The 57,671-nt window shown below is 68.8% G+C and carries 47 protein-coding genes (1 of these 47 running past the window's edge); 21 read left to right on the top strand and 26 right to left on the bottom strand.

The features are described 5' to 3' along the window. Both FAB82_RS21610 and FAB82_RS21605 read right to left on the bottom strand, forming a co-directional pair. Positions 1-1,540 carry the 5' portion of an immunoglobulin-like domain-containing protein gene (locus tag FAB82_RS21610; RefSeq protein WP_136536634.1) on the bottom strand. 656 nt of this gene lie to the left of the window's left edge, so only the first 1,540 of its 2,196 coding nucleotides appear in the window; the start codon lies at positions 1,538-1,540; its stop codon lies off the left edge, out of view. A 280-nt stretch (positions 1,541-1,820) separates the two neighbouring features. Beyond that, on the bottom strand, positions 1,821-2,150 hold the full coding sequence (locus FAB82_RS21605) for a nucleoside triphosphate pyrophosphohydrolase family protein (RefSeq protein WP_136536633.1): 330 nt from the start codon (positions 2,148-2,150) through the stop codon (positions 1,821-1,823). Positions 2,151-2,495: 345 nt separating this feature from the next. Between FAB82_RS21605 and FAB82_RS21600 the strand changes: the two genes are divergently transcribed. From FAB82_RS21600 to FAB82_RS21555, 10 genes are all read left to right on the top strand, one after another. Continuing rightward, on the top strand, positions 2,496-3,839 hold the full coding sequence (locus FAB82_RS21600) for a sugar ABC transporter substrate-binding protein (RefSeq protein ID WP_136536632.1): 1,344 nt from the start codon (positions 2,496-2,498) through the stop codon (positions 3,837-3,839). A 12-nt stretch (positions 3,840-3,851) separates the two neighbouring features. Then, on the top strand, positions 3,852-5,273 hold the full coding sequence (locus FAB82_RS21595; protein WP_211116755.1) for a carbohydrate ABC transporter permease: 1,422 nt from the start codon (positions 3,852-3,854) through the stop codon (positions 5,271-5,273). 3 nt (positions 5,274-5,276) lie between these two features. Beyond that, positions 5,277-6,194 carry a sugar ABC transporter permease gene (locus FAB82_RS21590; RefSeq protein WP_136536631.1) on the top strand — a complete coding sequence of 306 codons (918 nt, stop codon included), beginning with the start codon at positions 5,277-5,279 and terminating at the stop codon, positions 6,192-6,194. A gap of 122 nt (positions 6,195-6,316) precedes the next feature. Further along, positions 6,317-7,945: a glycoside hydrolase family 53 protein gene (locus tag FAB82_RS21585; RefSeq protein WP_136536630.1), complete on the top strand. Its 1,629-nt coding sequence runs from the start codon at positions 6,317-6,319 to the stop codon at positions 7,943-7,945. A 151-nt stretch (positions 7,946-8,096) separates the two neighbouring features. Further along, on the top strand, positions 8,097-9,098 hold the full coding sequence (locus FAB82_RS21580) for a LacI family DNA-binding transcriptional regulator (protein WP_211116754.1): 1,002 nt from the start codon (positions 8,097-8,099) through the stop codon (positions 9,096-9,098). Between the two features lie 291 nt (positions 9,099-9,389). Beyond that, positions 9,390-10,688, top strand: coding sequence for an RICIN domain-containing protein (locus FAB82_RS21575; protein WP_211116753.1), 1,299 nt, complete (start codon positions 9,390-9,392; stop codon positions 10,686-10,688). Between the two features lie 110 nt (positions 10,689-10,798). Continuing rightward, positions 10,799-13,060: a rhamnogalacturonan lyase family protein gene (locus tag FAB82_RS21570; RefSeq protein WP_136536628.1), complete on the top strand. Its 2,262-nt coding sequence runs from the start codon at positions 10,799-10,801 to the stop codon at positions 13,058-13,060. 160 nt (positions 13,061-13,220) lie between these two features. Beyond that, positions 13,221-15,020: a BNR-4 repeat-containing protein gene (locus FAB82_RS27600; protein WP_211116752.1), complete on the top strand. Its 1,800-nt coding sequence runs from the start codon at positions 13,221-13,223 to the stop codon at positions 15,018-15,020. Between the two features lie 149 nt (positions 15,021-15,169). Continuing rightward, a complete protein-coding gene (locus FAB82_RS21560) occupies positions 15,170-16,417 on the top strand; it encodes an RICIN domain-containing protein (RefSeq protein WP_168801707.1) in 1,248 nt (415 codons plus the stop codon). Between the two features lie 73 nt (positions 16,418-16,490). Further along, positions 16,491-18,899: a glycosyl hydrolase 53 family protein gene (locus tag FAB82_RS21555; protein ID WP_136536626.1), complete on the top strand. Its 2,409-nt coding sequence runs from the start codon at positions 16,491-16,493 to the stop codon at positions 18,897-18,899. A 46-nt stretch (positions 18,900-18,945) separates the two neighbouring features. On the opposite strand, the gene FAB82_RS21550 is transcribed toward FAB82_RS21555, so the two are convergent. Then, positions 18,946-19,959: a LacI family DNA-binding transcriptional regulator gene (locus tag FAB82_RS21550; protein ID WP_136536625.1), complete on the bottom strand. Its 1,014-nt coding sequence runs from the start codon at positions 19,957-19,959 to the stop codon at positions 18,946-18,948. A 170-nt stretch (positions 19,960-20,129) separates the two neighbouring features. Here FAB82_RS21550 and FAB82_RS21545 point away from each other — a divergent pair, with 170 nt between their 5' ends. Next, positions 20,130-20,690: a YceI family protein gene (locus tag FAB82_RS21545; RefSeq protein WP_136536624.1), complete on the top strand. Its 561-nt coding sequence runs from the start codon at positions 20,130-20,132 to the stop codon at positions 20,688-20,690. Between the two features lie 11 nt (positions 20,691-20,701). On the opposite strand, the gene FAB82_RS21540 is transcribed toward FAB82_RS21545, so the two are convergent. Then, on the bottom strand, positions 20,702-22,591 hold the full coding sequence (locus tag FAB82_RS21540; protein WP_136536623.1) for a sugar phosphate isomerase/epimerase and 4-hydroxyphenylpyruvate domain-containing protein: 1,890 nt from the start codon (positions 22,589-22,591) through the stop codon (positions 20,702-20,704). Next, positions 22,578-23,489: a shikimate dehydrogenase gene (locus FAB82_RS21535; RefSeq protein WP_136536622.1), complete on the bottom strand. Its 912-nt coding sequence runs from the start codon at positions 23,487-23,489 to the stop codon at positions 22,578-22,580. Before FAB82_RS21535 ends, FAB82_RS21540 begins: the two co-directional genes overlap by 14 nt. A gap of 179 nt (positions 23,490-23,668) precedes the next feature. On the opposite strand from FAB82_RS21535, the gene FAB82_RS21530 reads away from it, so the two are divergent. The 5 genes from FAB82_RS21530 (at position 23,669) to FAB82_RS21510 (ending at position 28,873) form a co-directional block, all read left to right on the top strand. Beyond that, on the top strand, positions 23,669-24,349 hold the full coding sequence (locus FAB82_RS21530; RefSeq protein WP_136536621.1) for a TetR/AcrR family transcriptional regulator: 681 nt from the start codon (positions 23,669-23,671) through the stop codon (positions 24,347-24,349). 353 nt (positions 24,350-24,702) lie between these two features. Further along, positions 24,703-25,251: a TRAP transporter small permease gene (locus FAB82_RS21525; protein ID WP_168801706.1), complete on the top strand. Its 549-nt coding sequence runs from the start codon at positions 24,703-24,705 to the stop codon at positions 25,249-25,251. Next, a complete protein-coding gene (locus FAB82_RS21520) occupies positions 25,248-26,522 on the top strand; it encodes a TRAP transporter large permease (protein ID WP_136536619.1) in 1,275 nt (424 codons plus the stop codon). Before FAB82_RS21525 ends, FAB82_RS21520 begins: the two co-directional genes overlap by 4 nt. Before the next feature lie 77 nt (positions 26,523-26,599). Further along, positions 26,600-27,613 carry a DctP family TRAP transporter solute-binding subunit gene (locus FAB82_RS21515; RefSeq protein ID WP_136536618.1) on the top strand — a complete coding sequence of 338 codons (1,014 nt, stop codon included), beginning with the start codon at positions 26,600-26,602 and terminating at the stop codon, positions 27,611-27,613. 90 nt (positions 27,614-27,703) lie between these two features. After that, positions 27,704-28,873: a thiolase family protein gene (locus FAB82_RS21510; RefSeq protein WP_136536617.1), complete on the top strand. Its 1,170-nt coding sequence runs from the start codon at positions 27,704-27,706 to the stop codon at positions 28,871-28,873. On the opposite strand, the gene FAB82_RS21505 is transcribed toward FAB82_RS21510, so the two are convergent. Genes FAB82_RS21505 through FAB82_RS21475 form a run of 7 tightly spaced genes read right to left on the bottom strand, consistent with a single transcriptional unit; the run spans position 28,874 to position 33,963 of the window. After that, a complete protein-coding gene (locus FAB82_RS21505; RefSeq protein ID WP_136536742.1) occupies positions 28,874-29,689 on the bottom strand; it encodes an IclR family transcriptional regulator domain-containing protein in 816 nt (271 codons plus the stop codon). A gap of 9 nt (positions 29,690-29,698) precedes the next feature. Beyond that, positions 29,699-30,079 carry a 4-carboxymuconolactone decarboxylase gene (pcaC, locus tag FAB82_RS21500; RefSeq protein ID WP_136536616.1) on the bottom strand — a complete coding sequence of 127 codons (381 nt, stop codon included), beginning with the start codon at positions 30,077-30,079 and terminating at the stop codon, positions 29,699-29,701. Between the two features lie 37 nt (positions 30,080-30,116). Beyond that, on the bottom strand, positions 30,117-31,181 hold the full coding sequence (locus FAB82_RS21495; protein ID WP_136536615.1) for a lyase family protein: 1,065 nt from the start codon (positions 31,179-31,181) through the stop codon (positions 30,117-30,119). Further along, complete coding sequence (pcaG, locus tag FAB82_RS21490; RefSeq protein ID WP_136536614.1) at positions 31,174-31,686, bottom strand: protocatechuate 3,4-dioxygenase subunit alpha; 513 nt, start codon at positions 31,684-31,686, stop codon at positions 31,174-31,176. Before pcaG ends, FAB82_RS21495 begins: the two co-directional genes overlap by 8 nt. After that, positions 31,683-32,396 (bottom strand): protocatechuate 3,4-dioxygenase subunit beta, encoded by a 714-nt coding sequence (gene pcaH, locus FAB82_RS21485; protein ID WP_136536613.1) that lies wholly within the window; start codon positions 32,394-32,396, stop codon positions 31,683-31,685. Before pcaH ends, pcaG begins: the two co-directional genes overlap by 4 nt. Then, the gene (locus FAB82_RS21480) at positions 32,393-33,157 is read right to left on the bottom strand and encodes a CoA-transferase subunit beta (protein WP_136536612.1); all 765 of its coding nucleotides are present in this window, start codon (positions 33,155-33,157) and stop codon (positions 32,393-32,395) included. The genes pcaH and FAB82_RS21480 overlap by 4 nt, the downstream gene beginning before the upstream one ends. Continuing rightward, positions 33,154-33,963, bottom strand: coding sequence for a CoA transferase subunit A (locus FAB82_RS21475; RefSeq protein WP_136536611.1), 810 nt, complete (start codon positions 33,961-33,963; stop codon positions 33,154-33,156). Before FAB82_RS21475 ends, FAB82_RS21480 begins: the two co-directional genes overlap by 4 nt. 342 nt (positions 33,964-34,305) lie before the next feature. On the opposite strand from FAB82_RS21475, the gene helR reads away from it, so the two are divergent. Further along, on the top strand, positions 34,306-36,483 hold the full coding sequence (gene helR / locus FAB82_RS21470; RefSeq protein WP_136536610.1) for an RNA polymerase recycling motor ATPase HelR: 2,178 nt from the start codon (positions 34,306-34,308) through the stop codon (positions 36,481-36,483). Here the strand turns inward: helR and FAB82_RS21465 are convergent. From FAB82_RS21465 to grpE, 9 genes are all read right to left on the bottom strand, one after another. Then, on the bottom strand, positions 36,462-36,896 hold the full coding sequence (locus FAB82_RS21465; RefSeq protein ID WP_136536609.1) for a CBS domain-containing protein: 435 nt from the start codon (positions 36,894-36,896) through the stop codon (positions 36,462-36,464). The genes helR and FAB82_RS21465 overlap by 22 nt on opposite strands. A 160-nt stretch (positions 36,897-37,056) precedes the next feature. Further along, positions 37,057-38,883, bottom strand: coding sequence for a WD40 repeat domain-containing protein (locus FAB82_RS21460; RefSeq protein ID WP_136536608.1), 1,827 nt, complete (start codon positions 38,881-38,883; stop codon positions 37,057-37,059). Next, entirely contained in the window at positions 38,880-39,296 is a 417-nt protein-coding gene (locus FAB82_RS21455) for a DUF1257 domain-containing protein (RefSeq protein WP_136536607.1), read from the bottom strand. The genes FAB82_RS21460 and FAB82_RS21455 overlap by 4 nt, the downstream gene beginning before the upstream one ends. 53 nt (positions 39,297-39,349) lie before the next feature. Next, complete coding sequence (locus tag FAB82_RS21450) at positions 39,350-40,876, bottom strand: AAA family ATPase (protein ID WP_136536606.1); 1,527 nt, start codon at positions 40,874-40,876, stop codon at positions 39,350-39,352. A 17-nt stretch (positions 40,877-40,893) separates the two neighbouring features. Further along, positions 40,894-43,089 carry a WD40 repeat domain-containing protein gene (locus FAB82_RS21445; protein WP_136536605.1) on the bottom strand — a complete coding sequence of 732 codons (2,196 nt, stop codon included), beginning with the start codon at positions 43,087-43,089 and terminating at the stop codon, positions 40,894-40,896. Beyond that, a complete protein-coding gene (locus FAB82_RS21440) occupies positions 43,086-43,715 on the bottom strand; it encodes a 4Fe-4S single cluster domain-containing protein (RefSeq protein ID WP_168801705.1) in 630 nt (209 codons plus the stop codon). The genes FAB82_RS21445 and FAB82_RS21440 overlap by 4 nt, the downstream gene beginning before the upstream one ends. A 17-nt stretch (positions 43,716-43,732) precedes the next feature. Beyond that, positions 43,733-43,945 carry a DUF2997 domain-containing protein gene (locus tag FAB82_RS21435; RefSeq protein WP_136536603.1) on the bottom strand — a complete coding sequence of 71 codons (213 nt, stop codon included), beginning with the start codon at positions 43,943-43,945 and terminating at the stop codon, positions 43,733-43,735. A gap of 9 nt (positions 43,946-43,954) precedes the next feature. Next, on the bottom strand, positions 43,955-45,583 hold the full coding sequence (locus tag FAB82_RS21430; RefSeq protein WP_136536602.1) for an Hsp70 family protein: 1,629 nt from the start codon (positions 45,581-45,583) through the stop codon (positions 43,955-43,957). Further along, positions 45,583-46,113 (bottom strand): nucleotide exchange factor GrpE, encoded by a 531-nt coding sequence (gene grpE, locus FAB82_RS27235; protein ID WP_168801704.1) that lies wholly within the window; start codon positions 46,111-46,113, stop codon positions 45,583-45,585. The genes FAB82_RS21430 and grpE overlap by 1 nt, the downstream gene beginning before the upstream one ends. Positions 46,114-46,264: 151 nt before the next feature. Between grpE and FAB82_RS21420 the strand changes: the two genes are divergently transcribed. Next, positions 46,265-47,479, top strand: a complete 1,215-nt coding sequence (locus FAB82_RS21420; RefSeq protein ID WP_168801703.1) for an ROK family transcriptional regulator — start codon at positions 46,265-46,267, stop codon at positions 47,477-47,479. 54 nt (positions 47,480-47,533) lie between these two features. Here the strand turns inward: FAB82_RS21420 and FAB82_RS21415 are convergent, their stop codons facing one another. Next, positions 47,534-48,961: a cellulase family glycosylhydrolase gene (locus tag FAB82_RS21415; RefSeq protein WP_136536600.1), complete on the bottom strand. Its 1,428-nt coding sequence runs from the start codon at positions 48,959-48,961 to the stop codon at positions 47,534-47,536. Between the two features lie 189 nt (positions 48,962-49,150). Continuing rightward, positions 49,151-49,828, bottom strand: a complete 678-nt coding sequence (locus tag FAB82_RS21410) for an NUDIX hydrolase (RefSeq protein ID WP_136536599.1) — start codon at positions 49,826-49,828, stop codon at positions 49,151-49,153. 66 nt (positions 49,829-49,894) lie between these two features. Between FAB82_RS21410 and FAB82_RS21405 the strand changes: the two genes are divergently transcribed. From FAB82_RS21405 to FAB82_RS21395, 3 genes are all read left to right on the top strand, one after another. Beyond that, complete coding sequence (locus FAB82_RS21405) at positions 49,895-50,896, top strand: SPFH domain-containing protein (protein ID WP_136536598.1); 1,002 nt, start codon at positions 49,895-49,897, stop codon at positions 50,894-50,896. Further along, positions 50,893-51,813, top strand: coding sequence for a diacylglycerol kinase catalytic domain-containing protein (locus tag FAB82_RS21400; RefSeq protein WP_136536597.1), 921 nt, complete (start codon positions 50,893-50,895; stop codon positions 51,811-51,813). The genes FAB82_RS21405 and FAB82_RS21400 overlap by 4 nt, the downstream gene beginning before the upstream one ends. Before the next feature lie 135 nt (positions 51,814-51,948). Beyond that, entirely contained in the window at positions 51,949-52,986 is a 1,038-nt protein-coding gene (locus FAB82_RS21395; protein ID WP_136536596.1) for a S66 family peptidase, read from the top strand. A 27-nt stretch (positions 52,987-53,013) separates the two neighbouring features. Here the strand turns inward: FAB82_RS21395 and FAB82_RS21390 are convergent, their stop codons facing one another. The 3 genes from FAB82_RS21390 to FAB82_RS21380 all read right to left on the bottom strand — a co-directional run bounded on the left by FAB82_RS21390 (position 53,014) and on the right by FAB82_RS21380 (position 57,509). Next, positions 53,014-55,389 carry a WD40/YVTN/BNR-like repeat-containing protein gene (locus tag FAB82_RS21390; RefSeq protein ID WP_136536595.1) on the bottom strand — a complete coding sequence of 792 codons (2,376 nt, stop codon included), beginning with the start codon at positions 55,387-55,389 and terminating at the stop codon, positions 53,014-53,016. A 136-nt stretch (positions 55,390-55,525) separates the two neighbouring features. Next, complete coding sequence (locus FAB82_RS21385) at positions 55,526-56,533, bottom strand: Gfo/Idh/MocA family oxidoreductase (protein WP_136536594.1); 1,008 nt, start codon at positions 56,531-56,533, stop codon at positions 55,526-55,528. 55 nt (positions 56,534-56,588) lie between these two features. Further along, positions 56,589-57,509 (bottom strand): TIM barrel protein, encoded by a 921-nt coding sequence (locus tag FAB82_RS21380; protein ID WP_136536593.1) that lies wholly within the window; start codon positions 57,507-57,509, stop codon positions 56,589-56,591. Positions 57,510-57,671: the final 162 nt, after the last annotated feature.

The following is a 57,671-nucleotide window of genomic DNA, read 5'->3' as shown; positions in this document are numbered from 1 at the left end:
CCATGATCGAGAGGCTGCCGTGGCGCTGCGCGCCGTCCCAGTCGCCATTGCCGTGGATCTTCAGGTCGGTGGCGATCATGTAGAACCGGTCGCCCTCGGGCGAGCGAATGATGAACGGGTCCCGCACCCCCTGGTCACCCTGGTCGGAGGTGAGGATCGGCTGGCCGCCATTGAGCTCGCCGAAGCGCAGCGGGTCGTTGCCGTCGCTGAGCGCGGCGTAGATCTGCTCGCCGTTCGCGGTGCCTTCGCCGGTGAAGTAGGTGAAGAAGTAGCCCTCGTAGTCGCCGGCCTGCTCCGGCAGCGGCGGGACGGTGGCTTCGAACTTGCGCTTTTCCTTCTCTCCGCCGCGCTCGATGGTGGCCTTCAGGTTGACGGTGTAGGTCTGGCCGCCGGGTTCGTCGCGGTTGACCAGGCCGTCGGTCGAGATCACGTCGGGGTTGTCCGACTTCCAGGTGATGGTGGTTCCATTGGCGCCCTCGGTGGGCAGATGGAGCGCCGAGCGGACATCGTCGACGTTGACCACGTCGAGCGCGGCCGAGTCGGCGGCGACGGCCTCTTGGTCGTCCAGCTCGGCCGGGACGGTCACGGTGAAGTGGCGTTGTTCGGACACGTTCCCCAGGACCACGTTTGCTGTGAGGGTCACCGTCGCATCTTCCTGGTCTGAGGCCGGGCGGACGACCGCGCCGGTGTCGCTGATTACCGCCGAATCACTTGAGACCCAAGTGATCTGCGAGCCGTTGGCGCCCTTGGCGGGCAAGTCCAGGTCGGCCGTGACCGCGCTGGTGTCTCCGAGGTCGATCGCGGCCGCGTCGGCAGCGGCCTTCTCGGCGCCGATGTGGGCGGCCATGTCGCCGATCTCGGCGGCGGGGAGTGCGTCGCCGTAGATGCGGAAGTCGCCGAATCTGCCGTGGAGGTACCGGTCACCGGGGTACATCGAGCGGCCGAGGTAGTTCGCGGCGGTCGCACCGCCGCCGATCTCGCCGGGGGTGATGGTCACGCTCTCGCGGGCGATCTCCTGGCCGTTGAGGTACAGGATCCCGGTGGAGTCGGTGAGGGTGTAGGCCAGGTGGTTCCAGGTGCCGCGGGTGAGGTTCTGGCCGGAGTTCACGTTCTGCTCGCACGTCCAGTGGCAGGTGCTCACGGAGGTGCGGTAGCCGTTGCCGGTGGTGAACAGGTACCCGTCGCCCCGGTCGCCGCTGGTGTTCCCGAGTCCGTAGATGAAGTAGGGGCTCGGCTGGTCGGCTTCGATCCACACCTCGGCGGTGACGGTGATGGAGTCGAGCCCCGCCATGAGGTCGTCGGGCATGTCGACGTGGTCGTCGATGCCGTCGAGTTCGAGGCCGTCACCCCAGGTCGCGCCGCCGACAACCGTGCCGTCGAGGCCGTTGCCGGAGGAATCGTGGACGACGGTGCCGCCCGTCTCGTCGAATTCGTACCAGAGGAGGGGTGAGTTTGGTGTCGCGGCTATGGCCGCCGCGGAGGGGATCGCCACGGCGGCAACCGCCGCCACAGCCGTCCACAGGAGACGTTGAGACTTCATTGTCTATACCGATCTGGGTGGTTATGGAAATATGTTCCGACAGCTTAGCTCGCATATCGACATTAATAAACGCTGGAATATCACAATTTGTGAACGGTAACTACAGGCGCGTGCAGGCAAAGGAGTGGACCCGATGACCGAACCGAGAGTCGTTGGGGCGAAACGAACTCGGCGCTCGCTGAGGACTCGCCGTGCACCCGATTTCGGTAGCGCAGCGGCGATTATCCCACTTCGCGTTTGAATGCGGTGCTGATCGCGCTTGGCGCCGATCCGCGAGGGTCTAACGATTGTCGCCGCTACCGCCGAGCACGCCTCGCTTCTGTCGGTCAGCGAGTTTCGCGATGTTGTGCTCGGCGACATCATCTAGCGCCAGATCGAAGTGGTCCGCGATAACGGCGAGGTACCAAAGCGTGTCGCCGAGTTCCTGCTTGACGTCCTCGGTGTCCCACTGAGAGAAGTCGCTGCCCTTGTCGCGAACGATCTTCTTCGCCTTCTCCGCGATCTCGCCCGTCTCACCCACGAGGCCGAGCAGGAGATGAAACAGCTCATTGTGCTTGTGCCGGGGGGCGGCGGTGCGAAGTGCCGCCTCCTGATATTCATCCAAGTTCATGCCCTAAGCGTATGGGCTCTCTTGCGGGGTAAGGAAGAAGCCTCTGCGAGGCCAGCGCCCGGGCCGCGGCGTCGCGACCACGATCGCGCCGGGCGACCAGGACTGTGAACGTGCACGCAAGTTGGGCGTATTTGCGCTTGAAACCGCTTTCATCGGTCGCGGTCGTTTCCGAACTGCAATCATTTTATCGAAATAATCTTCGGTCAAAAGCCGCATAAAGGTCATATATGTCTTGTGTCCAGTGATGCATATCGCTACTTTGATGTAAACGTTCACAGTCCGGTGGTGCCCACCGTCGGCACCCGGATTCCCCTCATCACTGATCGACCAAGACAAGGACTTGACATGCGAAGCAATGGAGCTGCCGCGGACCTGGCGCTGAACCGCCGTCGTCTGCTCGCCCTGGGCGGTCTCACCGCGACCGCCGGCACGTTGGCCGCCTGCGGCGGGCCCACTGAGAGCGAGGAGGACGACGGCGACCTCGAATGGGACGAAGAGGCCCAGCAGTACGTGTTGGAGGAGGAGATCGCCAACGGCGAGGCCTCCCTCAAGGTCTGGTTCGAGGAGGACTACCTGGCCGAGGCCGTCATCGCCGCCTTCAACGAGCAGTATCCCGACGTCAAGGTCGAATACGAACTGGTCGGCAAGCACGACGCGGTCGACAAGATGGCCCTGGCCGGCGAAGCCGGGACCGGCGCCGACGTCTTCATGACCTTCTACAACGAGATCCCCAACGCGATCGACGACGGCACCGCCGCGCCCCTCGGCCGGTACCAGGAGATCCTCGAATCACGCATCAGCCTGACCTTCACGGGCGTGGTCGGCAACGACGACGGCGACATGCACGCCGTCCCGGTCACCACCGAGTCGATGGCCCTGATGTACAACATGACGCTCCTCGAGGAGCTCACCGGCTCGCCCGAGCCCGCCGGCACCTGGGAGGAGATCGTCGAACTCGCCGAGACCTATAACGACCCGGGGGCCAACCGGTGGACGATCCGCATGTCCACCATGGAGATCTACCGTGCCTACCCGATCCTGGCATCCGCGGGCTGGCAGGTCTACCCCGACGGCAACGTCGACGAACCCGGCTTCGGCGACCCGGCCCTGGCCGAGGCGCTGGAGTACTACGCCGGTCTGCGCGAGATCTACAACGTGCCGAGCGCCGACAGCACCTGGGAGGTCATCGAGGAGGGCTTCGCCAAGGGCGAGACCCCGTACGTCACCACCGGTCCCTGGAGCTTCTCGCTCTTCGACGAAGGGGCCGAGAAGAACGGCTTCGAATACGGGGTCACCACGATGCCCGCCGTGGAAGGCGGCGGTCCGGCCGCGACCTTCGCCGGGATGCACGTCGCAGCCGTCTCGGGCTACTCGGAATACCCGGCCGCGGCGCGTGTCTTCGCGAACTTCATGGCCTCCGACGCCGGTGCCGCCGCCGTGTACGCCTCGAGCGGCCAGATCCCGGCCCTCAACGAGGACCTGCTCTCGGGTGTGGAAGGGATCGGGGACGACCCGCACGTGGGCGGCATCGTCGCCCAGTCCGCTCAGGCCGAACTCGTTCCTCAGGTGCCGGAGTACTTCTGGGAGGTCGGCGACGCGATGGTCGTCGACGTGTGGGACGACCTGTCCGACTCCGCCGCGGCCCAGGAGAAGGCCGTGACGACGTACAACGAACTGCACGGGATCTAGGGATCAACCGCTGTGACCACCACTGAGACCCCCGAGCTCCCCTCTCCGGCCCGCACCCCGCGCGGGCCGGAGAGGGCCCGCCCCGGGCTCCCCACACCGGTGCCGGGCCTCGCCTCGGCGCTGGTGTGGGGCGCGGGCCAGCTGATCAACCGTCAAGTGGGCAAGGCCGCGTTCTTCTTCGCGTTCTTCGCCGGGACCGTCCTCTGGGAGATCGTCTCCGGCAACTACTACGCCGGCATGGAGTTCACACCACGCTCGAACGGCGGGTTCTTCGTCCGCGGACTGTGGGGCCTGTTCACCCTCGGCACGCAGCCGCGCGAGATGACCCTGACCGGTTTGACCGAGGGCGACAACTCGATCGTCCTCATGGCCAACGGCCTCATCGCCCTCCTGACGCTGGCGCTGCTCGCCATCGTCTGGATCTGGAGCGTTCGCGACGCGGCCCGCTATCGCGCCGCCCTGAACGGCGGCGGCCAGACCGAGGCCTCCGGCGCCTACTTCGGGCGCCTGTGGGAGGGCGCCTTCGCCTACATCGCACTGTCGCCCGGTCTGATCCTGCTGGTCTTCATGTCGGTGCTGCCCGTGCTCTTCGGCATCCTCGTGGCGTTCACCGACTACAGCCGCGACAACCTGCCGCCGAAGAACCTCGTCGGCTGGGTGGGCCTGGAGAACTTCGCGACGATCTTCACAGTCCCCTCGTGGGCAGCGACCTTCGGGGGCATCCTCGTCTGGACCCTCGTGTGGGCGGTCGTCGCGACCGTCACGACCTACGCGGCGGGCCTGCTCATTGCCGTGCTCCTGGCGAGCAAGAGGGTCAAGTTCCCCCGGATGTGGCGCTCGATCTACCTGCTGCCGTGGGCCGTGCCCGCGATCGTCTCAGCGCTGGTGTTCCGCTCGATGTTCAACGGCCAGTTCGGTCCCATCAGCCAATGGCTGGTCGACGTCGGACTCACCGACGAGCGCGTCTACTGGTTCACTGACCCGACCAGCCCGAACCTGGCGCGAGGGGTCGCCCTCCTGGTCAACCTGTGGCTCGGATTCCCGTTCTTCATGGCCCTGGTCGGCGGCGTCCTCGCGAACATTCCCGACAGCTACTACGAAGCCGCCCGCATCGATGGCGCCGGGCCCTTGCAGCAGTTCCGCTACATCACCGTGCCGATCGTCCAGCGGACGGTCACGCCTCTGATCATCCTGGCGTTCGTGCACAACTTCAACAACTTCGGGGTGATTTACTTCCTCACCGAAGGGGGTCCAGACAATGTGGACTACCGGTTCGCCGGCAGCACCGACCTGCTCGTCACCTGGCTGTTCAAGCTCACGCTCGACAACCGCCTTTACAACATCGGCGCGGTGATGAGCCTGGTCATCTTCGTCATCGTCGGCTCCATCTCGGTACTGAACCTCAACCGCACCAAAGCGATCCGGGAGCTCTGACCCATGGCCGCCACTCCAGCGAACCCCGAGCTCCGGCCCCCGGTGAACCCGAACCGCCCCCGCCGCCGCGGGGGCACCGTCGAAGGCCGACAGCGGCTGCGCGACGGCGCCACCGGCGTGCTCGTCCACCTCGTACTCGTGATCGTCGCGGTCATCGTGATCTACCCGCTCATGTGGGTCGTCGGCTCCTCCTTCGGCCCCGGCGGGGGACTGGCGAACGCCACCCCCATTCCCGAGAACGCGACCTTCGACAACTACCTCCACCTGTTCACACAGACGAACTACGGGCGCTGGTACCTCAACTCGCTCTACGTCGCGACGCTGAACATGATCGGCTCGGTCACCCTGTCGGCGCTGTGCGGCTGGGTGTTCGCCCGCATCCGCTTCCGCGGTCGCAAAGCCAGCATGCTCGGGATCCTCATCCTCCAGATGTTCCCCAGCTTCCTGACCGCCATCGCCGTCTACATGCTGTTCCTCAACTTCGGCCTGCTCGACTCGCTCACGGGCCTGGCACTGGTGAGCATCGCCGCCACCCTGCCCTACAACACCTGGCTCATGAAGGGCTACACCGACAACCTGCCCGCGAGCCTGGACGAGGCCGCGGCGATCGACGGCGCCAGCCGCCTCACGATCTTCCGCAAGATCATCCTGCCGCTCATGCGACCCATGCTCACCTTCGTGGCCATCACGTCGTTCACGATGCCGTGGATGGACTTCATCCTCCCCAGGCTGCTGCTCCAGAGCAGCGGCAAGCAGACCGTGGCCCTGGGCCTGTTCCAGATGATCACCGACCAGTACAGCAACGACTTCACCACCTTCGCCGCCGGCGCGGTGGCGCTCGCCCTGCCCATCACGATCCTCTACATCGTCCTGCAACGCCACCTGGTCACCGGGGCCATGGCGGGCGCGGAGAAGGGATGAGGTCCCCACGGCCGCAACAGGTCGGGTCCGACAGGGCCCGCTCAAGCTCGGTGGCGGCTCCTCGCCGCCGTTAACGGGCGCCCAGCGGCGCCCGACCCCCCTCGATCGCAAAGGAGCGACACATGAGACGGATGTTCGCGGTGGCCCTGGTGGCCGCCATGAGTTTCGTCGCGTTCGCCACGGCCTCCCCGGCCCAGGCAGTCAGAGACGACTTCTACATGGGCGTCGACGTCGGCACACTCGCCGAGGTCGAGGCCGCCGGCGAGCGTTTCTACGACGACGGCGTGCAGGGCGACGCACTGCAGATCATGGCCGACAGCGGCGCCAACCTGGTGCGGCTGCGGCTGTGGAACGACCCGTACAGCACCTCGGGCCAGGCCTACGGCGGCGGCACGAACGACCTGGAGAAGACCATCGAGTTGGCGCAGCGCGCCAAGGACCTCGGCATGGACGTCCTCCTCGACCTCCACTACTCGGACTTCTGGGCCGACCCGGGCAAGCAGATCAAGCCCAAGGCCTGGCAGAGCCTGTCCTACAACCAGCTGGTCACCGCGGTGCGCGACTACTCCCGCGACGTCGTGTCGCAGATGACGGCCGCGGGCGCCACACCCGACATCGTCCAGGTGGGCAACGAGATCACCCACGGGATGCTGCAGCCCACCGGCAGCACCTCCAACTGGAACCAGCTCGGCGGCCTGCTCAAGGCCGGCATCGAGGGCGTCCACGCGGGCGGCAGCGGTATCGAGATCGCGCTGCACCTCGACCGCGGCGGGAACAACGGGGCGTACCGCACCTGGTTCGACAACGCCCGTGCGCAGGGCGTCCCGTACGACATCATCGCCCTGTCCTACTACCCGTACTGGCACGGCACGATGAGCCAGTTGCGGAACAACATGAACGACGTGGCCTCGCGCTACGGCAAGGACGTCATGGTCGTGGAGACCGCCTACGCCTGGACCCTCCAGGACGGCGACGGCCGCGGCAACATCTTCACCAGCAGCCACGCCCAGGAATCGGGCTACGCGGCCACGGTGCAAGGCCAGACGCAGTTCCTGCGGGATCTGCAGGACGCCATCGCCGACGTGCCGAACGACCGCGGGCGCGGCCTGGTCTGGTGGGAGGCGGCATGGACCGGCGACACCAGCTGGGCCACGCCGGCGGGCATGTCGTACATCAACGACCACGCCGGTGAGAGCAATTCCTGGGACAACCAGACCCTGTTCGACCACAACGGGAACAAGCTGTCGACACTGGACTTCTTCGGCGAGGTGACCGGTGGCGGCGACCCCGGCCCCGGGCCGGGCCAGGACGAACTGACCAATGGCGGCTTCGAGTCCGGGAGCGGCAGATCCGCCACCGGCTGGAACGTCTGGGCCCAGAACAGCGCCGACTCCGACGCGGTCTTCCGGGAGACCCGCGGGAGCATCTACCAGGGCACCAGCAAGCTCACGTTCTGGAAGGGCTCGGCGTACACCGCCTCGGCCTACCAGTCGCAGAGTGTGCCGAACGGGACCTACACGCTCACCGCCTGGGTCATGAACGGCGGCGGCCAGACCACCGCGCGCATGTACGCCAAGGGATACGGCGGCAGTGAACGCCAAGCCAATCTCCCCGTCACCTCCCAGTGGACGAAGGTGTCCATCACCGGCGTCCAGGTCACGAGCGGTCGGATCGAGGTCGGGTTCTACTCGGTCGCCAGGGCCGGCAACTGGATCAATATCGATGCGGTCAGCCTGACCCGCACCGCGTAAGCGAAGGCGAGGAGGCCGCCCTGGGCGCGGGCGGCCTCCTTGCCTGACACCGAAGGCGAGGAGGCCGCCTGGCACCGACGGCGCGGGCGGCCTCCTCGCCCTCGGTGCCAGGCGAGGATCAACATTGGAACTCAAGGGAGCGTTGAAGAACTTGGCACGGAAACGACCGACGATCAACGATGTCGCGACGGCCTCCGGCGTTTCGCGCGGCACGGTCTCGCGCGTCCTCAACGGACACGCCAACGTCTCCCTGGCCGCCGAGCTGGCGGTGCGGCGGGCGGTCGCCGAGACTGGGTACGTCGTCAATCGGGCCGCCCGGAGCCTCAAGACCAGCCGCACCGGTTCGATCGTCATGGTGCTGTCCGAGCCGCAGGAGCGCCTGTTCGAGGACCCGAACTTCTCGGTCCTGTTGCGCGTGGCGACGAACCAGCTGGCGGAGCGGGACATGTCGCTGGTGCTCATGATCGCCGGGGACCGCGGCGGCCGCGACCGAGTCGCGCGCTACCTGCGCGGCGGCCACGCCGACGGGACGCTGCTCGTCTCCACCCACGCCGGCGATCCGCTGCTGGAGGAGATAGAACGCGCCGGTGTGCCCGCCGTCGCCTGCGGCGCGGTGCTCGGCCGCGAGAGCGTCATTCCCTATGCCACCGCCGACGATCACGGCGGGGCGCAGCAGATCACCGAGTATCTGGTGGGCCAGGGGCGGCGCAGGATCGGCATGATCACCGGCCCGCTCGACACCCCCGGCGGTCTGCTGCGTCTGGAGGGCTTCACCAGCGTGCTGGGACGGAAGGCGACGAAGCGGCGGATCGTCAACAGCGACTACACGCAGGCCGGCGGCGAGGCCGCGATGCGCGAACTCCTCGATTCGGTCCCCGACCTCGATGCGGTCTTCGTGGCCTCCGACCTCATGGCCGCCGGCGCGCTTCAGGCGCTGCACGCGGCCGGGCGCCGCGTCCCCGACGACGTGGCGGTCGGCGGCTTCGACGACTCGATCATCGCCACCGCGACCCGCCCGATGCTCACCACCGTGCGGCAGCCCCTCGCCAAGGTGGCCGAGGAGACGGTCCGGCTCCTGATCGCGCTGCTCGACGAGCGGGACGTCGAGCCGGTGGTGCTCTCGACCGACCTGATCGTCCGCGACAGTACTTGATGGACGGCTTGACTAGCAATCGTTATATCGTTATACTTCGATATGCTGGGATCGTTCCCAGCAGATTTCACCTCCATAACCCGAACATGCGGCGCAAGTGCCGCAGCGCCGAACCCCAGGACTCCTTCGCATACCCGCAGAAGGACTGACAGTGCCGGGAACGGTTTGACAACTGAAACGATTCAGCGATCGATTCACATCGGCCGGTGTCTCAGGCTCCATTCCGGACCGCCGTCGGCGATCCGTCATCAGCTCCCTTTCTATCCCTCCTAGAAGGAGTCGTCAATGTCAATGCAACGTCGTACCTTCCTGAATCTCGGCGTGGCCGGAGCACTGGGCGTGGGCGCCACGTCCCTGTTCGGCGCCGGCACCGCGCTCGCCGATCCCGCGCCGGCCAATCCGTTCGCCGTGGGCGTGCGCCGCCACAACTGGACCCGTGGCAGCCGCGCGGTCACCACCTACGTCTATTACCCGGCCACCGGCACCGTCGGAGGCAACCCGGTCACGGACGCCCCGGTCGCCAACGGGGTCTTCCCCGTCTACAACTTCACCCACGGCTTCCAGAGCAGCCCGCAGAACTCCACGTTCATCATCCGGCGCCTGGCCGAGGCGGGCTTCGTCGTCCCCGCCCCGCACTTCAACCACAACCCCAGCGACGTCGGCAACGGCGAAACCCCGAAGGACGTTTCGCAGGCCATCACCAACACCCTCGCGCTCAACAACAGCGGCCCGCTGGCCGGGCACATCCGCACCGACATCGGCGTCGGCGTCTCGGGCCACTCCCTGGGCGGCATGACCACCCACGGCCTGCTGACTCGCTGGGCCGACAGCCGCATCATCTCCGCCAACCCGCAGTCGTGCACCGACCAGGGCACCCCGTCCAGTTCGGTCAATGCCAAGGTCCTGTTCGTGCACGGCGACCGCGACGACCTCACGGGGTACGACTCGGCCCGCCAGGCCTACAACGAGATGACCTGGCCCAAGGCGTTCCTCACCTTCGTCGGCGGCAGCCACACCAGCTTCTGGAGCGACCAGCGCTTCCCGCGCACGGTCGTCGACTGGGCCCGCTGGACCATGTACGGCGACACCGCCGCCCGCGACCGCCTCCCGGCCGACGCGTCCGGCTCCGGCACCCGGTGGGAAGCCTCGCTAGGCGGCGACACGCCCAGCGAACCGGGCACCTACCGCCTGGTCGCTCAGCACAGCGGCAAGTACGCCGACATCAACGGGATCTCCACCGCGGCCGGGGCCGGACTCATCCAATGGTCGTCCACCAGCCGGGCCAACCAGCAGTTCGAGTTCGTCGACGCCGGCGAGGGCCACTTCAAGATCAAGGCCCGCCACTCGGGTCTGGTCCTCCAGGTCGCCGGCAACTCCAACGGCGCGGACATCACCCAGCAGGCCGACACGAACGCCACGAGCCAGCACTGGCGCCTCACTGAGCACGGCGGCGGCGTCGTCAGCATCATCAACCGGCAGTCCGGCCTGGCCATGGACGTCTGGGAGTACTCCACCGCCGACGGCGCCCGCATAACCCAGTACACGTACACCGGCAACGACAACCAGCGCTTCGCTCGCCAAGCGGTCTGATCAGAAAGACAAAGCCCCACCCGGCGCGACGGCGTCGCGCGGCCTCCCGGCACTCAGTGCCGACGCCGTCGCGGTCGGGTACTCCATAACCCAGCAAGTACGGAGAGACCATGAACCAGTCAACCTCTCGACGGGCGAGACGCCTGCGAGCCCCGGCAGCGGCGGTGATCGCGCTGGTCGCCGCCGCGGCGACCATGCTGACGATGAGCGCCGCCGACGCCGCCACCGTTCGCTACGAGGCGGAGAGCGCCCCGGCCACCTGCGACGGCACGATCGACTCGAACCACACCGGGTATTCCGGCAGCGGGTTCTGCAACACCACCAACGCCACCGGTACGGCGGCCCAGTTCACCGTCGATGTCGCGAGCGCCGGGACCGCCACCGTGGCGATCCGGTACGCCAACGGCGCCACCGACTCCCGCCCGGCGAACATCCTCGTCAACGGCGCGACCGTGCAATCGGCCAGCGCGTTCAGCGCGACCGGCGCGTGGACCGCCTGGTCGACCAAGACCGTATCCGTCCCGGTGAACGCCGGGAGCAACACCATCCGCCTGGCGGCGTCCGCCAGCTCCGGCCTGCCGAACATCGACTACGTCGAGGTCACCGACGGGCCCCCGCCCCAGACGGGAGACGGCAAGTACGAGGTCGAGGAACTGACCCGGGGCGTCACGGTGGTGCCCTCGGGCAGCGGCCGGCTCGTCTCCTGGCGGCTGCTCGGCACCGACGCGCAGAACGTGGCGTTCAACGTCTACCGCGACGGGACCAAGCTCAACGGCTCGCCGCTGACGGGTGCGACGAACTACCTCGACAACGGCGGCTCTTCGAGTTCGCAGTACACGGTGCGGGCCGTGGTCGACGGCACCGAGGGCACCGCTGCGGGTGTCGAGGCGACGTTCAACTCCAGCGGTTACTTCAATGTCCCGCTCCAACGGCCTTCGGGTGGTTCGAATCCCTCGGGCTCCTATTCCTACGAGGCCAACGACATGAGCACCGGCGACCTCGACGGCGACGGCGACTACGAGCTGATCGTCAAGTGGGACCCCACCAATGCGCACGACAACGTGCACGAGGGCTACACCGGGAACGTCTACCTTGACGCGTACCAGCTCGACGGGACGCGGCTGTGGCGGATCGACCTGGGCCGCAACATCCGGGCCGGGGCGCACTACACGCAGTTCCAGGTGTACGACTACGACGGCGACGGCAGATCCGAACTCGCGGTCAAGACCGCCGACGGCACCCGCGACGCCAACGGCACCGTCATCGGCTCGTCCAGCGCCGACTACCGCAACTCGGACGGCCGGATCCTGGACGGCCCGGAGTTCCTGACGATCTTCAACGGGACCACCGGCGCGGCTATGGACACGGTGAACTACCAGCCGGCGCGCGGCAACCACGCCAGCTGGGGCGACAACTACGGCAACCGGGTCGACCGGTTCCTCGCCGGAACGGCTTACCTGGACGGCGAGAGCCCGTCGATGATCTTCGCCCGCGGCTACTACACCCGCTCGGTGATCTGGGCCGTCGACTGGAACGGCACCGACCTGACCACCCGGTGGATCTTCGACTCCAACCAGGCCGGCTCCCAGTACGAGGGCCAGGGCAACCATCAGCTGTCCATCGCCGACCTGAACGGCGACGGACGCCACGACATCGTCTACGGCGCCATGGCCATCGGCTCGAACGGGCAGCCGCTGTGGAACACCCGCATGGGCCACGGCGACGCGCTGCACGTGACCGACCACGTGCCGAGCAACCCGGGCCAGGAGGTGTTCATGCCCGGCGAATGGCCCAGCATGCCCTCCACGCGCCTGGTCGACGGCGACACCGGGTCGATCATCATGCAGACCCCCGTGGCGAACGACGACAACGGCCGCGGCGTCGGAGCCAATATCCTGGCGAGCAACCCCGGCTCCGAGTACTGGTCGTCCCTGGTCAGCGGCCTGCGGAACGCATCGGGCAGCAATATCGGGTCGAAACCGGGCATGACCAACTTCCTGTCCTGGTGGGACGGCGACGGCGAGCGTGAGCTGCTCAACGGCACGCAGATCGCCAACTACCCGTCCGGGACGCTGCTGAACGGCTCCGGAGTGTCGTCGAACAACGGCTCCAAGTCCACCCCGGGCCTGTCGGTCGACCTGTTCGGGGACTGGCGTGAGGAGGTCATCTGGCGCACCAGCGACAACTCCGCGCTGCGGATCTACGCCACGCCGCACCAGACGAACCTGCGCATTCCGACGCTGATGCACGACGTTCAGTACCGGACCGCGATCGCCTGGCAGAACACCGGTTACAACCAGCCGCCGCACCCGAGCTTCTACATCGGCTCGGAGGTGACGACCTACCCCTGGCCCGACATCCACACTCCGTAGAGCCCCGCAGCCCCGGGTGCCTGTGCCGGAGCACCCGGGGCTCGCGGCAACCGTCCACGACCGCGACTTACGCCCTTGTGGACGTTCCCCGCCGGCGGCCGTGTCAGACCGCGGCCGCCGGTGCGAAACCGTAAGGCCGACAACAAGGAGGCACCCTCCCATGAAACCTCGGACCGCCGTCAGGGCGGCACTCATCGCCGCATTGGCAGCGCTGCTCGCCTTCACCGCGGTCCCGGCGTCCGCGGCCGGGCCGTCGCTCGGGTCGCCGACGGTCACCACGCTCACCACCGACGGCCGCACGGCGCTGACGTACACGGGCTATATGAACGGCGAATCGTTCCAGCAGGACGGCATCACGACGTTCAACGGTTGGCAGTACACGGCCTGGTGGGACCAGGACGGCTACGTCAACCTGGCCCGCCGGGAGGCCACCGCGAACTCGTGGCAGACCATCCGCCTCACCGACTACCGGACCACCTCGACCGACTCGCACAATACGATCTCGATCGGCATCTCCGGTCAGGACGGCACGATCCACCTCTCCTTCGACATGCACAACTCGGTGCTGAAGTACCGCAAGTCGATCGCGGGTCTGGCGACCTCACCACAGACCGCGAACTGGTCGACGGCGAGCTTCGGGGCCGTGTCCAACAGCCTTGCGGGCCAGCGCCTGTCGCAGGCGACCTACCCGCGGTTCTTCCGCTCCCCGAGCGGGGTGCTGCAGATGAGCATCCGCACGGGCGCCAGCGGCGCGGGCGACCTGGTGCTCTTCGAATACCGCGACGGCGGCTGGACGTACCTGGGAGAGTTCCTCAACGGGACCGACGCCGACAACAACGCGTACCTCTTCGGCATCGAATACGACGACACCGGGCTCGACACCAGCGACCTGCTCCACATGACCTGGACGGTGCGCGAGACGCCGAATGCGAGCACCAACCACGACATCTACTACGCCTACAGCAAGGACCAGGGCCGCACCTGGCGCAACAACAATGGCGACGTGGTGGCGACTACCGGCTCGAATCCGCTCGTCGCCGACTCGGCCGGGCTGCGGGTCGTGGGCATCGGCCAGAACCGCGGGCTCATGAACCAGGAGTCGCAGGTGGTCGACAGCGCGGGCAATGTCCACGTGCTGGCCTCGCACATGGCCCCCTCTGCCTCCAACGACAGCAATTTCGACAGTGCGCGAAGGAAGTCCGTGCTCGTGCACTACTGGCGCGACAAGACCAGCAAGGCCTGGAACCGGCAAGTGCTCTCGTACACGGGCGTGATGACCCGTGCCGACATCGGCGTCGACGCGGACGACAACCTGTACATCGCCAGCGGGAACTCCTCGGCCAGAAGACTGAGCGTCTACACGGCGTCGAAGGCCTCGGGTTGGACCGACTGGACCACCCGTTACACGTCCAATGTGGAGTACTATTCGGACCCGCTGCTCGACCACTCCCGGCTCCTCGACGGCGTCGTCTCCGTCTTCGCTCCCCGTTACGGCGGCAGCCAGATCGACGTTCTGAACTGGGCGACCGGCGAAGGCGGCGGAACCCAGGTCACGGACATCGCGAACCGGACCTCCGGCAAGTGTGCCGACGTGGTCTCGGGCTCGGCCGCCGACGGGGCCGAGATCATCCAGTGGACCTGCCACGGTGGCGCGAACCAGCAGTGGGAACTGCAGGACGCGGGGGACGGCTACGTCCGGATCGTCGGGCAGGGCTCCGGCAAATGCCTTGACGTCAACGGCGCCTCGACCGCCGACGGCGCCGCGCTCATCCAGTGGACGTGCAGCGGACGCACCAACCAGCAGTTCCGGTTCGTCGACGCCGGCGGCGGCGGCCACGTCCAGATCGTCGCCCGCCACTCCGGCAAATGCGTGGGCGTGAGCGGTTCGTCGACCGAGAACAGCGCCCGGCTTCAGCAGTTCACCTGCTCGAGTGGCCCCGGTCAACAGTGGACACTCTGATCTTCGCCGCCCGGCGGTCTCCTGCACGACCAGCCCTCTGACCAGTCGCCGCGGCCGAGCCACCGCTGGGCCGCGGCATGGAACCCGATCCCCCCGTTCCCGGGCTGCGGCGCCGCCGCAGCCCACTCCCTCTCACAACTGGAGCACGAATGCGCACTCCTGAATCCGCCCACCCACTCGGGGCAAGATTCTCCCGCCGGACTCTCGCCGGCCTCGTCGTCGGAGCAGCCGCCGCGGCCGGCGGGCTCGTGGCCGCCGCCCCCGCGCACGCGGCGTTCGAGACCGACACCTGGTACCTCCTCCAGAGCCGCCACTCGGGTCTGGTCCTGGACATCGAGGGACGGTCGGTCTCGAACGGCGGGGCGTTGGTGCAGTGGAACCGCACCAACGCGACCAACCAGCAGTTCCGGTTCGTCGACGCCGGCGGCGGTTACTTCAAGATCCAGGCGCGCCATTCGAACCTGGTCCTGGACCTGCGGGACTCGAGCAGGGCCGACGGCGCCGACGTCGTGCAGTGGAGCGACGACGGCAGCACCGACCAGCAGTGGCAGATCATCGACGACGGCAGCTACCTGCGCTTTGTCAACCGTCACTCCGGCAAGTCGCTCGACGTGTGGGCGAAGTCCACCACCGCCGGGGACCGCGTCTCCCAGTACACCTCGAATGGCGGCACCAATCAGCAGTGGCTGGCCCTGCCGGTGGACGCCCCGCCCGGCGACGGGACGCCGACGATCTTCATCGCGTCGGACTCGACCGCCCAGACGTACAACTCCGGGTACTACCCGCAGATGGGCTGGGGCCAGAAGCTCGCCGGCTACTTCGACGCGAACACCACCGTCGCCAACCACGCCATCGGCGGGCGGTCGTCCCGGTCGTTCATCAACGAGGGCCGCCTCACCACGATCCTGAACGCGATCCGGCCCGGCGACTACCTGTTCGTCCAGTTCGGACACAACGACTCGACCGCCTCACGCCCCGAGCGCTACACCTCACCCGCCGACTACAAGATGTACCTGCGCGACCACTACATGGCCGGCGCGACCGCGCGCGGCGCGATCCCGGTGCTCATCACCCCGGTCTCACGCCGCGACTACGACTCGAACGGACAATTCCGCGTCTCGTTCCCCGACTACGTCAACAAGGTCCATGAACTGGTGAACGAGACCGGTGTGGCGATGATCGACCTGTCGGCGCGCTCGCGCACCTACCTCAACGGCATCGGACCCGAGGCGGCGAAACGGGTGTTCCTGCACCTGAGCGCGGGACAGTACCCCGCCTTCCCCAACGGCGTCGCCGACAACACCCATTTCCAGGAAAACGGCGCGAACCAGATGGCGCGCCTCGTCTCCGAGGGGGCCGCGGCGCTGCCGCTGCCGATCGCAGACCACGTCCGGTAAGGGCGGGGCGGCGCCTGCCCGCAGCGGGCAGGCGCCGCCCGAGACATCAGCATCGAGTGCATACGGAGCGATCATGCGAAAATCCAGAAATCGAACGGGACTCCCGGTCGGACGCCGTGGGCGCCTGCGCCGCGCGGCCGCGAGTGCCATGGCGGCGCTCGTACTGGCCGGGACGGGCGTGCTCGGCACGGCGGCACCGGCGTCCGCACTGTACGGGGAGGCGGAGATACAGCCGGTGGAGAGCAACCTGGCAGCCAAGTTCTGGGTGGAGGCGACCGCTGCCAGCGGTTCGTCCACCGCCGCTCTGGCGATCGACCAGAACTCCGAAACCGCCTGGGAGGCTGCGGAATCCGGCCCCGGGCAGTGGTTGCAGTTGGACCTGGGCGGGGCCTATGACAACCTCCGCAAGGTCCACGTGACCTTCCCCGACCCGGGCGCCGTGTATCAGTACGTGGTCGAGGCCTCCCCGGACGGGGAGCAGTGGGAGGTCGTCGCCGACCGGTCGGCCACCGCGACTCCAGGTTCGGGCGGGGTGGACCTGTTCACCCAGCCCGGGACCAGATACGTGCGGGTCACCGTCACGGGGGCCTCGCCCGGGGCGACGGTCGGCGTCAGTGAACTGATGGTCTTCAACTACCTTCGCGACGACGTCGTCCTGGGCGCTGACCTGTCCTGGATGGACGATCAACGGAACCGGGAGTACTGGGTGCATCCGCAGGCCGAGGACCGCGGCGCGGGCCCGTTCCTTCTGGACGTGATGCAGGACCGCGGCTTGGAGTACACCCGGTTGCGGGTCTTCAACGAGCCCCGCAACGAGTCCTCCGGCAATCCGAACGCGATCCCTTACCAGGGGCCGGAGCGCACGTTGACCTCGGCGCAGTGGGTCGCCGAGCGCGGGCTCGGACTGGGGATCGACTTCCACTACGCCGACTCGTGGGCGGACCCGAGCAAGCAGCCCAAGCCCGAATCCTGGGCGGAGCTGGAGTTCGACGAACTCCAGGACGCCGTGTACGACTACACCCACGACTACGTCTCGCAGCTAGTCGAGCAGGGCACGGTTCCGGACAAGGTGGCGGTCGGCAATGAGATCGCCAACGGGTTCATGTGGGGCAGTGAGGCCGTCGGCGCTCCCGCCACCGAGGCGGTGCACGCCGGTGCGAACCCGCCCTATTTCCGCAACCAGGCCGAGAAATACCAGTCGCAGCCCGGCGGCGGCATCCTCTGGCAGTACCGGCACTCCACCGATCCGGACGAGCACCAGCTCTACCTCGATTCCTGGGACCGGTTCACCACGCTCCTGGCGGCCGGTATCGCGGCGGTCCGCGACGCCTCACCGGAGTCCGAAGTGGAACTTCACTCGGTGGTCGGACGGATCAGCGGCATGGACAAGGCGGGCGAGTACTGGGACCAGCTGACCACCCGGCTGAACGCCAAGGGCGAGGACTTCGACGTGCTCGGGCTCTCCTACTATCCCGAGCACCACGGCAGCCTCGAGCAGATGGAGCAGAACCTCCACACGCTCGCTTCCACCTACCCGCAGTACGAACTCGAGATCGCGGAGACGTCATACCCCGCCACCGGCGGCGGCACCATGCCCAACTCCCCGTTCCCGCGGACCGTCCAAGGCCAAGCGGACGCCATCCAGCATGTGTTCCAGATGGTCAACGACGTCGTTGACAACCGCGGTACAGGAGCGCTCACCTGGGAGCCCGCGAGCTTCCAGGCGATGTTCCGGTCGGTGCCGGACCTGCCCAACACCTCCGAGCCCAACGCCTCGATCGACGTCTACAACCAGAGCCGCGCCACGCACGTCCTCGAAGCCACCGTCTACGGCGCGGTCCAGACCGGCGGGACGCCAGCGCTGCCGGACACGGTCCAGGTGCTGACCACCGCGGACGGTTCGACGGCGTCGGCCCCGGTCGAGTGGGAGGACCCGCCCTCCGACGCGACCGATGCCCCGGGCCGGTTCACAGTTTCCGGCACGACCGAGTACGGCGAGGTGACGGCGGTCGTGGACGTGGTGGACGAGTTCGCCTCTCCCGAGTGCGACACGGTGATCAGCGGAACGCGGCACGGGAAGCTGTCGGTCGAGTCGGGCACCACCTGCCTGGCCGACGGCTCCCGCGTGCTCGGCCCGGTGAACGTGGCCGACGGCGCCGGCCTGGTGGCGGAGGGCGCCCAGATCTCCGGTCCGCTCACCGCCACCGGCGCGGCCGTGGTCGTCCTGTGCGGCACCGAGGCCGACGGTCCGGTACGCCTCACCGGAGGCGCCTCGGTCACCCTCGGCAACCCCGTCCTGGACTGCGCCCCGAACCAACTGTCCGGTCCGGTGACCGTCACCGACACCACGGGCTGGAACGTGATCGCCGGCAACGAGATCAGCGGTCCGCTGTCCTGCACCGGCAACGGCTCGGAGCCGGTCGACAATGGAACGACCAACCAGGTGCGGGGCCCCAAGAGCGGACAGTGCGCCGAACTCTGATCCCCGGAACCGAATGAACGGGATTCCGGCGTGAGTCCACCGCCGCTCAGGCGGTGGACTCACGCCGGATGATCTCGAACGGGGCGGTGAACTGGCGGGGCGGGATCGTGGGGTCGGCGATGCGCGAGACGATGAGGTCGACGGCCTTGGCCGCCTTCCACCGGTGGTCGGGGCTGACGGTGGACAGCGAGGGAATGAAGATCGCGGATTCGGGGACATTGTCGAAACCGATGAGGCGCATGTCGTCGGGGACAGAGACACCGCGGTCCCGCAGGCCGCGCATGACCCCCATCGCGACGGTGTCGCTGAACGCCACGACGCCGTCGATGCCGAGATCCGAGTCGGCGATCCAGTGCCCGGTGCTCCGGGCGCCCTCCCACGAGAGGTCGTCGAGGGTGAACCGCAACTCGGGATCCGGCCGGAGCCCCCGGTCCTCCAGCGCGGACCGGTAGCCGTTGTAGCGCCGGGTGATCATGGTGAGCCGGTCGAGGTCGCCCCCGGTCACGACCGCGATCCGGCTGCACCCCTGATCGATCAGGTGCTCGGTGGCCGCGGCGGTGCCGGCCTCGTTGGCCACCGTGACGTGGTCGAACCGGCCCGCCGGATCCTGCTCGCCGAGCAGCACGATCGGATAGCTCTGGACGGACACCGGCGGGACCAGCGATTCGATCTCCACCGCGGAGAGGAGGAGACCGTCGAGCTCCAGCCTGCGGGACTGGGCGATGGCCGCAGCCTCGCCCGCGGCGAGGGCACCGGTCTGCTCGATCGCGACGTGGTAGCCGTGCCGCCGCGCCTCCTCGATGACCAGCGCGGCGAACATCCCGAAATAGGGATTGCCGATCTGGGGGATCGCGAGCCCGATCACGCCGCTGCGCCCGGACCGGAGGTTCCGCGCCGAGGGGTTGATCTGGTAACCGGATTCGCGGATGGCCGCCAGGACGCGGGCCCGCGTGTCCTCGTTGACGCGGACGCGGTCGTTGATGACGTTGGAGACCGTCATCGGCGACACGCCCGCGAGCTGCGCGACATCGCTCATGGTGACCTTGCCGCTCTTCACCATGCCTCCGCCGTCTGCGAGTTCGTCGAATGCGCCCAGTGGATGGTGCCGCCGCGACGCGTTGGGATCGTGCTTGCGGCGGGACGCCGCCCGTCGAGTCTATCGATGCGGTCGAACGCGGGATCTGGCATGCTGTCGAAACCCCTGACTCCTATGGGATATGGAGAAACGCAATGGCGATCGCCGACGGCACGTACGGCTTCGGATCCGACCACGGCCGACTGACCCTGCGAACCGGTCGCGCCGGTCTGGGGCGGCGCGCCGGACACGACCTGACGATCGAGGCCGCGCGCTGGCGGGGGACGGCCACGGTCGATACCGCCGAGCCCGCCTCGAACGGCGTCGCCTTGACGGTGGAGGTCGACTCGCTGGCGGTCGTCGAGGGCGTCGGCGGCCTCAAGCCGCTCACCGACGACGATCGCGCCGAGATCGTCCGCGCCCTGCGCGGGAAGCAGCTGCTGCACACCGCGAAGTACCCGGAGATCGGCTTCGTATCGACGAATGTCAGCGGATCGCCCGACGCGTTCGTGGTCCAAGGTGACCTCACCATCCTCGGCCGGACCCGCCCGATCACGGTCGACTGCGCCCTGGACGGCGACGGCCGGGTCCGAGGCACCGCCGCCCTGGCCCAGTCGAACTGGGGAATCAGGCCGTACTCGGTCTTCTTCGGCGCCCTGAAACTGGCGGACGAGGTCCGAATCGAGTTCGAGACCGAACTCGTCCCGGCGGCATAGCCGATACCGCATCACGCGTCGCGTTCGAGCCGGTCCGCTCGGCGGTGGCGGCGGTGTGCGGCCATGCGGATCGGGGCGTTCACCATGCCGTATCCGGCGTATGCGCCGATGCGCTGCACGACTTCGAGGAAGACCCGCGAGCCGAGGACCGGCGTGTAGAAGTGCAGGAACTCGCCGTCCTCGTCTCGGTCGTACATGAGCGAATGCTCGCGCAGGTCGTCCATGAGTCGGGTCGGCAATGCGAAGCGGGCTTCGAGGTCGTCGTGGTAGTTCGCGGGGATCTCCAGCAGGTCGAGCCCGAGGTCGCGCGCTTTGGCGGCCGAGGCGATGACGTCCTGCGACGCGAAGGCGATGTGCTGCGGGTCGCGGACTTCGGGGGACCACTCCCCGCGGCGCAGGACGGAGACGCTGAGCGCGATCCGGACCCGCTTCGCCGCGTCCGCGATCGACAGGCTGCGGATGAGTCCGAACGGGGCGGCGACTTCGGCGGGTGCCTCGGGTTGCAGGCCGAGGATGGACCGGTAGAACAGCGCGGCCCCGTCGAAGTGGTCGAAGGGCTGGGTGAGTCCGACATGGTCGATCGCCCGCAGGCCCGTTCCGGGGCCCGCGGGGTTCGGGGTGGGGGAGAAGTCGTGGAGCCAGCCCTCGCGGGCATCGGTGCGGCAGAAGAACACCGCGGTGCCGTTCGGCGCGGTGACCGAGGCCAGGTCGGCCTCGTCGGCGCGGTGTTCGCGCGGCAGGATGGGCGCGAGCAGTCGCTCCGCCCGGTGCGCCGAGGCGGTCGGGTCGGCGTTCTCGACGGCGAGCGCGGTCACGGCGGTCTCGCCGGTCGCCGGGTCGTCGGCGGAGGCGTTGACCAGGATGCGGGCTTCCCCCTGCTCCCACAATTGGACTGGTTTCGACCGGTGCTGAGCCGTATGGGTGAAGCCGAGTCCGGCGAGTGCGCCGACGACGTCGGCCTCGGAGCGGTCGTCGACGCCGATCTCGGTGAACGCGAAGCCTTCGGTCCGTGGCGGTGCCGGCAGATCCTCGATGCGGGCGCGCGCCCTCGCCCGCTCGCTGCCCCCGCGGGTCACCGACTCCTGGAGAGTGACGAGCGAACGCAGCGCGTCGATGGCGGATTGATGCGGTTCCGATTGGCGGAAGACGTCGTTGAAGACCTCGAGTGAGAGCGGCCCGTCGTATCCGGCGGTCAGCACCAGGTCGAGGAACCGGGTCAGGTCGAAGGCGCCCTGGCCGGGGAAGAGCCGGTGGTGGCGGCTCCACTGCAACACGTCCATGCTCAGCTGCGGCGCGTCGGCCAGTTGCAGGAAGAACAGCTTCTCGCCGGGGATGACGCGGATGCCGGAGGGATCGGAGCCGCGCGAGAGGATGTGGAAGCTGTCCAGGCACAGCCCGAGATTGGGGTGGTCGCCGCGCCGCACGATCCGCCAGGAGTGGTCGTAGGTGTTGACGAATCGGCCCCAGGCCAGGGCCTCGTAGGCGATGCGGATGCCGTGTTCGGCCGCGCGGGAGGCGAGCAGGTTGAGGTGTTCGGCCGCCAGGTCGTCGTCGTCCACAGTGTCGGGGGAGACAGAGGAGCAGACCAGCACGGTGTCGGCGCCCAGGCGCTCGCAGACGCCGAACTTCTGCTCGGCTCGGCGAAGGCCGGCTTCGAGCAGGTCGGGCGGGACGGCCTCGAAGTCGCGGAACGGCTGGTAGAGGTCGATGGTCAGGCCGAGGTCGCGGCAGCGTTCCCGTACGGTCTCGGGGGAGTCGGCGGAGGCGAGGAGGTCGTTCTCGAAGATCTCCACGCCGTCGAAGCCGGCCTCGGCGGCCGCGATCAGCTTGTCCTCCAGGGTGCCGGACAGGCACACGGTGGCGATGGACCGCTTTGGACCGGTGGTCTCAGTCGTCGGCATGGGAGGGCGTTCCTTTCACCGCGGGCCGGCCTGCGAGTTCATCGAAGTGGCGGAGCATGCGTTCGGCGTCCGGTTCGATGCCGGTGAACAGGCGGAAGGAGTCCACGGCCTGGAAGACCGCCATCCTCCCGCCGTCGAGGACCCGGCATCCCGCCGCGCGGGCGGCGGTGAGCAGTTCGGTCTCCAGCGGCCGGTAGACGATTTCGGCCACCCACAGGTCGGGCCGCAGGAGCGCGGCCGGCACCGCCGAGCCGGGGTGCTCCCGCATGCCGGTGGGCGTGGCGTGCGCCAGTCCGTCCGCGTCCCGCAGCGCCTCCTTCAGTTCCCCGGCCGATCCGCCGCTGATGCGGTCGCGTCCGAAGTGGGCGCCGAGGGCGTCCGCCAATCGGGCGCTGCGATCCGGATCGAGGTCGAGCACCCGGACGGTGCCGGCCCCGACGGCGAGCAGGGCGTGTGCCACGGCGGCCCCGGCACCGCCGGCGCCGAGCACCACCACCTGGTCCATCGGCGTCCCGGCTAGACCCGTCATCGCGCTGCGGGCGAATCCCGAGGCGTCGGTGTTGTATCCGAACGCCTTGCCGCCCTTGAACAGCACGGTATTGACGGCGCCGACCACGGCCGCTTCCTCGGAGATCATGTCGAGGTGGGCGATGACCAGCTGCTTGACGGGATGGGTGAGGTTGAGCCCCGTGTAGCCGGTCAGCCGTGCGGCCTCCAGCAGCTCGCTGATCCGCTCGGGGGTGACGTCGAGTTCGAGGAGGTCGAGACGCCGGTACTGATAGCGCAGGCCGAGTTCGTCGGCCTCGCGCTCGTGCAGCGCCGGGCTGAGGGAGGGTCCGATGCCGGACCCGATGAGGCCGATGAGGTGTGAGGGTTGAGGCTCGGACTTAAGCGGCACGGAGGGCTGCTCCTCAAGGAGAGTAATGTACGAACTAGTTAATTCAACTTAGCAACCGCGGACCGCTTTGGGAAGGGCTTGTTTCGGGGCCGGACCGGGGCGCTAGGGTTTCAGGACCCGGACCCTCCCGCCGCAGTGCCGCCCGCGGGACGTGAACCTGTTCGGGCCGAAGGAGTTTCGTGACCGCACCGCCGCCAGATCCCGATTCCGGAGCCGACGACGCACCGGCCGAGGAGGCGCGGCGCGCTCGCGACCCCCAGCGGACCCGTTCGGAGATCCTCGACGTGGCGACCGGTGAGTTCTCCGCCAACGGATTCGCCGGTGCGCGAGTCGACGAGATCGCCGCGAAGACCCGCACCACCAAGCGCATGATCTACTACTACTTCGGCAGCAAGCAGGGTCTCTACCTGGCGGTGCTGGAGCGGGCCTACGCGACCATCAGGTCCCTGGAGCAGCAGGTCGACGTCGAACACCTCGACCCGGTCGCGGCGATCCGGCAGCTGTCGGAGCTCACCTTCGACCACCACGAATCCCACCCGGACTTCATCCGCCTGGTCGGCATCGAGAACATCCACGAGGCCAAGCACCTCGCCGAGTCCGAAGTGCTCCCCGGACTGTCCCAGCCGGCCGTGTCGGTCATCGGCCGCATCCTGGACCGCGGCCGGGCCGAAGACATCTTCCGCGACGATGTGGACGCGCTCGACGTCCACATGATGATCAGCGCCTTCTGCGTCTTCCGCATCGCGAACCGGTACACCTTCAACACCGTCTTCGGCCGCGACCTGCTCGACTCCCGCCTTCGAGGGCATTACCGGACCATGCTCGGCGACATGGTGGTCGAGTACCTGACCTCCCGCTGATCCCAGGGAGACCCCCGCGTTCCCGGCCCCCGGCTCGGCCGCGGAGCCGCGCCCGGAGGCATCGAGGACCGTCGCTGAGATTTCCCCAGGACCGGGCGCCTCCCCACTTGACAAGGGTCCCTGCCTGAAGCATGATCGACAATTAACTAGGTAGTACATAACTATTTAGTACATTGAACGCTTGCGTGTCAGGCTCGACCACACCTCGCTCCCCATGCAATGGCGCACCGACAGAGGAGAAAACGTGCCCTTCGCACCCCGCAGCAGCGCACCCGCCCCCGGGCCGCCCGCAGCGCCCGAGCATCCCGGCCCGGCGAGAGCCGCCGAACCGCCGCCGTCACGAGGTGCCTGACGTGGACGAAGCACCCCAGCCCCCGGCCCGACGCGAACCCCGCGTCCTCCACTGGCTCTCCACCCTCGAACTGGCCTTGGGATGCCTGGCCCTCGCCACGATTCTCGTCCTGGTGCTTCTCCAAGCGGCCCAACGCTATCTGCCGGTCAGCGGCTGGCCCTGGACCGGCGAGCTCGCCAGGTTCAGCCTCGCCTGGCTCACCTTCGTCATGGTCGGATACCTCGCCGGGCAGGGGCGGCACATCGTGGTCGAGGCCGTCGACGCCCTCAAATGGAAGCCCGTCGTGCGAGCGGTGCGGATCTTCTCCCACCTCGCGGTCGCCGCCATCGCCATCGGCTTCGCCGCCGCCTGCTACGACCTCGTCAGCAACGACACCGGCCAGGTCTCGCCCGCCATGGGCATGCCCATGATCTGGCTCTTCGTCATCCCCCTGATCGGATTCGCCTCCACCGCGATCCGATCCGTCGCCCTGATCTTCCTGCCCGAGACCGGCGACCGACACGACCCGCCGTCCGAACCGAACGACCCCGCCCCCGAGGTGACACGATGACCATGCTGCTCCTGGCCCTGGCCATCGCCGCCCTCCTCATGCTCCGAGTCCCGGTCGCGTTCGCCTTCCTCGGCCCGTGCCTGGGATACCTCGCGATCGAGGGCCAATCGCTCGGACTTCCCATGCGCACCATCGTCAACGGGATCGCCAGCTTCCCGCTCCTGGCGGTGCCGCTGTTCGTCCTCGTCGGCACCACCGCCACCCGCGCCGGCATCGCCGACCGGATCTTCGACTTCGCGCTGGCGATCCTCGGGCGCGTCCGCGGCAGCCTCGGCTACGTCAATGTCGGGTTCAGCCTGGGATTCTCGTGGATCAGCGGCACCGCCGTCGCCGACGCCGCGGCAATGGCGAAGGTCCAGCTCCCCGTCATGGAGGCCAAGGGCTACTCCCGGCGATTCTCGCTCGGCGTCACCGGCGCCTCCTCGCTCATCTCACCGGTCATGCCGCCGAGCATCCCGGCCGTCGTCTACGCCGGCATCGCGACCGTCTCCACCGGAGCGCTCTTCGCGGCCTCCGTGGTTCCGGCGCTGCTGATGGCGTTCGGGCTGTGCATTGTCGTCTACGTCCTGTGCCGCTCCAAACCCGAACTGGAGGGCGAGCCGTTCAACTGGAGTCGGCTCGGCCGGGCCGCGCGACGCGCGATCGGTGCCCTGTTCGCGCCCGTCATCATTCTCGGCGGCATCCTCGGCGGGTTCTTCACGCCGACCGAGGCCGCGGCCGTCGGCGCCGCCTACATGTTCATCCTCGGCTTCTCCTACCGCAGCCTGAAGCTCAAGGACCTTCCGGTCATCTTCCGCGAAACCGCGGTGACCACCGCGGCGATCCTGATCATCATCGCGTCCGCCTCCCTCCTGGGCTGGATCCTGGCCATGGAGCGGGTGCCGCAGCAGATCGCCTCCACGATGCTCTCGCTCACCGACAGTCCGATGGTGTTCCTGGCGCTGTCCGCGCTGCTGATGCTCGTGCTCGGCACCGTGATCGACGCGGTCGCCGCCCTGGTGATCACCGTGCCGATCATGCTGCCGATCGCCATGCAGGTCGGCGTCGACCCGATCGTCCTCGGCGTCGTCATGATCATCTCGCTGATGATCGGCCTGCTCACGCCACCGGTCGGGACCGTGCTCTACGTGCTGAGCTCGGCGACCGGAGCCAAGATCGGCGAGGTCTTCCGCGGCACCCGACCGTTCTTCATCCCCCTCGTCACCGTGGTCGTGGTGGTCATCGTCGTCCCCGGGGCGGTGATGTGGCTGCCGAACCTGCTGGGGCTCTGAGGCACCCCGAACCTGAGAACACCTTCCCGAACGGCGCGAACGTCGCCGAATCCCTCCAGGAAAGTAGGAGTACAACGATGTACCGAACATCTACCGCCCGCCGGCTCGCGGGGGCCGCGGTCCTCGCCGTAACGGCGACCGCGCTCGCCGCCTGCGGGGAGGACGGCGCCTCCGGTGGCACTGTCACCTTGAGTTTCGCCAATTCCTATCCGACATCCCATGCGCACAACCGCTGCGGCACCGAACTCGTCAAGGAGAAGCTCGATGCCGCCGACGTGGGGATCGAGGTCGAGATCTTCTCCGACAGCCAGCTGGGCGATGACGCCGGCCGCTTCACCTCGGTGATGGCCGGGGACATCTCCATGGACATCCAGGGCTCCTCCGCCCTGGCCTCCACATACGAGCCCATCGGCGTCTTCGACATGGCCTACGCCTTCGACGGACCCGATCACCTCTTCGAATGGTTCGACAGCGGCGAAGCCGACCAGTTGAAGGAGGGCTTCGCGACCGAGACCGGGGCCCACATCCTCGACGTCTGGTACTTCGGGATGCGACACTTCTCGGCCAACTCCCCGATCCGCACGCCCGCGGACCTGGAGGGCCTGCGGATGCGATTCCCCGACTCGCCCGTCTACCTGGACAACGCCGAGGCGATGGGCGCCGAGGCCACCGCGGTCGCGTTCGAGGAGGTGTACCTGTCTTTGCAGCAGGGCATCGTGGACGGCCAAGAGAACCCGATCGACACCATCCAGTCGATGAGCTTCAACGAGGTGCAGAGCCACGTCAGCCTCACCGGCCACCAGACGGGCTCCCAGATGATCGTCGTCTCCGACGCGATCTGGCAGACGCTCTCGCCCGAGCAGCAGGAGGCGCTCACCGATGCGGTCCACGAGACCCGCGCCGAGAACCTCCAGTGCATTGAGGACGACACCGACGCGATCCTCGAGGAATGGGCCGCCAACGGGAGCCCCGCCGTCGTCGACGACGTCGACCGTGATGCCTTCCAGACCATGACCGAGCAGTACTTCCTCGAGAACCTCGAAGGCGAAGAGCTCGAACTGTACGAGAGCATCCGCAACTCGGCGCCGTAGCCGAACGGGCCACCGGAGCACGGCGCTTCGGCGGTCCAGTACCGTTCGGTGAGAGAACTTGTATTCGTCATGCGAACATATGGATCGCCCATGAACTGCAGCTACATCCTCGACGCCGTCCGCACCCCGATCGGCCGCCACCGCCGCGCGCTGTCCGCCGTTCGTCCCGACGACCTCGCCGCCGCCGTGGTCGCCGCCGTCCGCGACCGCAATCTCCGGGTGGATCCGTCCGAAATCGACGATGTGGTCTTCGGCAACGCCAACGGCGCGGGGGAGGAGAACCGCGACGTCGCCCGCATGGCGGTGCTGCTGGCGGGCCTGCCGGAGTCGGTGCCGGGCACGACGGTGAACCGGCTGTGCGGGTCCGGCCTGGAGGCGGTCGTGCAGGCCGCGCGCGCCGTCGAGACCGGGGACGCCTCGCTGGTCGTCGCCGGGGGTGTCGAGTCGATGAGCCGCGCGCCGTGGGTGCTGCCCAAGACCGAGCAGCCCCTCCCGCGCGGCGGCCTCGAACTGGCCGACACCGCCCTGGGCTGGCGCCTGGTCAACCCGGCGATGAAGGACGAGTGGACGGTCTCGCTCGGCGAGGGTGCGGAGATCCTGGCCGACGAGTTCGGCATCGGCCGCGAGGCGCAGGACGCCTTCGCACTCCGCAGTCACCAATCGGCCCATGCCGCCTGGGAGGACGGGCGCTTCGACGACGAGGTTCTCAAGCTGCCCGAACTGGGCCGCGACGAGGCCATTCGCCCCGACACGACGTCGGAGGCGCTGCTCGCGCTGCGCCCGGTCTTCCGTCCTGACGGGACCGTCACCGCGGGCAACGCCAGCCCGCTCAGCGACGGGGCCGCGGCGCTCATGATCGGCGACGAGGCGGCCGCTCGGGACCACGGCCGCCCGCTGGCCCGAATCGTGGCGCGCGCCGTCGTCGGCGTCGAACCGCGCCGGTACGGCATCGGCCCGGTCGAAGCGGCCCGGCAGGCCTTGGGGCGCGCGGGGATCGGCTGGGGCGACCTGACCGCGGTCGAGCTGAACGAGGCGTACGCGGCGCAGGCCCTCGCGTGTCTGTCGCAGTGGCCCGAGCTGGACCCCGCGATCGTGAACCGGCAGGGCGGGGCTATCGCCCTCGGCCATCCCCTCGGCTGCTCGGGGGCGCGGCTCGCCGGGACTCTCGCCTGGCAGCTCCACCGCGACGGCGGCTACGGCCTGGCGGCCCTGTGCATCGGCGTCGGCCAGGGCATCGCCATGGTGCTCGAAGGCTGCTGATCAGCGGCCCGTGGTCGACAGGTCGGCCTCGATGCGCGCCGCCGTCCCCAACAGCTGGGGGAGCAGTTTGCGCCGCGCCGAGTCCAATGTCGTCCGGCTGGTGGTGGAGGAGACGTTCAGTGCGGCCATGACCCGGCCCGATGAGTCTCGGATGGGCACCGCGATGGAGCGCAGGCCCTCCTCCAGCTCCTGGTCGACGAACGCCCATCCCTGGGATCGGACCCGGTCGATCTCGATCTTCAGGCGCTGCTTGTCGGTGATGCTGTGGGGCGTGTACGGCTCGAGCGCGAGGTGCTCGAGCCGCTCGTCGAGTTCCTCCGGAGGCAGTCCCGCCAGCAGGATGCGGCCCATCGAGGTGTTGGCCGCCGGGAACCGCGTCCCGATATTGATCGCCACCCGCATGATTCTGGAGGTCGCCACCCGGGACACGTAGACGACGTCGCCGCCATCGAGGACGGCCACCGAGGCGGACTCCTGGACGTCGGCGACCAGGCGCTCCAGATGCGGCTGCGCGATCTCGGGCAGCGTGAGGGCCGACAGGTAGGAGAAGCCGAGTTCCAGCACTCGGGGCGTGAGGGAGAAGTGGCGTCCGTCGGCGCGGACGTATTCGAGGTCGGCCAGCGTCAGTAGGAATCGCCGCGCCGCCGCCCTGGTGAGTCCGGTCTCCTTGGCGACCTCGCTCAAGGTCAGCTCCGGCCGCTCGGCGTTGAAGGCGCGGATGACCGCGAGGCCGCGTGCCAGCGTCTGCACGTGGTCGGAGGCGCGCCCGGCGGGGTCCTTCGACGCTGCCTCGTTCTCTTGCCGGTCCCCCTGCATTCGCACACCTTATCCTTCGGAGGCCTCGTCGAGGACTTTGCGGGCGAGCGCGAAGGCGCGGTTCGAGCGGGGGAGACCGGCGTAGATCGCGGTGTGCAGCAGCACTTCCTTCAGCTCGTCGGTGCTCACGCCGTCGGCGAGCGCGGCCTTGACGTGCATGGTGAACTCCTCCTCATTGCCTTGGGCGCAGAGGATCGCGATGGTCAGTAGCCGACGCGTATGCCGTGGGAGTCCCGGCCTGGACCAGATGCCGCCCCAGGCGTACTCGGTGATGAACTCGCCGAAGTCCCGGTCGAAGTCGGTGCGGTTCGCGTTGGACCGGTCGACGTGCGCGTCGCCCAGGACGGCGCGGCGGGTCCGCTCGCCGATGCCGCTCTCGTCGTCTGCCATCTGCCGCCTTTCAATCGATCGATTGCGTGATGCGGGTTCATTCGCGCCCGCCTTCGAGGTTCCGTTTCATGGCGTCGGGATGGACCTGAAGGTGCTCAAGGGATTCGCGCAGCCACGCGGCACTGGATCCGGTGAGCCGCAGCAGGTCCGAGAGGGTCTCCCATTCGCTGTGCCACAGCCCGGGGGAGCGCTGGAGCTCCTGCGGCATCGCGGCGTAGAGCGTGGCGACCAGCCCCGGGGTGCGGGCCGCGCAGGCGCGCGCGGCGGTGGCGGCCACCGGATTGCGCTTGTGCGGCATGGAGGTCGAGCCGCCGGGCCGGCCTTCGCTGACCTCACCGATCTCATTCTGGCTCAACAGAATGATGTCCACTGCGATCTTGCCGCAAGCCCCGGCCGCCTCGGCGGCGGCCGAGCCGATGCGGACCACTGGCGTTCGCGCCGTGTGCCAAACGGGCTGCGACTCCAGTTCGAGAGTCTCCGAAAGACTCTGCTGAATGTCTATGAAGTGGTTGTCGGGCCCGAGCTCCCAATGGTCGCCGACCGGGCCGCCGTAGGAGCTGGGGAACGTCAGCTCGCCGAGTTGGTTGATCGGCTCCCACAGGCCCATCCGTAGTACGAGGATGCGCTCTCGTGAGGACATGGGCTGAGCGCGCTGGAGCAGCGTCCGGCCCACCACCTGTACGGCCTCGGCGTGCTCAAGGCGCCTCAATGCCTGGTCGCAGCCGTGGAGGTCTTCGAGGATTGCCGCGACGGCACCCTTGGCGACGAGCATCATCGCCGTGTCAAGGATGTCTTGGCTGGTGGCCTCGTAGTGGACGGCGGCGTGGTGCTGCTCGGGAACGAGTTCGCGGAGCCGGTCGACCACGCCTGCGACCGGGTTGCCGATGCGCGCTGCCGACCCCGCGACTTCGCCGAGGTCGAAGTGCTCGGGCTTCGCCGCGTCCACCACTGCCCGCGCCGCTCCGGGACTGACCGCGCCTGCCTCTGCGGCCGCGCTGGACAACGCCGCCTCCACGCGGAGCAGGGCTCGCAGCCATGCCGCATCGGACACCGCCTCCGCGGCCTCGCCGCGCGAGAAGATGGCCCCGAACAGCTCAGACATCGAAGAACACCGTTTCGTTCTCGCCTTGGAGGCGGATGTCGAAGCGCACTCCGTCCTCGGTGGCTTCACCGATCAAGGTGTGCCGCCGCTGCTCTGGAACGGCGTTCAGCACCAGGTCCGTAGCGTTGGCCTCGGTCTCGTCGGCGAAGTACATGCGGGTGTGCAGGTGCAGCAGCAGGCCGCGCGCGTGGACGATGACCGCCAGGTGCGGCGCCTCGCCTTCCGCTACGGGACCGGGTTTGACTGTGGTGAACGCGAAGTGGCCCTCGGGCCGGGTCGAGCAGCGGCCGAAACCGTGGAAGCCCTCGGCATGGAACCGTCCTCGCCCGTCGGGTTGCAGGATCTCGATCAGTGCGTCCGGTACGAGCTGTCCCGCGCCGTCGTAGACCGAACCGGTCACGTGCAGGTCGCCGTCTCTGACGATGATGGAGTCGTCCTCGTAAGGCAGCGCGAACCCATAGAACGGGCCGAGCGTCTGCGATGGGGTGAGCCTCTGGACGCTCATGACTGCATTCCGCTCTCGTCCTCGAACAGGGTCTTTTCGGGGCCGCGCAGGACGATGTCCCACCGGTACCCGGTCGCCCACTGGTCCTCGGTGGCGTCGAGGTCGAACGAGGCGACCATGCGCCGCCTGGCCGCATCATCCTGGACGGATTTCATGACCGGATCGTAGGGGAACAGCGGGTCGCCCGGGAAGTACATCTGGGTGATCAGGCGCGAGACGAACGCGGTGCCGAACAGCGAGAAGTGAATGTGAGCGGGCCGCCAGGCCTTGTCGTGATTGCGCCACGGATACGGGCCGGGCTTGATCGTGGTGAACCGGTAGAAGCCGCGGTCGTCCGTCAGGCACCTGCCGACGCCGGAGAAGTTCGGGTCGAGCGGGGCCGGGTGGGCGTCCTCGGCCTGCGCGTAGCGCCCGGCGGCATTGGCCTGCCAGATTTCCAGCAACTGATCGGAAAGCGGGATGCCGTTGCCGTCGCGGACCTGGCCGGTGACGATGATGCGTTCGCCGATCGGCTCACCGGGGTGCTGGCGGGTCAGATTGTCGTCGAGCGGGCCGATCGGCCCGGCGCCGAGCACCGGCTGCGTCAGCTCGGTTTCGGGGTCGCGCAGGACGACCAGCGGCTCTTTCGGGTGCCGCAGGCGGGTCGACTTGTAGTCGGGAAAGTCGCGGTCCGGGTGGGCTTCGAGTCCGTCGCGTCGGTAAGGGGTCACGTCCGCTCCTCGGTTCCTGCCGCGAGCCGGCGCAGCGCGGTCAGTTCGGCCCGTGTCGGCTCGGCGGTGGTCGCGAGTCGGCCTGAGACCTTGAGGGGCCAGCCCGTTGCCTCGCGCGCACGGTCGACATCGACGCCGGGGTGAAGGCGGGTGAGCATCAGTTCCCTCGATTCGGGGTCGGGTTCGAGTATGCCCAGGTCGGTGATGACAGAGGTCGGCCCCGCCCCGCGCAGGCCGAGCCGTTCGCGCGCGCCCGGGCCGTCGCCGTGTCCGACGGAGGTCACGAAGTCGAGCCGGTCTACGAAGACTCGCTTGGAATGGCGCACGACGATGACCGTCTCGCGGCAGGAGGCCGCGATTTCCGGCGCGCCACCGGCTCCCGGCAGGCGCACCTTAGGGCGTCGGTAGTCGCCGATGACCGTCGTGTTGATGTTCGCGAACCGGTCTACCTGCGCGGCACCGAGGAACCCGATGTCGATGCGGCCCGGCTGGAGCCAATAGTTGAAGATCTCGGCGCTGGAGACGACGGTGTCGGCGGTCTCGGCCAGGACGCCGTCGCCGATGGACAGCGGCGGGTGCGGAGGCTTGGAGCCGATGGTGCCCGACTCGTAGATGAGGACGATGTCGGGGATGGAGGTGGCCCGTGCGAGGTTGGCCGCCAGGGACGGCAGGCCGATGCCGACGAAGCAGGTGCGACGCCCTTCGAGCGCGCGGGCCGCGGCGATGGTCATCATCTCGTCGGTCGCATAAGCGGTTGTCACGGCTGCCCCTTGACATTGGCGTCGATCCATTCGGCGAACGCCACTCGGTCGCGGCTGATCGCATCCCAGGCCTGGTAGAAGTCGTTCTCGCGCTCGGTGTATCCGGCGGCGTAGGACGGGGCGGCCCCGCCGGGGACCTCGCAGACCCAGTCCACCACCCAGTGCGGCAGCAGGATCGAGCCGGGGTGTGGTGGGAGTTCGTCGACGACCTCCTCGACGGTCACGATGGTGCGCTTCGCGGCGAGGGCGGCTTCCTTCTGGGCGCCGATGATGCCCCACAGTTGCACGTTGCCCGCGCGATCGGCGCGCTGGGCGTGGATGACGGTGACATCGGGGTTGAGCGCGGATACGGCGGTGAGCCGCTCCCCGGTGAACGGGCACGTCAGCGGCGCAATCGAATCGGTGACTTCGGCCAGGTCGGTTCCCGAGTAGCCGCGCAGGACCGCGAACGGCAGGCCGGAGGCGCCGGCGACGTAGCGATTGACCATGCCCGCGTGCGAGTGCTCCTCGATCGCAAGGGGGGTAGGCCAGTCGTGTTCGACGGCGTCGCGGAGCCGGTGCAGGGATCCGACTCCGGGGTTGCCTCCCCAGGAGAAGACCAGTTTGGACGCGCATCCGGCGCCGATGAGCTGGTCGTAGATGACGTCCGGCGTCATGCGGATGAGCGTGAGGTCGCGGCGGCCCTGCCGGATGACCTCGTGCGCGGCGGCGTGGGGGATGAGGTGGGTGAACCCCTCCATCGCGAGACTGTCGCCGTCGCCGATTCCGGCCTCGACCGCCTCGGCGAGGGTGGCCGTCACAGCCATCGATCACCTCCGTCAGAAGTTCGACATACGAACGTATCGCTACTATACGAACATTCTGCGAGTCAGGTCAAGTGGAAGCACCGCGGCCTGCGCGGCTTCAGACAAAGGAGGACCCTGTGACACCGGCCCATGACGGAGCCGTGCGAGCGCTGAAGGGCGCGAGGGTGGGGGAAGGTCGGGACATCGTTGTGCCCCTTTGTCTCCAGTATGTACCACACCTGGCGAGTCGCAGTTGGAACCGGGTTGCGGCTATGAGCCGGGACGTGGTGCAGAATGGCCGATCGAGAGCAGAGACCTGCGGAAACAGTGGCGGCTCGACCGCTGCTCGATCGGAGCCTTGACGTGAACCCGATGACCCCCAGCGCCTTCCAACTTCCCGAACGCCTGTCGGCCAAGTCCGACCCGAAACTGATCGCCGACGACGAGCGTCACCTCGCCGCCATCGCGGCGAGCCTGGAGCAGTCGATCGCCGACCTGACCGGACGGCTCGAAGCCGTGCGCAAGATGCCCGGCGGCCAGGGGCAGGCCGCCATGGACCGAGACCAGGAGATTCACCGGCTGTCCGGCCGCCTGCGCGCGCTGCGTCGCTTCGGCCTCGATCTGTGCCTGGGCAGGACCGTCAGTGCCGACGGCTCCGAAACCGTCTACATCGGGCGGCTCGGCCTCACCGACGACGAAGGGCGCCGCCTGCTGCTCGACTGGCGTTCCCCCGCGGCCGAGCCGTTCTTCGGCGCGACCCACGGCGACTCGATGGGCCTGGCGAGCCGCCGCAGGTACCGCTGGACTCGCGGCCGCATCAGCGACTACTGGGAGGAGGTGTTCACCCCCGAAGGGCTCGAAGGGCATGCCGCGCTGGACGACCAGTCCGCGTTCATCGCGAGCCTGGGGAGCAACCGGTCGGAGCGGATGCGGGACGTGCTCGGCACCATCCAGGCCGACCAGGACGCGATCATCCGGGCGGGCTCGAGGGGCACGCTCGTAGTCGACGGCGGGCCCGGCACGGGCAAGACCGTCGTCGCGCTGCACCGCGCCGCCTACCTGCTCTACTCCGACCCGCGGGTGGGCCACCACCGCGGCGGCGTGCTGTTCATCGGCCCCCACCAGCCGTATTTGAACTACGTCGCCGACGTCCTCCCGAGCCTCGGAGAGGAAGGTGTGCAGACCTGTACGCTGCGAGAACTCATAGCCGAGGGCGCCGAAGCGGCGATCGAACCCGACCCGGTCGTGGTCCGCCTGAAGTCGGCGGCGGGCATGGTGCAGGCGATAGAACCGGCCGTGCGGCTCTACGAGCGGCCGCCGACCGAGGGGATGGACGTCGAGACCCACTGGTCCGAGGTGTCCCTCGACCCCGGGGACTGGGCCGCGGCGTTCGAGGCCGTGGAGCTCGGCACGCCCCATAACGAGGCGCGGGCCCAGATCTGGGACGAGCTGGTCGCGATCCTCATCGACAAGCACGGCGACGAGGACGTCTCGGAGGACCTGCTGCGCCGCTCGCTCGCTCAGAACCGCGAGCTGGTCAAGGCGCTCTACCGGGCATGGCCGATGATCGAGGCGGCGGACCTCGTCGGCGATCTGTGGACGGTGCCCGCCTACCTGCGCATGTGCGCCCCTTGGCTCGACGAGGACGAGGTGGCGAGGCTGCAACGCGATGAGCCGCAGGCCTGGACCGTGTCGGACCTGCCGCTCCTGGACGCCGCCCGCCAGCGCCTGGGCGACCCGGAGGCCTCCCGCAACGCCCGCCGACGCGAGGCCGCGATCGCGTCCGAGCGCGAGGTCATCGACAAGGTCGTGGAGGACATCCTCGAAGCGGGGGACGGCAACGTGGAGGGGATGATCCTGCTCAAGGGCGCGGACCTCCAGGACGCCTTGGTTCACTACGAGGACCTGGAGACTGCCGAGCCGGACCTGCTCGCCGGCCCGTTCGCGCACGTCGTGGTGGACGAGGCCCAGGAGCTGACCGATGCCCAGTGGCAGATGCTGGTGCGTCGCTGCCCGTCCCGGAGTTTCACCATTGTCGGGGACCGCGCGCAGGCCCGGCACGGGTTCACCGAGTCGTGGCGTGAGCGGCTGGCGCGGGTCGGCCTCGAACGGAACGAGCTCGCCTCCCTGAATATCAACTACCGCACGCCCGAAGAGGTGATGGCGGAGGCCGAGCAGGTCATCAAGGCCGCGCTTCCGGACGCGAACGTGCCGACCTCGGTGCGCCGCAGCGGTGTGCCCGTCGAGCACGGGTCCACTTCGGATCTGGACTCGATCCTCGATGCGTGGCTCGCCGAGCACTCGGAGGGGACCGCGTGCGTCATCGGCGCCCCCGCCTTCGAGGAAACGCCCAGGGTCCGGTCGCTGTCTCCGGAGCTGTCGAAGGGGCTCGAGTTCGACCTGGTGGTGCTCATCGATCCGGAGTCCTTCGGCGGGGGAATCACCGGCGCGGTCGACCGCTACGTGGCGATGACGAGGGCGACCCAGCGACTCGTCGTCCTCACCTCCGAGCGAAGCGATCAGCCCGCGCTGGAGATGTAGCCCTCGAGCTGCTCCTTCTCGAACTCGAGTTGGCCGATGCGGCCCTTCACGACGTCGCCGATGCTCACAATGCCCGTGAGAACGCCGCTGGCGGTGACGACCGGGACGTGCCGGACGCGCTGATCGGTCATCAACACCATCAGGTCCTCGATCGAGTCGTCAAGGACGCAGGTGTGCACGTCTGTGGTCATGATCCGCGAAACGGGGGCATCGAGCAGGTCGGGATCCGAGTGCAACCCCCGGGCCACGTCCCGTTCGGAGACGATTCCGGCGACTGCGAAGCCGTCCACGCTCACGACCAGCGCACCCAGGTTGTGCTCGGCCAGCTTCGTCACGAGGAGGCGCACCGGGTCCTCCGGCCGGATGGAAACCACACCAGACCCTTTGGAACGCAGAATGTCATGTATTCGCACAGCGACCATCTCCCTACACAGCGGGAAATACTCAGAATAACCCAAATAGGCCCGGCACAACAGTGGCAAACATCAATGCCCTACCAGCCGTCCACCTCGCCTGGACGGGCCCCGCCCGCCGGCCGAGGTCGGGCCGGCGGCCCGCTCGGACTCGGGGCGCTCAGTCGCCGAGTTCCACGTCCTGCGAGAGGGTGGCCGCGTCGCCCACGGCGTCGCCGAGTTCGACATCGTGGCGGCCGCGCCAGCGCAGCAGTCCCACGATCAAGTCCTTCCAGACCAGTTCGTCGGCCGTCATCTCACCCGCCTTCCGATCGAGTTCGCCGACCTCGTCGAGTCCGACCCGCTCCAATGGTCCGCCCATGATCGAATGCAGCGGCGACAGCCGCCGCCGCCACAGGTGGATCCGCCCTTTGATGGTGCCGCACGCGAGCGTTGTGCCGTCCGGGCTCATCGCCAGGCATTGGACGCGGCCGAGCCGGTCGTCCAGTACGTAGGCGGCCTTGCCGGTCGGCAGCTCCCATATCCGGACCGAACCGTCCCACCCCGCGCTCGCCAGCCACTGTCCGTCCGGCGTCATGGCGACCGCGTTGACCGCGGCGCGATGATCCTCGAGGCACGCAGTCGACCGTCCTGTGGGCAAGTGCCACAGGCGCACCGTCTTGTCGAGCGACGCGGTTGCCACGAGCTCGCCGTCAGGTGCGACCGCGAGGCTCATCACGGGTTTGCGGTGGCCGCGCAGCTCCCCGTCCACCGCCCCGTCCGGCAGTCGGTGCACGCGCACCAGGCCGGTGCCGCCGCTGAAGAGTCGAGTGCCGTCGGTGCTCAAGGCGAGGTCGAACGACCACAAGTCGCCTTTGAAGACCACTCCCGGTCGGCCGGAGGGCAGTTCCCACGTGCGGATCTCACCCGCGCTACCGCTGCTGAACAGCGTCCTCCCGTCCAATGCGGCGGCGAAGGCGAGGACCTTGCGGCGGTGGCCGACGAGCGGGTCGAGCGGCCGCTCCTCCTGGACGCTCCAACGGGCGATCCGCCCTCCGCGGTCACCGGCGACGAACTGCTCCCCGTCCGGGGTGAACATCATGCCTTTGACCCCCTTCGCCCATCCGGTGAGCGTGCGGCGGGTGGTCCCGGTCGGCAGGTGCCAGAACCGCACCGGTTCGGTGGCACCGGTGCTCGCCAGCATTGAGCCGTCCGGGCTCACCGCCAGCCTGCGCACCTCCAGGCCACCGTCGAGCACCTGAGCGTCCGCGTCGCTGAACGGGCCGTCCTGTGGCGGCCTGGCCTGCCGCGCGGCGGCCGCGAGCTTCGCGAGGTGGGCGAACTCCCTGCGTCCGTCCCGATCGGACGGATGCCAGTCGTGGCTCGCCAGTTCGCACAGGATGTCCGCCCCGACGGTCACGGGTGCGCGGGTCGCCAGGTCGACCAGCTCGCCCCACCGCCTCGCGCGTACCAGTGACGCGATCGCGGCCTCCCATTCCGCGGCGGAGAGCCGGTCCAGGTCCGGGCGCCGCTCCCCGGCGACGGTCCTGACCCATTGCAGGCGTCCGGAGGTGCGCGCGACCTGCGCCAGTGCCTGCCGCAGGGCCGGGGTGCCCGCGCGGTGGGCGGCGCGCATCAGCGAGCCGTCGAAGTCGAGGTCCTCGTACCGGTCGAACTCGCCGGCCAGGTACAGCACGACGGCATGCGAGAGGGGATCGGCGGGCGCCCGTTCGGCGATGAGCGCCGCCAGTGCTTCATCCCCAGTGGACACCACTATTCCCGCCATCGCGTCGATTCCCGCCTGATCTTCGCGGATCCTTTCCAGCGCTTGGCGAACCTGGCCCTGGGTCCAGTCGTCTGAAGTGGAGGCGAACACCTGGGCCAGAACGGCGAACGCCTCGGGGTCGCCCGACCGCTCCAGCCGAAAGATGGCGTTCGAGCGAAGCCCGTGGTAGACCGGCTCCCAGGTGAGGTCGCTGCGCAACCGCGCCCGCAATTTGGGCTTCATTGCCCGGCTCCAATGCGACGCAGCACCAGGCGCACGGTGCCGTCCTCCTCGACGGTTTCATCGGCGATGTGGAAGCCCTGTTCGGCGAGCGTCGCGGACGTGGCGTTATAGGCGTGGCGGGCGCTGACGCGGCCGAGCCATGCGTCGTCGTGCACGCGGCGGTCGTACTCGCTGATCACTGCGAGGTAGTGCCCGTCCTCCTCGCGGCGGAATCCGATGTCGTTGGAGGCGCGGCCGATGTGCCGGCGCCGCACGATGACGTTCGCCCGGTCGGAGCGCTGGTCGCCGAGGTAGCCGTACAGCGGCTGGGCATGATCGTGGACCTCCACGTCGCCGTAGCCGACATCGCCCAGCGCCGATCGCAGCGCCTCCGGGTCGGTGATCTGGGTGGTCATGGTCGTGAAGTGGGACAACGGATCCTCCTGAGTCGCGGTTTCGGTCGGGGCAGGCGCGGGCGTCGCCCCGCTCATGGGTCGAGGGGTTCGAGTGGGACGACGAACTGGCGTTCGGCTTCGACGGTCTCGCTGAACGAGGCCGACTGCGCGCGCCCTTCCCGCAACCAGGACCGCAGTGCGCCGATCGTCTCGCGCTGCGACACCGACAGCGGCACCTGCCGCGACAGCGCGGTCAGGATGTCGTTGGTGTCGAACTCGCGGTTCTCGTTGAACCCCACGTACATCGCGTCGACGATCGCCTGCTCGATCTCGGCTCCCACGTAGCCTTCGGCCTCGGCGGCGAGTCGGTCGACGTTGAAGTCCTCCCGCAGGCGGTTGCGCTTGCGCAGGTGCACCGAGAGGATCTCGGCCCGCTCCTCCATGGTCGGCAGGTCGAGGAAGAAGATCTCGTCGAACCGTCCTTTGCGGAGCACCTCGGGCGGGAGGCTCGCCACGTCGTTGGCGGTGCCCACGACGAAGCACGGCGCGGTCTTCTCCTGCATCCAGGTGAGGATGGTGCCGAACACGCGGGTGCTGGTGCCGGAGTCGCTGCCGCCGTGGGCGAGCGCCTTCTCCATCTCGTCGATCCACACCACGCACGGCGCGACGGTCTCGGCCAGGCGCAGGGCGCGGCGGGTGCGCTCCTCGGCCTCGCCCACCAGCGAGCCGAACAGCGCGCCGACGTCGAGCCGCAGCAGCGGCAGCCGCCACAGCCCGCCGATCATCTTGGCGGTCAGGCTCTTCCCGGTTCCGGGGATGCCGATCAGCGCGATCCCCTTGGGCGCCGGGAGGCCGTAGTCGCGGGCCTCCTGGGTAAAGGCGCGCTCGCGCAGCCGCAGCCACTGCTTGAGCATGTCGAGCCCGCCCACGTCGTCGGGCGTCTCGTGCACCGGGTAGAACTCGAGCGCCTCGCTCGCGCGGATCACGTGCTTCTTGTCCTGCACCACGGTGTCGATGTGCCGGTCATCGAGCGCATTGTCGCGCACGATGGCCTTGGCGTAGGCGCGCCTCGCCTGCGCGGCGGTCATGCCGAGCGCCGCCTGGGAGAGCTTCTCGCGGCCCGCCTGGGTGAGACCGACCCTGACGCCGGGGGTCTGGGTGAGCCCATCGAGGACCTCATCGAGCTCGGCGCTGGTGGGCAGCGGCAGATCCACGATCACCGCCTCGTCCAGCAGCTCGTCGGGCACCTTCCGGTTCGGCGAGAGGACGATCACCGACTTGCGGGTGAACTTGAGCCGCTGCACGGCACTGCGGAGTTTGCGCTTCACCTGGGGATTGGTCCAGCAGTCGTGGAAGTCCTTGAGCACGAACGTGGCGTCGCCGTCGATCTTCTCGAGCCGCTCGATCACCGCCAACGGGTCCCGCGCGGTGGGCAGGGTCCCGGTGTGGCCGTGCAGGTTCTCGAACCCGTCGGCGAGATCCCAGGCGATGCAGGGGCGCCGCCGGCGTTCGCACACCGCCGTCACCGCCCGCAGGGCCCGTTCCTCCTCGACCGTGACGACCACGATCAGCGTGTAGCGGGCACGCAGGTTCACGTCGAGTTCGTTCTCGAAATCCATGGGGGAGCTCCTGTCTGTCATTCGCCGAGTTCGATATCGGTGTCGCCGTGGGGCTTCGAGGTCGCTTTGGCGTCGACACTGATGTCGTGGCGGTGGCGGCGTTCCACGAGCCGGGCGATCAGTTCGATCCAGGGCCGTTCCGCCTCACCGGGTTCGGGGAGGGCGCGCAGCGACTGGGCGTCGGCCAGGGTCAGACGGGCGATCGGTGTGTTCGCGGCTTCGTAGATTCTCGGCATCCAGAGCCAGACCGAACCGCCCCGACCCCAGCCTGCGAACATGCCCCCGGCCGGACTCATCGTCGAGCGGACGATCTCGGCGCCACTGTGCAGGACTCCGGCGGCATCTCCCGAGGGCAGGTGCCATAGGCGGACGTCGCCCCTGTGATCGGTGCTCACCAGCAGTCTCCCGTCTGAGGTCACCGCCAGGTCCGCCGTCACTTGGAGCCCTGTGCCCTCGGAGTCGCCGGTGAATTCGATAGTGGCTGCCAGCTCGCCGGACGGTATTCGCCACAGCCGTGCCACCACGCCACTGCTCGAGGCGGCAAGCAGCGAACCATCAGGGGTGAAGACCATCGTGTCTCCAAGACGAAGTGTTTCATGGGGATCCAGGGAACCGATGAGGTCGCCGCTCGGCGTGCTCCAGAGCCGGATCGGTCCGCCGGTGGCCAGAATGTTGCCTGCCGGACTGAACGCCAACCGGTAAGCGGACTCGCGGATATCGGCTACCCGCTTGCCCGATAGCAGGTGCCAAACGCGGACTCCCGTACCCGTATCAAATCCCACGAGGCCCGCGGCCAGGGTGCCGTCGGGGCTCATCGTCAGCGCTCCTCGATAGTCGTCGGTGAGTCGGCGTTTCGATGTCGCTGAAGGAAGCTGTCGCACCGCGAGGGAGTTGCCGCCGTCGCCGGTCATCAGGTGCCGCCCGTCAGGGCTGACCGCGAGCGGAGACCCGAAGCCGCCGTCCGGAAATTCCACCGGTGTGAGGTCCGGCAGTCGCCAGTAGTCCACTTTAGTACCGCTTGAGGCTGCGATCAATAGTTCACCGTCCGGAGTGAACGCGAGCCGATCTGGGGCAGGGCTGGTCTGGTACAGGCCCTTGCTCCTCATGTGGACACTCCCGGCTGGTGATCCCGACGGCAGCTCCCACAGGTCGATCTGGCCGGTGGTGTCGCTAGCGGCAAGCGTGCTGCCATCGGCGGACATCGCGAGCGCGCATACTTTGCGCTCTCGCCGTGCCTCGCGCAGCATTCTCGAGACCGGATACCGGGTGCATTCCTCGGCGAGGTCGACAAGATCGGCCTTGTCGGTCTCGACCTCCGGGCGCAGGTCGGAGGCGGTCAGCCGTTGCAGCAGCGCCGCCGCGCGAATCGGCGTCGCCTCGGAGGCCATGCTCCACAATTCATCCCAGCGACCGGCTTCGACCAGGATGCCGCCAACCGAGTCCCATTCCTCGTCGGAGAGTTCCGTGGACCGACCGTCGGTGACCATTCGCAGCCAGTCGAGGCGACCGTGCTTGCGGGCCTTGGCCGCGAGTCGGGCCAGCAGCGCCGGTTCGGCGACGCGGCGCGTGGCGCGCAGCAGGGCGCCGTCGAAGTCGAGCTCCTCGTACCGCTCGAACTCGCCGGCCAGGAACAGCAGCAGCGCGTATCTGGCGGGATTCGCGGGTCGGTACCCTGCGGCGATGGCGGTGCTGAGCGCCGTCTCGTTGCCGTCATTGATGCCCGCCGAGCACACCACCTCGCGGGCGACCTGGTTGTACAGCGACTTCAAGGCCTCCAATGCGAGATCCCGAAGCTCCTCGGCGAGCGCTTGGTCGGCGGCGGCGCTCAGGAGGGCGGCCGCGGCTGCTTCGTCGCCGTAGACGAGTGCTTCCGGTTGTCTGACGTGCAGGGCGGTACGGACCCGGACCTTGGCCGGTCGGTCGGCGATCCAGCCGTTTCGGGCGATCAAGTCGCCCAGGTACGGCTCGGGCCAGAAGAACCAGTGGGAGCAGACATCATCGATGGCCCACTGGCTGCGGCATTCGGCGAAGACGCGGCGGGTCGCCGCGGTGATCGCATCGTCCCGCGCGTGCCTCGCCGCCCCCGCGAGGGCAATGAAGGCGCGACCGTATTGCCCGGCTGCGAGGCGCTTCACCGCTCGGAGGCGTTTCCGCATGGGTTTCGTGGGATCGGCGACGACTGCCGCCAGCTCTGCGATCGTCCTCTCCTTCATGGCGTTCGCCGCCCGCCGAAGCTCCGCCCGTCCGGTGCGGCGGAACCGAATATGGCGGGGCCGAGCACGGCGGGGTCGATGCCCGTGACCGTGATCCGGCCGTCGCGGATGATGACCTCGCTCCTCGGGACCGCCTCCAAATCCTCCCGCGTGTACCGGTCGCTGAGGAGGTGGACGGTCTTGTTCCCAGAACCACGCAGGCCCGCACCCAGGTGGCGGTCCCGCTCATAGCGGCCCGCCAGCAGTACGTCCACGCACTCGCGCAGCGCGGCCGCCTCCGGCATGCGTTCGAACTCCTCCCAGCGGTAGCCGGTGAACACGACCGACGACAGCGCCGTCTCGGTCCGGATCCGTCGCAGTAGTGCCAGCACCGGGCCGCGCTGCTGCAAGGGCTCGCCGCCGCTCACGGTCACACCCTCGACATCGCCAAGCGCCGCAATGCGATCGAAGAGTCCGTCCACCGCCGTCCCCTCCGCAGCCCGGCCGTGGGTCTCGGGATTGAAGCAGCCGGGGCACGCGAAGGTGCAGCCCTGCACCCACACCACGGCCCGCACGCCCGGGCCGTTCGCGGCGCTGCGGGGCTCGAACGCATGCAGCCGCAGCCGGTCTCCCGCGATCCCGGCCATCCTCGAAGGCCGCCCGCTCACGGCCCCGAGCCCCGTCGCAGCCGCTCCTCCGAACGGGCCTCGAGCACCGCCTGCGCCTCGGCGGTCAGCTCCCGCTCCACGATCTCGCCCCCCAGGGCGGCCTCCAACCCGGCGGTCAGGTCGACGCATTCGGCGCCCGTCACCCCGCGGACCTCGATCCTGGTCGTCCCGTCCGGGGCGATCGTCACTTCGACTTCGTGCAGTTCCATGGGTGCTCCCTAGGTCAGCTTCACGACCGGGAAGTCGCGATGCGTCGTGCGTCCATTGCGGAGATCGACCGCCGTCAGCAGCAGCCGCTTATTGCCGTCGATGCCGAACTCGACCCGGAACCGGGCCTCACCGGCCTTCGCCGGAGGATCGGCCTTCAGGAACGTCGGACTGCCCTCGTTGACGCAGAAGCGGCTCCGGTCCTCGCCGTCCTGGGCGGACACTTCGCTGAGCCGCCACGCGCCCGAGGGATCGAGCACCAGCTCGGTCCCGCCGCCCTCGCCCGACCGCCGGAAGCGACCGAGCTCGTAGATCTGGATGCCCAGCTCGCGCTGGCCGTCGAGCGTCGCCCGCACCGTCATGGTGTGCACCGGTTCCGGGCTCGGGTAGCTCGTGCCCGCCGCCACGCAGGTGCGGTACTCGTACCTGCCGGTGCTGCGGTCGAACCAGCGGATCGCGTAGTCGTGCTGGATGTGGTCGTAGAAGCCCATCCCGGCCGCGTACGCCGCCGCGCCGCGCGCCACCGCGTCCATCGGCCGGTCGCTCAGCACCCGGTCGCGCCCGAAGATCCGCTCGATCGTCCGCCGCACCGCCGGAATCTGGCTGCTGCCGCCCACCATCAGGACGGCGGCCAGGTCGTCCTCGTCGTAGCCGCGATCCGACGCGGCCTTGAGCGCCCGCCGCGCCACCCTGTCGATGCGCGAGAACAGGTCCCGGCGGTCCATGAGGTCCTCGAACGAGATGGTGCGCCCGTCGGTCTCGGGGCCGCCGCGGATCAGCTCGGCGCCGATCACCCTGCCGGTGTGCGGGTTCATCACGCTGATCTCGACGGCACCGCCGATTGGATCGGACAGGGCCTCCTTCGCGCGTTCGCATTCGGCCAGGAGCGCGCGGCTGACCTGGCGCACTTCCTCATCGCTGTCGCGGCAGGCATTGCGCGCCAGGACCTCCTCGAAGATCCACTGGTCGATCGTCGCGCCGCCGATATCGTCGCCGGCCTTGCCGAGGACGCGGCAGGCCCGCCCCGACCCGCCCCGGTCGTCCTCGTCCTGCACCAGGACCACGGCGCACTGGACGGTCCCGCCGCCGAAGTCGAACATCAGGTAGGCGTTGCCCGGCCGAAGGTGCACCCCGTATCCGAGCGCCGCGGCGGAGGGCTCGTCGATCAGCCGGAAACGGGTGACGCCCGCGACCCTGGCGACCTCGGCCAGCCAGTCCTCGAAGTGCTCGAACGATTCGACCGGGGCGGTGAACACGATCTCCTCGTCCTCCGCGCCCGCCTCGATGAGCGCGAACGCGATCACGGTCGACAGGAAGTCGCGGCCGGCGTCGAAGTGCGAGCGCTCGGACCCGTTCGCCCGTACCTTCATCGGGCTGCGATTGGCGATGTAGCGCTTCATCCACCGGAACGTGCCCTGCGCGCGGAGCAGATTCCCCGAGAGCACCTGGTCGCCGAGCATCTGCCGACCGTCCGAGGTGTAGTGGATCAGCGAGGGCACCACCGAGGTTCGCTGGTCGCCCTGCCCGAGCGGCCGCCCGTAGTCGGGGACCCACAGCGCCGAGGCGCTGCCCGACTCCTCGTCCCGGGTGGCGATGACCGTGTTGCTGGTGCCGAAGTCGATGCCGAGGCGCCCTGCCATCAGGACTCCTCGGGGACGTGGGGTTCGATGCCCGCCTTGCGGAGCACCCGGCCCTGGAACGAAAGCCCGACGACGCGGACGACCACCGGCCGCCCCGGCTCCGGGGTCTGCGACGTGCTGAGCGGGTCATGGCGGTCGGGGTCGAACGGCTCGGGCGCGCCGATGGTGCCGACCTGGTCGATGCCCGCGCCGCGGAGCACCCGCATCAGCCGCCTGCCGACCTCGACTACGTCGTCCACTTTGACCTCTGCGGTGCCGGAGTCGTGCAGATGCGCCTGCATGAGGAACTGCGTCAACGGCACCGCCATCGCACCCACGATCCGCTCCGTCGACTCCCGGGACTGCCGCTTGATCTCGTCGCCGACCCTGTCGCGGACGGCCGCCGCTTCGGAGCGCATCCGGGCGATCCTGAGATCGCGGTCCTCGAGTTCGAGACGTGCCCGCTGCAACTCGCTCTCCAGCAGCAGCACCCGCTCGTCGTCGGCGTCGCGCGGACGGCTCGGCCTTCGGAACCAATCTCGAATTTCCACCGGAACCCGCCGATCGTAGGTCGGAGTCATGTTGCTGCACACAGGCTCCCAGAATCGAGCGGGACCGGTCCCGAACCGCGTGACCAGTGGACGGCTCACGTATGGTGTGGTGCGTACCAATTGCCGTTCAAGGGACATTCCGGAGGCAGCATTGAGAGCATTCGGCTCGGACACGCGCCTGCCGACGGTGGCCCTGGTGCTCGACATCCTCCGCGAACGCACGACCGTCAGCCGGATCGAGATGGCCGAGGCCACCGGACTCACGCGGTCCACCATGACCAATGCCGTCCGCAAACTGATCGACCTGGGCTTCGTGCACGAGGTCGGGACCTCGCGATCCCAGCGGGGCACGCCGCGCCGCCTGCTCGAGCTCCAGCCCGAGTCCTGCTTCATGGTCGGGATCCAGTTCGACCGGTACTCGGCCGTCGGCGTCGTCGTCGACCTGGCGGGACGCATTGTGGCGCAACGCGACATGCCGGGGGCGGGCGAGCGGGGACCGGAGGCGGTCATCCCGGAGTTCGCCGCGCAAGTCAAGGCCCTGCTGCATTCGGCCGGCGTCGCCCGCTCCGACGTGCGCGGCATCGGCCTGGCCACGTACGGGCCGCAGGACCGCGACGCGGGCGTCCTGCTGACGCCGCAGCCGACCGAGGCGTGGCAGGGGTATCCGCTCGCGGCGGCGCTGGCGGAGGCGACGGGCCTGCCGGTGGCCATCGAGAACGACGCCACCGCCGCCGGGATCGGGGTGCAGGCGCTGGGCGACTCGCCGTCGAGTTTCGCCGTCGTCTTCATGTCCGGCGGCATCGGCGCCGGTCTCATCATCGACGGCTACCCCTACCGCGGGGCGACCTCCAACGGGCTGGAACTGGGCCACATCTGCGTCGACTCCGACGGGCCCAGGTGCCATTGCGGCAACGTCGGGTGCGTCGATTCCATCGCCGGTTCGATCGCGATCGCCGAGCGGGCGCGGCGCAATCCGGGTCTGGTCTCGCGACTGGGGCTGGGCCTGGATCCGCTCACCGATTTCAGGGGCATCGGCCGTGCGGCCATGGTCGGCGACGCCGATGCGTCCGAACTCATCGAGATTTCGGCGCGGAAGTTGGCGGTCGCGACCGTGAGTCTGGTGAACATTCTCGACGTCGGCCGGGTCGTCCTCGCCGGGAACGCCTTCGCCGATGTCGGGCCCGTATACCGGAACGCCCTGCAAGAGACGCTCGATCGGTCGGTGTTCATGCGCCACGTGCACAGCGTGCGGGTCGAGCTGGCCGGCAACGTCTCCCACGCCGCGGCCGTCGGCGGCGCCATGGTGGTGCTCCGCAACCTGCTCGAGTCACCGAACATCGGAGACCGGTCCGCGCTTGTCCCTTGACCATTGGCGGCGGGCCGCCCCGTGAGGGACGGCCCGCCGTGTCGGTGGTTCGCATCAGGGCCGGTTGGCCAGTGCCTCCTTGATGCCTTCGCCGTAGCCGGTCGGCGTGCCGTCCCAGTCGCTGATCAGGCCCGGCATGTCGCAGTTGGGGTACCAGCTCCAGGCGGTCCAGCCGATGTCGTGCGAATCGGCCCAGTCGATGAGGAGATCGCTCCAGTCGTGGTTGCAGCCCGCGTCGCCGAACTCGCCGAAGAATGTCGGCACCTCGGCGGCGATCGGCGCGACGTCGGCGTCCCAGCATTCCTGGAGATTGCAGCCGGTCTCCTCGTAGACGTGGACGCTGGCGACGAGGTTGCCCTCAGGGTCGGTCGGCCGGTAGTCGAGGTAGCCGCCGCAGCCGTTGCCCCACCCGTTGCAGGTCACGATGACCGGTTGCGTCGCGCCGGTCGAGCGCACGGCGTCGATGAGGTCCTGCATGCCGGCGGCCTCCCAGCCGTCGACGGTGCAGCCGTCCCTCCAGCATTCGTCGGAGATGTCGTGCGGCTCGTTGTACAGGTCGTACAGGACCGCCGGGTTGTCCTTGAACCGCTCGGCCACCGAGGCCCAGAAGTCCGGGGAGTTGTCGGCGTCGGCCATCTTCTGCTGGCCCTCGGCCGGTTCGGTGCCGGGCGAGCTCCAGTGCAGGTCGAGGACGACGTATATCCCGGCGTCGGTCAGGCGGGTGACCCAGTCCTCGATGAAGGCCCGGTAGTTCTCACCGGTCCACTCCGGCACCGTCTCGCCGTAGCCGAGCCAGCATTGCTGGTTCATGGGCACGCGGATCGTGTTGGGCTCCCACGACGCCATGAGATCGATCGCGGCATCGTCGGAGGGGCCGTCGATGAAGCCCCAGCCGTGGATGCACGGCCACTCGGTGCCGGTGCGGTTGAAGCCGTTGAGGATGACGGTCTCGCCCGCCTCGTTGACGAGCTGGTTGCCCTCGACCTGCAGGGCGCTGGGCCTGGCCTTCTCGGGGGGATCGGTGGTCGGGTCGTCCGTGGGAGTCTCGGTCGGCTCGCCGCCCTGGTCGCCGCAGGCGACGCCGTTGACGGTGAACTGCGGCGGGGCCTCGGTGCTGCCGGTGCCGATGAAGCCGAAGGCCTCCCGGGCCTCGCCCGCGTTGATCGAGCCGTTCCAGCCGACGTCGGTGCCGGAGAATGCGGCGCCGGTCTGGTTCCAGTCGACGTTCCAGGCGCTGGTGACGGTCGTGTCCCCCGGGAACTCCCAGGCGATGTCCCAACCGTCGATCGCCTCGCCGGCCAAGATGCTCACGGTGGCTTGGAATCCCGTGTCCCAGGAGCCCACCACCCGGTAGTCGACCTCGCAGCCTTCGTCGGCGGAGGCCTGGTTCGCGCCGACGACGCTGAGCGTCGTTGCGGCGAGCGTCGCGACCGCGGTCGCGGTCAGCGCGAGCCCGGTGCGTTTGTTTCGATGTAGTCGCATGTCCTGTTCCTTCGGTTCACGTGAAGGGAAGCGCTCCCAGAAGAGCGGATACAACGATAATCATCGATATATTCGTCATTGTCAATGCGCTAAACAAAAGTATTGCCCGCGCCGCACGAGAACACCGAGTCCTGAATGAACTCGGGCGCCGTGCGCCGGACATCGATGCCGGACTTGGAGACGGGTTCCCTACCTGGTCCCGCGGCGCAGGATCGGGGGGTTCAGCAGGGTCGCCGCCCCGCGCCGGAAGAGCGCGGCCGGGCGGCCGGGTCCGCCCTCGGTCGATCTCCCGGTGGCCTCCACGAAACCCGGTGTGGTGGTGACCTTGCGGTGGAAGTTGCGCGGGTCCAGCGGCTCGCCCCAGACGGCCTCGTAGACCTGACGCAAAGCGGCGATGGTGAACTCGGGCGGGCAGAAGGCGGTGGCGAGCGGTGTGTACTCCAACTTGGACCGGGCCCGCTCGATGCCGTCGGCGAGGATGCGATGGTGGTCGAAGGCAAGGTCCTGCTGGTCGACCGGCCGCCAGGCGGCCGCCGCCGCGTCCGTGCCGGCCGTCGGAGTGGGAAGGTCCGGGAGGAGCGCCAGGTGCGCGACCGTGACCACGCGGCCGCGCGGGTCGCGCTCGGGCTTGCCGTAGCTGGCGAGCTGCTCCAGGTGCCCGCCCGGCCCGGCCAGGCCGGTCTCCTCGGCGAGTTCGCGCCGCGCGGCGGCGGCCAGATCCTCATCGGCATGGACGAAGCCGCCGGGCAGCGCCCACCGGTCGAGGTACGGCTCCAGGCCGCGCCGCACCAGCAGCACCTTCAACTCGCCTTCTCTCACCGTGAGAACCACAAGGTCCACAGTGACGGCGAACACCGGATAATTCATTATCACCACCTTGACGATAACCTAGCATCTCCGTTATCGTCAGAGTGACGAGAATGGAGAACCCCCATGGCCGATGTCACCAAAGTCCTGTTCCTGCGCCACCTGCGCGGCACCCCCACCGTCTGGGTCCGGTACCAGCAACGGGGCCGCGTCCGCACCGAGGGGACCGGGCAGTCGTTCTGGTACCGCCCGCTGGTGGCGGTGCTCTCCGAGGTACCGGTCGACGACCGGGAGCTGCCGCTGATGTTCCACGCACGCACGGCGGACTTCGCCGACGTCACCGTCCAGGCCACAGTGGCCTACCGGATCGCCGACCCGGCGCTGGCCGCCACCCGACTGGACTTCTCGGTCAATCCGTACCAGGGCCGGGCCCGGGCGCGGCCGCTCGACCAGGTCGCGACCCTCCTCACCGAGCTGGCGCAGCAACCCGCCATCGACCTGCTGGCCCGCCTGCCGCTCGCCGAGGCGCTCACCGTCGCCATCACCGAGATCCGGGAGGCCGTCGCCGACGCGCTCTCGGACGACCCGCGGCTCAGCGACATCGGGGTCTCCGTGGTCAGCGCCCGGGTCGTGGCGGTCCGGCCGGAACCGGAACTGGAGCGGTCCTTGCAGACCCCGACGCGGGAAGCCGTGCAGCAGGACGCGGACAAGGCCACCTACGCGCGGCGGGCCCAGGCCGTCGAGCGGGAGCGGGCCATCGCCGAGAACGAACTGCAGAACCAGATCGAGCTGGCCCGGCGCGAGCAGCAGCTGGTCGAGCAGAAGGGCGCCAACGACCGGCGGACAGCCGAGCTGGCCGCGGTCGCGGAACTCGCTGCCGCCCAAGGCGAAGCGGAGCGGGAACGCACCCTCGCCGCAGCCCAGGCCGAGAGGGTCCGGGCCGTGGGAGGAGCCGAGGCCGAAGCGGAAGCGGCCCGCATGGCCGCCTACCGGGACCTGCCCCCGGCGGTGCTCCAGTCGCTGGCGCTGCGCGAACTCGCCGGTCAGCTGCCCGAGATCGGGCAGCTCACGATCACGCCGGACCTGCTCTCCGGAGCCCTGGCCCGTCTCGCCGACGGATCGCGATGAGCGCGACGCTGGCACCGAGAGTGGTGGTGGTCAGCCGCCGCAGCGAACTCGAAGAACTGCTGATCCGACACGGCACCCGCGCCGCGGCCGACCACTTCCTGCGCCAGCGCGGGCGCGACCTGGACGAGGTCACCGCCCGACACGAGGCACTCCAGGCCGCGCTCACCACAGTGGATGCGGCGGTCCCGGCCGACTGGCGCCGGGGCCGGGTGGACAGGGCCGACCTGCCCAGGTTCCTGTTCTCGCCGGAGGACCTGGTCGTCGCGGTCGGCCAGGACGGGCTGGTGGCCAACCTCGCGAAATACCTGTCCGGCCAGCCGGTGATCGGAGTGGACCCGGAACCGGGACGCAACCCCGGCGTACTGACTCGCTTCCAGCCGGAGGCGGTCGGCGCCGTGCTGCGGGCCGCGACCGAGCAGACGGCGGCGATCCGGCGCCTCACCATGGTCGCCGCCCGCCTCGATGACGGCCAGGAGCTGGCCGGACTCAACGAGGTGTACGCGGGCCACGACTCCCACCAGTCAGCCCGCTACCGGCTCGTCGGTGCGGACGGAAGGGAGGAGCGCCAGTCCTCGTCCGGCGTGGTGATCGGCACCGGCACCGGAGCCACCGGATGGGTCGCCTCGATCGCGGCCGAACGCGGGGGAGGCGTCGCACTGCCGATGCCCCAGGAGCCTTCATTGGCCTGGTTCGTAAGGGAGGCATGGCCATCACCGGCGACCGGAACCTCCCTGACCGCCGGAACCCTGAAGGCGGGGGAGCGGCTGCGACTGGTCTGCGAGAGCGAACGGCTCGTGGTCTTCGCCGACGGCGTCGAGCCCGACCATCTCACCATCACCTGGGGCCAACAGGTCACGATCGGACTGGCCGACCGGCACCTCCATCTGGTCGTCCCCGGAAACGGTCGGGGTGCTTGAGCATCGCTTGCAGGCCCGGCGGGAGCGCCGGGTCCGAGCGGCACGTCGAACGGTCGGACAGGATAAGACTTTCGATCGATCGGACTAAGCCGCAATGGTATCCCCGGCTGCGGGACACCCCCTAGTGTCGTCCGCATGGCGCATTATCCTCGCAAGCCCGTCCCCGGCGACCGTGTCGCGGTGGTGTCCCCTTCCGCAGGCCTTCCCGAGATCCTGCCGCTGCCGTACGAACTCGGGCTCGCCCGGCTCCGAGAGGACTTCGGGCTGGTGCCGATCGAGTACCCGTCCACCCGCCGCATGGGATCGAGCCCGGCCGACCGCGCCGCGGACCTGCACGCCGCCTTCGCCGACCCCTCCGTCAAGGCCGTCATCAGCAGCATCGGCGGCGATGACCAGCTCACCGTCCTGCCATACCTGGACCGGAAGTTGCTGCAAGACAACCCGAAGCCGTTCTTCGGCTTCAGCGACTGCACCAACCTGCTCGCGCTCCTCGCCGATATCGGCATCGTGGGCTACCACGGCGGGGCGGTCATGACGGCCTTCGGCCGCCCCGGCTCGATGCATCCGGCAACCGAGGACTCCCTGCGGGCGGCGCTGTTCGGGACCGGGACGTTCGAGCTGAGGGACCCCGGCGAGTACCGCGACATCGACCGCGACTGGGCCGACCCTGCCACCTTCGAGGCGGCGCCCGAGATGAGCCCGAGTCCCGGATGGGAGTGGCGCGGCAGCGGATCAATCGTCACGGGGCACGGCTGGGGCGGCTGCCTTGAAGTGGTCTCGTGGCTGCTCATGGCCGACCGCTGCGTCCCCGACCCCGAATGGTTCGACGGCGCGGTGCTGTTCTTCGAGACCTCCGAGGAGATGCCCGAGGCGACCGAGGTCTATCGGATCCTGCGCTCGATCGGCGAGCGCGGGATCCTCGGCCGGTGCGCGGCAGTCCTCATGGGACGCCCCAAATCGCGCAGCCTGAACCTCGCGCTCTCGGCACCGGACGCGGAGGCGTTCCGGGCCGAGCAGCGCGAGGCCGTGGTGCGGGCGCTCGACGAGTACAACCCCGGCGTTCCCGCGGTGCTCGGCGTCGACTTCGGCCACACCGACCCGCAGCTGGTCCTGCCCTATTGCGGGACCGTCCGGGTCGATGTGGCGAACCACCACCTCAGCGTCGACTACTGAACCGCCGCATGGGAGGTGAGCGGGCCGCTAGTCGGTGATGTCGCCGTAGATCAGACCGCGGCCGTTCGTCGCGATGTAGACCCGGCCGTACACCTCGGGGTCACCGGAGATCGCCTTCCCGGTCCACGCCCACTGATGGGCATCGTCGTTGATCCGCGACCACGTCCGGCCCTCGTCGGTCGAACGCCAGATCCCGCGCTTGCCGCCGGCCTTGGCCGAGGCGTAGATCGCGGGGTAGCCGCGTCGCCCGTGACCCTTGCCGAAGCCGACCGCGTCGGCCTCTTCGAAGTCGCGCACCCGCTTCCAGATCCGTCCGCCGTCGGTGGAGCGCCACATGCCGTACGTCGCATCGGCCTTGCCGCCGACGAGCCACAGCTGCTTCTGCTTGCCCGGCACCGATCGGAAGTCGACGTCGCCTTCAGTGGGCAGACCGGTCGCGCCGGTGTCCGCGAAGGTGAGACCGGCGTCGGTGCTGGCGTAGAACGTGCCCGCCGCGAAGGCGTACAGGCGGTTCGGGCTGGTCCGGTCGGCCCGCACGCGTGCCCCGGCCGGGAGTCCCGCGACGGTTGTCCAGGTCTGGCCGAGGTCGGTGGAGTAGACCGGCGCGGTCGCCCCGTCGCCGGGGGACCAGATGATGACGGCCCCGTCGGCGCTGACCGCCACGGTGCCTCCGTTGGCCCCGCCCGCGACACCCGCAAGTCGGGACGTGGTCAGCCAGGTCGCGCCGCGGTCCGTCGAGACGCCCACGTGCCCATCGGCATCGCCATCGACGTCACCGCTGCCGACCACGATGTCGGGGTTGAGCGCGGCGAAATCGACACTGCGGCCCGACGACCAGTTCGGACGCCGGATCTGGACGCCCGCCTCTTCGAGGTCGTTCTGCACGAAACCGCCGAGGTCGCCCATGGCGGATACCAGGGTCCCGCCGAGCGCCGCGATGTCCTGCACCGCCGTCTCTTCAAGGCCCTCAACGCGAACGGCGACGGTGAACGGGTCGACCGGCAGCGCCACCTGGTGCCCGGCCGCATCGTCCCAGCCCACGAGCGCACCCTGGTCGTCCCAGGCGGTCAGCTGCTCGGTGCCCCAGATGGTCGCGCCGGTGCCCCACATGATGCGGTCGGAGTTGTGCGGGTCGATCGCCAGGGCGTCGATCATCCAGCCGTGCTTGATCGCATAGGCCGGGCCGTCGTCGACGCTCCCGAACGACAGCCATTCGCTGCCCGAGGCGTCCATGGTGAAGCGGTCGGTGCGCTCGGGCGGCCACGAGAAGTCGGCATCCCAGGCATATTCCCAGCTCGTCTCCCAGGTCGCGCCGGAATCCGTTGAGCGGAAGATGATCTCGTCGGGGTACCAGTTGTTCTGAGTCGCGGCCATGAGCGTGCCGGGGCGCTGGCGGTCGACGGTGAGGCCGCCGAAACCGGGGATGGTGCCGACCGGGTTCTGGGTCGGGGTGACGTCGGTCCACTCGCCGGTCGCCAGCGCGAGGCGCCAGATCGCGCCGCCCTTGCCGGAGGTCGGGCCGCCGTTGTAGGGCCCGGGGTCCCAGCTGGTGACGATGAACAGGTGGCCGTTCTCGTGGTCGAAGGAGGCCTGCTTGGGGATGACCCGGTTGCCGTCGACGCTGCCGATGACGGTCGCGCCGGGGACGGGCTGCCAGGTCGCGCCTTGGTCGGCGGAGACGTAGAGCGGGTCGTCGGGGTCGGCGACCCCGACGAAGATCCGGCCGTCCTGGTCGAAGTCGATCCAGATGACGCCCTGGTTGTCGTCCGAGTAATCGCCGCTCGGATCCTGCACGAAGTTCCCCGGGTTCGGGAACGAGGTCACCTCGGCCCAGGTGCGGCCGTAGTCGCTCGACTTCCACAGCCCATTGCCGTTCGGCGTGCCGAGGTAGACGACGGCATTGTCGGCCGGGTCGACGGCGAGACGCTCGCCCATCCCGCGGCCGGGCATATTGCCGCCCTGCTTGAACGGGAGCTCGGCCGCGCCCCAGGTGTCGCCGTAGTCGTCGGAGTAGAGGACCGCGCCGGGAGAGGGGTCCCAGTCGTTGGTGTAGGTGCCGACGGCGGCGTAGACGCGTTGCGGCTCAACGGGGTCGGTGGCGACGGCGACGACGCCGGTCCAGCCCCAGTTGTCCCAGCCGATCCAGTCCAGCAGCGGCTTCCAGGTCTGGGTGGGCTCCTGCCAGCGGTAGAGCCCGCCGATGTCGGTGCGGGCGTAGATGAGATCGGCCTGCGTCTCGTTGAAGACGATGCCGGGGACGTAACCGCCGCCATTGACCACGGCGTTGCGCCAGGCATAGGCGTCATCGCAGCGTCCGGAGGTCTTGGCGTGGGCCGCGGCGGGAACGGCCGTGGCCGCCACCGCGGCAGCGCCGATCGAAGCGGCGAAAGTGCGTCGTCGCACGTGTGCTCCTTGTGAGGGGACTCGGTCGGGAAGAGCACCGAGGCGTTAGTTGGGAGGCCCAACATAACAGGCGGTCATCCCTGCGGCAAGAGGCCCCAGGTCAGGTCGAGCCCGATCTTCATCTGGTGGTTCCTTTTTAGGCGTAGAACGCCGGACGCTCGGTCAGTTCGATCGGGACGATCTGCCCGCTCTCCAGTGCCCGGACGGCGGCGTTGGTGACGACGGTGGCGGCATATCCATCCCAAGCGGACGGTCCTGCGAGCGCCCGGTCGGAGTTCAGCGAGTCGGTCCATTCCTGGAGCTCGACGTCGAACGCGGCCGCGAAGCGGCTCGGGAAGTCCTGGACCACCGCGAAGCCGGCCTGGGCGGCGCCGCGCACGACCGGTGTGGCCGGGTCGGGCAGGCGCACGGTCCCGGTCTCGCCGACCACCTCGCACTGGATGTCATAGCCGTACTGGCAGTTGACGAACACCTCGACGTCGATTCGGGCGCCCGCGGCGGTCTCCAGCAGGACGATCTGCGGGTCGGTCAGGTGCTCGAACCGCTTCGAGGTGCTGCGCGGCTTCACGACCTGGACGGAGACGAACTCGTCGTCGAGCAGCCACCGCAGCGCGTCGACCTCGTGCACGGCGGTGTCCAGGGTCGCCATGCCCGAGTGGTAGGACTCCGGCACTGACGGATTGCGGTGCGCGCAGTGCGCCATGAGCGGCGCGCCGACGCCACCGGCGTCGATGATCTGCTTCATCTGGCGGTATCCGGCGTCGTAGCGGCGCATGAAGCCGACCTGGACGAGGCGGCTCCCGTGGGCCTGCTCGGCCTCCAGGATGCGCAGCCCGTCGGCGGCGTCGGTGGTCAGCGGCTTCTCGCAGAACACCGGTTTCCCGGCCGCAATGCACGCGAGGACCTGTTCGGCGTGGACCGGCCCCCAGGAGGTGATCACGACGGCGTCGACCTCAGCGTCGTCGATCAGCTTCTCCGGCGAGTCGATCACCCGCGCCCCGGCGATCGCGGCCACCTTGGCGGCCCGGTCGAGATCGATGTCCGACACTGCCGTCACGCGGGCTCCGGTGATCACGTTCGTCAGGCGACTGACGTGTTCCTCGCCGATCCAGCCGGCCCCGATCAACCCAATACCGATCGTCATTCGTTCTCGCCCCGTCATGGTCGTCTTTCCTTTCGTGGGAGGTCGCTGCGCATCATCAGGACTGCTGGTGGCGAGCCCCAAGTCCGCAGTTATTGAGGTACTTGCGGGTCCGCACCGCGATCGGGTAGGGCACATCGGACTCGCACGGATACAGGTCCTGCTCGACGATCACGAACAGTTCGGCGTCGAGCCCTGCCAGCGCGGTGACGATGTCGGCGGGATCGGGTACCCCCGCGGGAGGCTCGACGCACACCCCGCGTTTGACGGCCTCCCCGAATCCGAGGCCCTCGTCGTTCACCTGCTGGAGCACTTCCGGGTCCATCTGCTTGATGTGGACGTACCCGATGCGCTCGGCATAGCGGCGGATGAGATCGAGGTTGTCGCCACCGCCGTAGGCGACGTGCCCGGTGTCCAGACACAGCGATACGAAGTTCGAGTCCGTCCCGTCGAGGAACGTCTCGATCTGGTCCTGGGTCATGATCTGGGTGTCGGCGTGCGGGTGCAGGGCGATGGTGACGCCGTGCTCCTCGAACATCCGCCGGCCGATGCGGTTCGCGGTGGCGTGCACGGTCTTCCACTGCTCGGCGTCCCAGTCGGTGACGTCGTTGACCGCGTCGGTCTTCTCGTCGCGGAACAGCGGCGGAATGAACACGACGTGCCGCGCGCCCTGCGAAGCGGTGAGCTTCGCGACCTTGGAGACCGTCTCAATGGTCTGGTCGAAGAGCGCCGGGTCGTGGAGATTGCCGAAGACGGTGCCGCCGGAGACCTTGAGTCCCCGCCTGCCGACCTCGTCGGCCAGGCGGTCGGGGTCGGTCGGGAGGTAGCCGTACGGCCCGAGTTCAAGCCATTCGTAGCCGGCGCCGGCGAGTTCATCGAGGAACTGCCCGTAAGGCAGCTGGAACTCGTCCTCGGGGAACCAGACGCCCCAGGAGTCAGGGGCCGAGCCGAGCCGGAGGTTGAGCGCTTGCGTCGTCATTGACGTCTCCTTTTTGATTGCGGCCGTTAGCTGTGGGTGGGGAAGTGGAAGGCGGCGTCGACCGAGCGTTGGACTTCGGGCCAGCGGCTGGTGACGGTTTTGGTGCGGGTGTAGAAGCGGGCGCCTTCGGGGCCGTGGATGGGGGAGTCGCCGATGAGGGAG

The sequence above is a fragment of the Glycomyces buryatensis genome (assembly GCF_004912275.1).
GTDB classification, from domain to species: Bacteria; Actinomycetota; Actinomycetes; order Mycobacteriales; family Micromonosporaceae; genus Glycomyces; species Glycomyces buryatensis.
This window is presented reverse-complemented; position numbering and strand designations above follow the sequence as displayed.

What these genes read in the sequence shown, in the direction of transcription:
- FAB82_RS21605 (WP_136536633.1), bottom strand. Translation starts at nt 2,150, where the DNA reads ATGAACTTGGATGAATATCAGGAGGCGGCACTTCGCACCGCCGCCCCC.
- FAB82_RS21600 (WP_136536632.1), top strand. Translation starts at nt 2,496, where the DNA reads ATGCGAAGCAATGGAGCTGCCGCGGACCTGGCGCTGAACCGCCGTCGT.
- FAB82_RS21590 (WP_136536631.1), top strand. Translation starts at nt 5,277, where the DNA reads ATGGCCGCCACTCCAGCGAACCCCGAGCTCCGGCCCCCGGTGAACCCG.
- FAB82_RS21585 (WP_136536630.1), top strand. Translation starts at nt 6,317, where the DNA reads ATGAGACGGATGTTCGCGGTGGCCCTGGTGGCCGCCATGAGTTTCGTC.
- FAB82_RS21575 (WP_211116753.1), top strand. Translation starts at nt 9,390, where the DNA reads ATGCAACGTCGTACCTTCCTGAATCTCGGCGTGGCCGGAGCACTGGGC.
- FAB82_RS21570 (WP_136536628.1), top strand. Translation starts at nt 10,799, where the DNA reads ATGAACCAGTCAACCTCTCGACGGGCGAGACGCCTGCGAGCCCCGGCA.
- FAB82_RS27600 (WP_211116752.1), top strand. Translation starts at nt 13,221, where the DNA reads ATGAAACCTCGGACCGCCGTCAGGGCGGCACTCATCGCCGCATTGGCA.
- FAB82_RS21560 (WP_168801707.1), top strand. Translation starts at nt 15,170, where the DNA reads ATGCGCACTCCTGAATCCGCCCACCCACTCGGGGCAAGATTCTCCCGC.
- FAB82_RS21555 (WP_136536626.1), top strand. Translation starts at nt 16,491, where the DNA reads ATGCGAAAATCCAGAAATCGAACGGGACTCCCGGTCGGACGCCGTGGG.
- FAB82_RS21550 (WP_136536625.1), bottom strand. Translation starts at nt 19,959, where the DNA reads ATGGTGAAGAGCGGCAAGGTCACCATGAGCGATGTCGCGCAGCTCGCG.
- FAB82_RS21545 (WP_136536624.1), top strand. Translation starts at nt 20,130, where the DNA reads ATGGCGATCGCCGACGGCACGTACGGCTTCGGATCCGACCACGGCCGA.
- FAB82_RS21540 (WP_136536623.1), bottom strand. Translation starts at nt 22,591, where the DNA reads ATGCCGACGACTGAGACCACCGGTCCAAAGCGGTCCATCGCCACCGTG.
- FAB82_RS21520 (WP_136536619.1), top strand. Translation starts at nt 25,248, where the DNA reads ATGACCATGCTGCTCCTGGCCCTGGCCATCGCCGCCCTCCTCATGCTC.
- FAB82_RS21515 (WP_136536618.1), top strand. Translation starts at nt 26,600, where the DNA reads ATGTACCGAACATCTACCGCCCGCCGGCTCGCGGGGGCCGCGGTCCTC.
- FAB82_RS21510 (WP_136536617.1), top strand. Translation starts at nt 27,704, where the DNA reads ATGAACTGCAGCTACATCCTCGACGCCGTCCGCACCCCGATCGGCCGC.
- FAB82_RS21505 (WP_136536742.1), bottom strand. Translation starts at nt 29,689, where the DNA reads ATGCAGGGGGACCGGCAAGAGAACGAGGCAGCGTCGAAGGACCCCGCC.
- pcaC (WP_136536616.1), bottom strand. Translation starts at nt 30,079, where the DNA reads ATGGCAGACGACGAGAGCGGCATCGGCGAGCGGACCCGCCGCGCCGTC.
- FAB82_RS21495 (WP_136536615.1), bottom strand. Translation starts at nt 31,181, where the DNA reads ATGTCTGAGCTGTTCGGGGCCATCTTCTCGCGCGGCGAGGCCGCGGAG.
- pcaG (WP_136536614.1), bottom strand. Translation starts at nt 31,686, where the DNA reads ATGAGCGTCCAGAGGCTCACCCCATCGCAGACGCTCGGCCCGTTCTAT.
- FAB82_RS21475 (WP_136536611.1), bottom strand. Translation starts at nt 33,963, where the DNA reads ATGGCTGTGACGGCCACCCTCGCCGAGGCGGTCGAGGCCGGAATCGGC.
- FAB82_RS21460 (WP_136536608.1), bottom strand. Translation starts at nt 38,883, where the DNA reads ATGAAGCCCAAATTGCGGGCGCGGTTGCGCAGCGACCTCACCTGGGAG.
- FAB82_RS21450 (WP_136536606.1), bottom strand. Translation starts at nt 40,876, where the DNA reads ATGGATTTCGAGAACGAACTCGACGTGAACCTGCGTGCCCGCTACACG.
- FAB82_RS21445 (WP_136536605.1), bottom strand. Translation starts at nt 43,089, where the DNA reads ATGAAGGAGAGGACGATCGCAGAGCTGGCGGCAGTCGTCGCCGATCCC.
- FAB82_RS21440 (WP_168801705.1), bottom strand. Translation starts at nt 43,715, where the DNA reads ATGGCCGGGATCGCGGGAGACCGGCTGCGGCTGCATGCGTTCGAGCCC.
- FAB82_RS21435 (WP_136536603.1), bottom strand. Translation starts at nt 43,945, where the DNA reads ATGGAACTGCACGAAGTCGAAGTGACGATCGCCCCGGACGGGACGACC.
- FAB82_RS21430 (WP_136536602.1), bottom strand. Translation starts at nt 45,583, where the DNA reads ATGGCAGGGCGCCTCGGCATCGACTTCGGCACCAGCAACACGGTCATC.
- FAB82_RS21415 (WP_136536600.1), bottom strand. Translation starts at nt 48,961, where the DNA reads ATGCGACTACATCGAAACAAACGCACCGGGCTCGCGCTGACCGCGACC.
- FAB82_RS21410 (WP_136536599.1), bottom strand. Translation starts at nt 49,828, where the DNA reads ATGAATTATCCGGTGTTCGCCGTCACTGTGGACCTTGTGGTTCTCACG.
- FAB82_RS21405 (WP_136536598.1), top strand. Translation starts at nt 49,895, where the DNA reads ATGGCCGATGTCACCAAAGTCCTGTTCCTGCGCCACCTGCGCGGCACC.
- FAB82_RS21400 (WP_136536597.1), top strand. Translation starts at nt 50,893, where the DNA reads ATGAGCGCGACGCTGGCACCGAGAGTGGTGGTGGTCAGCCGCCGCAGC.
- FAB82_RS21395 (WP_136536596.1), top strand. Translation starts at nt 51,949, where the DNA reads ATGGCGCATTATCCTCGCAAGCCCGTCCCCGGCGACCGTGTCGCGGTG.
- FAB82_RS21385 (WP_136536594.1), bottom strand. Translation starts at nt 56,533, where the DNA reads ATGACGATCGGTATTGGGTTGATCGGGGCCGGCTGGATCGGCGAGGAA.
- FAB82_RS21380 (WP_136536593.1), bottom strand. Translation starts at nt 57,509, where the DNA reads ATGACGACGCAAGCGCTCAACCTCCGGCTCGGCTCGGCCCCTGACTCC.